Genomic DNA, 54881 nt, shown 5'->3' with positions numbered 1-54881 from the left:
AAGCCGGCACGATCGACCTGGCGCTGGCGCGACGCTCCGACGACCCGCGCTCCTGGTGGATGAAGACCGATCCGACCGGCGACCCTGCGCTGACCCGCTTCACGGTCCTCGGACGCGGCGGCGGCCTGACTTGGCTCGCCCTCTCGCCGGTCACCGGCCGGACCCACCAGTTGCGGGTCCATTGCGCCGCGATGGGATTCCCGATCCTCGGCGACCCGATCTACGGCACCGCGCCCCGCAGCGGAGGGCCGGGTCTGCAACTGCATGCCCGCGCCCTCAGGTTGCCGATCTACCCGAAGAAGCCACCGATCCGGGTCGAGGCACCTGCACCGGCGCATATGCGGGCGGGCTTGGCGGCCTGCGGAATCGAGCCCTCGGGCGCGTCCTGAGGGAGGTCGGGCCGCCTTCCGGAGACCGCTCAGGCGGCGATCAGCACCCTGCCGTCATGCCCCCCGATCGTCACGTCCGTGAAGATCCCTGGCGACGTCCCGGAGGGGAGCCGGACCGGCGTGAAGGCTTCCGTGCGGCCGAGGCCGCCCCGCTCGGTGAGGACCCGGTGCGTGCGGCCCACTTCGCTGGCGAGGTGCGTCGCCAGGGCGGCGTCGCCGGCAGCACGGAGGCGGGCGGCGCGGGTCCGCACGACGTCGCCGGGCACCGGCGGCATCCGGGCGGCGGGCGTGCCGGGGCGGGCGGAGTATGGGAAGACGTGGAGATGGGTCAGGCCGCATTCCGCGACGAGATCGAGGGAGCGGGCGAACTGCGCCTCGGTCTCGGTGGGGAAGCCTGCGATGAGGTCGGCCCCGAAGACGGCGTCGGGGCGCAAGCTCCTGACCGTGCTGCAGAATTCGATCGCATCGGCGCGGGTGTGCCTTCGCTTCATCCGCTTCAGGATGAGATCGTCGCCAGCCTGGAGGGAGAGGTGGAAGTGCGGCATCAGCCGCCCCTCGTGGGCGATCGCCTCCATCAGCGCCGCGTCGGCCTCGATGGAATCGATGGAGGAGAGGCGCAGCCGGGCAAGGCCGGGGACGCGCGCGAGGATGGTCTGTATTAGGAATCCCAGTCTCCCGGACGCGTCGAGGTCGCGCCCATAGGCGGTCAGGTCGACGCCCGTCAGCACCACCTCGCTCCCGCCGGCCTCGACGATGCGGGCGACCTGGTCGACCACATCCGGCACTGGCACGGAACGCGAGTTTCCGCGCCCGAACGGAATGACGCAGAACGTACAGCGATGGTCGCAGCCGTTCTGGACGGGCACGAAGGCGCGGGTCTGTCCGGCGATGCCGGCGATCCGGGTCGGGCTGGCCCGACGCACCGCCATGATGTCGTCGACACGGGTGCGCGCCTCTGGCCGGACCGGCAGGGACCAGGTCTCCGCCCGGCCCTTCGCATCGTTGCCGACGAGGCGCGCGACCTCCGGCATCGCCGCGTAGGCGTCGGTCTCCACCTGGGCGCCGCAGCCGGTGACGACGATCTCCGCGCCGGGCCGTGCGCGGGCGAGCTTGCGGATGGCCTTGCGGGCCTGGCGTCCGGCCTCCGCGGTCACCGCGCAGGTGTTGACGATGACGAGATCGCCGGAGGCGGCGCCCGCCTCCGCGTGCCCACGCATCACCTCGGACTCGACGGTGTTGAGGCGGCAGCCGAAGGTCAGGGTCTCGACCGCCATCTCAGGCCGCATCTCCATCCGGGCCCTTGGCCGCGAAGATCCCGGGTGGCAGGCTGCCGTCCCATTCCAGGGCCACCGGGCCGGTCATCAGCACGTGGTCGTCGGCGCGCCACTCGATGACGAGGTCGCCGCCCGGAAGGCCGACGGTCGCGCCGCGGCCGATCATGCGCAGGCGTGCGGCGGCCACCACGGTGGCGCAGGCGGCGGTGCCGCAGGCCAGCGTCAGTCCGGCGCCACGTTCCCAGACCCGCAGCTTGACCCGGTCCGGCCCGACGACCTGGGCGACCGAGATGTTGGCCCGGTCCGGAAAGATCGGGTGGTTCTCCAGCATCGGGCCGATGCGGGCGAGGTCGTAGGTGTCGGGATCGCGGTCCACGAAGAACACCGCGTGCGGATTGCCCATGTTCACGACGCCGGGCGAATGCAGCACCGGATCGTCGATCGGGCCGATCTGAAGCTCGATCCGGCGGGTGTCCTGGAACGGCTCGGCCAGGGGGATCTCGGCCCAGGCCAGCTTCGGCCGGCCCATGTCGACGGTGAAGGAACGCTCGGAGACGCGCTTGACGCCCACGAGGCTGCCCCGGGTCTCGAGGAGCAGCCGGCCGCTCTCGGCGGGCCGCGCCATGGCGGGGTCGTCGAGCATCGCGTAGGCGACGCAGCGCGTGCCGTTGCCGCAGGCCCCCGCTTCCGAGCCGTCGGTGTTGTAGATCCGCAGGAATGCGTCGGTGGCGGCTGTGCGGGCATCGTGGATCACCATGAGCTGATCGAACGACGCACGCGGATAGGCTGCGATGGCGCGCGCCTCCCCGGCCGTGACCTGCGTCTGTGTCCCGCGCAGGTCCAGGACCACGATCTGGTTGCCGGCTCCGTGCATCTTCAGGAACCGCCGATGGGCAAGTTCGCTCATGCCGCCTCGTCTCTGTGCCTTGCGTCCGGGGTATCCGATCGCGCGGAGCTCCGGTCCCCATCGGGGCCGAGGGCTCCCGCGGGGCTATAGGCCAAAGCGACGGCGCACGCACGGGCCTCCGGGGGCGCGGCTGCGTTGCAGAAGCGCCGCGCCCCGCCAGCTTCGTGCGGCGCGACACCCGGGACGTCTCGCCGGGCGGAGGCATCGCGCCTAGTTTCCCGGGACGGGCCCGGAGGCATGCGATTCGACCTGCCCCGCGCCGATCCGGAGCCACCGCCTTGACCCGCCCAAGCTTGAAGATGCTCGCCGGGGGCCTCGTTCTCTCGGTTGCCTGGGCCGCGAGCCCGGCTCCGGCTCAGCCGGTAACGCCGCCGGCCACGGCCGATCCGCTGCCGACCACCACCAATCCCGATCCGAAGACGCCGGGCACGGCGGACATCCCGGTGCCGGCCCAGGCCGGCGCGGCCCCCTCTGCGACGCCGCCGGCCGGCCCGCGCCAGACCCTGGTGGCGACGCCCGGCGACGCCAACGACGTCGACGAGGTCTCGCTGCCCGCCAAGCCGGCCGCGATCCTCGCCGGGCGGACGAAGTGGGAGGAGGCGGTGCCGAGCCTCAAGGCGGCCTTCCAGCGCATCGAGGCGGATCTGGCCAGGGCCGGCATCCAGGCGGTGGGACGTCCGATCGCGGTCTTCGCCAAGACCGACGACGATGGCTTCCAGTACGACGCGATGATCCCGATCGCCGCGATGCCGGACCCCAAGCCCGCCGAGGCCGACGGTCTGCGCTTCGGCTCGACACCGAGCGGACGCGCCCTGCGCTTCCCGCACAAGGGCTCCTACGACGAGATCGACGGCACCTACGAGACCCTGACGGCCTATCTCGACGCCAAGGACATCGTGGTGCAGGACCGGTTCATCGAGGAATACGTGACCGACCTGAACGACAAGGCCGACGAGAAGCTCGACGTGAACATCTACGCCCTGCCGAAGTAGCGGGCGGTCACGGCCGGGCCGCATCCGAGGCGGCCTCGCGCCGCCGGCCGCCTTGGAGTTGGATCACGCGGGTCCGCCGCCTCGACGGGGCGGTCGTCCCGGCTGAAGACCATCAGGGTCCGTCCTGCCCGCCTCAGGTCGAGGCAGCGACGGCCTGGGGAACGGCGCCGGCAGGCGATCTGCGCCCGGGCGGAAACGGGCAGTCAGGCCAGGATCAGGCAGGCGAGGACGGAGCTGACCGGTTGAGTCCGCGTCGAGCAGCTCCGGGGCGAAGCCGGACAGCACGGTGTCGGCGATGATCGCCGCGAGGGTCGCGACCGAGGCGCAGTTCTCGATCAGGCGAGAGCAGTCGAAGGAAGAGGGGCTCCAGCTTCCGCGGCTCGTCGCGATGGGCCTCGATACCGCCGGCCGGCCCCGCGTTCCGCAACTCATCCGCCGGCGGCGATGGAGGCACGACGGGCGCACTGGCTGAGTCATTGAGATCGAGTGGTCAAAATCCGACGGATGGTATCCGCCCTGAATGTCCGAGAAGGGTGGATTTCTGCCGGTCCGTTTTTGGGAAGGGAGATGCATCGAAGCGGGCATAGCCGCAGGGACCGCTCACGACCCTCTGCTGACGCTGGGAAGGTCCGCTTGAAGGTTCTCATCCAGGGCGGCGCCTACAAGCGGACTATGTGGCTTCGAGATAATGCGTTTTGAACACGAGGATTTATAGCATGCTTATCCCAAATAAGCGCCGATAGATACGCCTCGACGGTACGAAGTTGGCTGACGGCATCACAGACTTCGCCTTGGACTGTCTTTCCTTCGTGAAAGACCTAGACCGATGGCATAAGCGAAGGTTAGAAACAGGATCAGAGCGGCGATGGCGTCCCGGTCGGCCTCCTCGGTCAGCAGTGCCCCGATTAGGCTGCCCAGCGTGACGGCAGCGATGATGGCCGGCGCCGTCCAGATACGGCGTGCTTGACCGGTGGAAGGCATCACGCGTCGGGTTCCAGGAATGAGGAGCGGTTGCCAGAAACGGCGGATGCCGCACATGGAACGACTGAGCGTTTGCGCGCGATCCAGAGATAGATTCCGCTGCCGAGCACGACGACCGTCGCTCCATCTAGAAGCGCCCAAACGACCTTCAGCGGCAGGCCACCGTAATCGCCGAAATGTAGTGGCTGCGACAGGAACAGAGCCTGCACGTACCAGGGCATGGCCCGCATGTCGGTGAGGCGTCCCGTCTCCGCGTCGATCAAGGCGGGCTTGAGTAGCCGCGCGGTGAGCGGCGTATTCCCGGCCATGAAAACTGCGTAGTGATTATCGCTTGAAAAGGCCGTGCCGGGAAACGCGACGAGGCGCGGCGTCATGTCGGGAGCGGCCGCCTGGGCCGTGGCCACCGCCGTGTCGATCGAGACGCGCGTCCGAGGGCGCGGCACGCCACGATAAGGCGCCGTCATTTCGGCGAGTTGGCCTCTTTGCCAGAGCGTCAGCATCAGGTCGGCCCAAGTGTTGATCGTGCCCGTCGCGCCGACGACGAGGGCCCAGGCGACCGTCGCGACCCCGATCAGGTTGTGCCAGTCGAGCCAGCGGATGCGCGCACTGCGTGTGCGGCGGACGGTGGCGAAATTGAGTTTGCGCATGAAACGGCCGTAGAGCACGACGCCCGAAACAATGGCGACGACGAACAGCAGCCCCATTACCCCGAGGAACAGCTTGCCCGGCAACCCGAGGAACATGTCGGTGTGCAGCTTGAGGAGGAAGCCCATCGGGCCCGCCCCGGGATGCGCCTCGATCAGAACCGTGGCCGTCCTGCGATCGAGCCCGACAAAGTAGTCGCTCGGAACCTGCTGGAGAGCCCGGGCGAGGCCGACCAGCGCCGCGTCCGGCTCGTCCTTGTCGAAGGACACGAACTGCACGACCACGCCCGGCCTCTTCGCCTCGGCCGCCGCGACGAGGCTGCAGAGAGGGAGATGGGGCGTTCCAGCGGGCATCTCCGGCAGCACGGGCTCGTAGCCGAGGGCATGATCGATCTCGTGATGGAAGATCAGCGGCAGGCCGGTCAGGCAGAGCATCAGCAGGAATGCCATGCTAAGCAGGCTGGTCCAGGTGTGGACCGCCGACCAGATGCGGAAGCTGCGAACCCGCGGCGTGCCCGCGGCCATGGCGGTCTCTCTCGCTTCACCCACCCTCAAAAATCCATCTGAGCCGAGAACAGGTAGGTCCGCGGCGTGCCGAGCGACAGGATCCCGGAGAAGGCGGATGAGTTCCAGTACCTCGTGCCGGCGACGTTCACGACGTCGGCACGCAGGGTCACCGGCTTTCCCCACGCGCCGAGGAACGTGTGGCGCAGTCCGACATCGAAGCGCGTCCAGTCCGGGATGCTCTGGGTGTTGTCCTGATCGTAGAACTGCCGACTCGTATGGATCACACGGCCAGTCGCCGTCAGACCCGGAAGCAGCCAGGGGGGCAGGTCGTACTCGCCGTAGAGGTTGAGCGTCAGTTCAGGCACGCCGGGAGCCACGTTACCATCGAAGGCTCCGGCCGCCGTTCGCACGAGGCGACCGTCGATCGCCGCGACGCCGCCGAGCAGACGTATGCCGGGGACCGGCTCGCCGAAGACGTTGAGCTCGATGCCGCGGTTCCGTTGCAGTCCGTCGGCCGTAAAGGCCAGCGAGACCGGGTTCAGCACCGCGTTGGGACGGTTGATCTCGAAAAAGGCAAGGCTCGCACCCACGGGACCGAAATCGTACTTGATGCCGACCTCCTTCTGGTCGGCGACGATCGGCGGCAGCACCGTGCTGGGTACGATCGGCGAGACCGGTGGCGCAACCAGCGCCTCGACGTAGTTGCCGTAGATCGAGAAATGCTCGGTCGGCTTGACCAGGAGCGCGGCGGCCGGGGAGATGACCGTCTTGTCGTAGCTCGACGTGGCAAGACCGAAACCCGGCGTGTCGGGTGTAAAGTTGAAGCTCTTGCCGGCGAGTTGCTGGACGCGTGCGCCGGCCGTGAGCTGCACTCGGCCGTCCAGGGACGACAGGGTGTCGGCGACGGCAAGGCTCCGGTAGATCTGCGAGGTTCCGCGCGCGTCGCCGATGTTCCGGTCCGTAAAGCTCGGGATCGCGATCGGCACGGGTGCATAGATGCTCGACGGGGTGGCGCTCGGCAGGAACTGCACCGCAACCGGATAGCTGACCTCGTTCCAGTAACCCGTTGCCGCGAGCGACGCCGTGTGGCGGACCGGACCGGTGTCGAAGCGGGTCCGCACGCCCGTCTCGGCCGTGTAGGTCTCGTTGTCGAACTTCTGCCGGACGAAGGTGTTCGAGAAGGCGCCCGTCGACGAGGTCAGGAACTTGAAGCTGGAGAGGTCGTCCTCGTTCAGGACGCCAGCACCGAACGCCGCGTAGACGGTCGTATTCTCGGTGACATCGTACTCGAAGCGCGTCGCACCGAGGAACGACTTGGTCTTCTGGTACTGGCCCGGCTGATCGAGGTTGCGCGACAGCCTAGGAGCGGACGGGATGTCGATGCCGGGCCCAACGAACAGGAAGCCGCGATTTCGGGTGTAGGTGCTGTCCTGGTAGGCAAAATCGAGGGAGGCACGGAAACGGTCGCCGCGATAATCGACGGCGAGCGAGCCGAACCCGAGATCGAGCCGCTCCTTGTCGATCGCGGTCTCGCCCTTCTGGTAGACGCCATTGGCGCGGACGCCCCATTCCTTCTGCTCACCGTAGCGGCGGCCGACATCGACCATCACGCCGCCTTGGCCCTGCGAGAGGAAGAACGGCGTGATGCGCGTCAGCGGTTCGTCGTAGGCCCGCTTCGGGACGATGTTGATGCTCCCGCCGACGCCGCCGTTCGGGGCAGCGCCGTTGATTAAGGCGCTCGGCCCTTTCAGGACCTCGACGCGCTCGGCGTTAAAGACGAACGGCCGACGAAAATCGCCGATGCCGAACAGTCCGTCGAAACCGTAATCGGCTGGTTGCAGGATGAAGCCGCGTACGAGAACCGACGACCCGTAAGCGTCGCTGAGCGATCCGACCGCCCGCACCGACGGATCGTTGGCGACGACGTCGAGCAGACTCTTCGCCTGCTGGTCGCGGATCAGCTTCTCGGTATAGCCCGCCGTATTGAACGGCGTATCGAAGACGCCTCGGTTGCCGAGCACGCCGAGTCGGGTGCCGGAGCCGAGCTGGCCGCCCGCATAGGCCGGCGGAGGCTGACCGACGATACCGGTCGGCAGAGGCTGGCCGTTCTTCGCCACCGACGATCCCTGTCCGATCACGGACAACTCTTCGAGGTCGACCTGCGCTTGGGCGGAAACCTCCGTGACCAGTCCGATAGAGGCGAGGCCGCCGACGAGAACGAGGTGCCCTACGGCGGACGGTTTGGCGGGTTGCTGCCGCCGCCCATTTCGCGGGCACAGCATGTCGAGTGTGCCTGCGCACGTTGGGACCTGCTTTGCCATATCGCATCAACCTCCGAGAGATTGAAGCGATAGGCGAAACGGGACGTTCGAGTCCAGTTAATTTCCAAGCAATATCAAAGATCTAACTTGGAATAATTCCATTTTTTGGTTGTGCCTGTGTCATGTAGATCGATGGGATGACCGGGCAATCAATTCAACCCTCGGTTCTGGAGTTCGCTGTCGCCTCGCCACCAGTCGGGTCTGGCATCAAGCTCACTTGCCGAGGGGCTGCTCCAGCCAGGAAAAAAGTCCAGGCTGCTGTGAAGTATTCCTCCCGTGCACACATCTCTCGGTATCGGTCATCGCCGAGCATCGCCGCGATCAATGGCTTGATCGAGGTCGCGTAGAGCAACTGATCCGCGAGAAAGAAAGCCTCATCGCCGACGAGATGACCCGCAGCCTGCGCATTTTTGACGAGGATGGCAAAACGTTCCATCACCGGATCTTCCCGGGTCGGAATGGGCTTGATTGCACCGAATGCCATTGCCTCACCGAGGGCGACACGGTTGAGCGCCAGGAACTCCGGGCGCAGATTGATGTCCAGGATGACGCGCGCGTATGAGCGCAGCTTTTCCATAGCAGTCCCGTCGGTGCTCACGGCTTGATCAAGTTCGGGGATCAGCGTTGCATGCAGGCGCGCCATCAGGGCTGAAAAAAGGGCGGATTTTGTCGGATAACGTCGATAGACCGTATCCTTGCCAGCTCCACATGCGGCGGCGACCTGTTCCATCGAGGTTGCCGCAAAGCCCTGCGTCGCGAATAAATTTGAAGCGACATCCAGGATGCGCGACGCGAGTTCCGCACTTTGATCTTTCGTCGGCCTTCCTCCCCGCGAGGTCTTGATCGCGGAGCGTATCGCTCCCGAAGCCCGCTCGTGGGAGACCGGCGTCCGCTCTCGTGATCCTGCTTTAGGCAACTGGAAGCCCTCATCTCTTCAAAGCCTACGGATCGACGGTTTTCGTTTGGAAGCGGTCTAACCTGCTGTTGCGACCAACGGCAATCGGTCTGTTGGTGGGATGCGTCCGCGAGGGTGGTCGGGGTCAGCGATCGCTTTCGCGCGACGCTGGACGGGTTACGAATGGCAAGTCCGGGTCGAAATCGGCCCCGGCAGCGGGTACCAAGCGTCAGATTTTTGCCGCTGGTTCGACGTTGTATCGATACGCAAATGCCTGCGAAATCTGGAGGAAGGCGATAGTTTCGCCGCGCCTCCGAAAGGCGCCAGGATGCGACGGTCTCCTCAGAGCAGACGGGCCTGCGCGGATGGCCCGGCGCCCTGGCGCCGTTCCAGTTCCAGCAGGAAGCGCTTCGTCTCGAGGCCGCCAGCAAACCCGGTCAGGGCTCCGCCGGCGCCGATGACCCTGTGGCACGGCACCACGATGGGCAGTGGGTTGGCGCCGTTGGCCGCACCCACGGCCCGGCTGGCGCTCGGGCGCCCGATCCGGCGAGCGAGTTCGCCGTAGCTGATCGTCTCGCCCGGTGGGATCTCGGCGAGCGCCTGCCAGACCAAGTGCTGAAACGGCGTCCCTCGTGGTGCGAGGGCGAGATCGAAGCGGGTGAGGCGCCCATCGAAATAGGCAGCGAGCTGGGCGCGAGCCTGTGCGAAGGCGCGGTCGTCGCGCTGCCAGTCCGGGGCCGGCGTCACCGCACCCCGCCCAACGGGAAAGCCGATGCGGGCCAGCGCCCCATCCGTCCCGGCGAGGACCAGCGGACCGATCGGGGTCGGAAGGATCGTGTAGCGCAGTCCCGGCATCGTCGACCCCGTCCGTAAAATCCGTCACGCGCGACGGCCCTGCCGGCCGGCTGCGGGCGCTATCGGGGCGCCGGTCCACCTTTCGTCCTGCGCCTACAACTAAAAGAGGAGAAAGCCAACCTAGAGTCTGTGTTCCATCCGGCTCCTCCACAGATGCGGGCGAGAGCCTGGTCGCAAATCATCAACGTATCGTAGGAAAATAGCTTGCGTGTGCAGGAGGTGCTGTCCTTACGTGCAGGCAAGTCTTGATTCCTCGTCCTGACATGAGAGCGCCGCGCGACATCTCGGCGATCGACAGGATTTCAGGTGCGCACGATGGCGGGTCATCCGCATCCCGAGCCGATCGTCCGGCTTCCTCGGATACATTTCTCCGCGACGATCGCCTCGCCGCGTCAGCTTCAGCGATTCAACGATCACGGGGGCATCGCGGTCAATTTCGACACGCAGCACTCGACCACGCCCGAAATCACGCTCACCGGCTTCCACAGCGAGCCCCTGAGCCTGTGGCGGACGCACTCCGCCAGCGGGTTCGTCACCAAGCCGAAATACGATGCCCGCCTGCTCTCGATCCGGTTCGTGACGGCCGGGCACATCGTCTATCGGCGCCGGAGCGGGGCGGTCGAGGGGATGCCGACGCATGCGACGCTCGTCAATTTCGACGATCTGCGCGAGACTGAAGCCTCGAGCGCCTTCAGTGCGGTCAGCGGAACCTTTGGGGTCGATGTCCTGATCGCCGCGCAAGCGGCCCTCACGGGCGGCCGCGAGCCCGACTTGGCCCAGCTCGCTCCCGTCGCCGACGTGGCGGCGCCCGGCATACGGTCCCTGTTCCTCACGCTGCGGCAGGCCCAGCATCGAATCGAGGAAGCCGACAGGCACGACGACCTGATCTTCCCCCTTATCCAAGAGGTCCTGAGCTACCAGCTGCTGTCGGCCTGGCCGAGGCGCGTCGCATCGGTCCCGTCCAGTGCCATGGACATTTCCTCCCGCAGCCTCCGGGCGGCACTGGATTACATCGAGGCAAATCTGTCGCAGGCCCTGACCTTGGCCGATATCGCGGCGGCTGCCGAGATCAGCGTCCGCTCGCTCCAGGACAAGTTCCGGCGGGAGATCGGATGCACGCCGGTCCAGTTCATCATCGAACGGCGCCTGGCGCGGGCCCACGCGGATCTGGTCTCGTCCACCACGGAGCCCCTGTCCATCGCCGACATCGCGCGCCACTGGGGTTTCGTGCACATGGGCGACTTTGCGCAGAGGTACCGCCGCCTCTATGGCCGCACGCCCACCGAGACGCGCCGGAATAACGGCCGCCCGGCGTGAGTCCGTCAACGGTACGATCATGCTTGTCAAGATTGCGCAGGTTCGTATCGATATCGCGAAAACTTGACACTTACCTTAATCGGCCATACTATAACCGAAGTAGGACGCTGTTGACTTTCCGATGGTGGTAGCCAGAGTACTTCGGGGTTTGGGCGAAGGGCGTGTCGATGTGCTTTCGCGATCCCGGTTGTATCTGCTGCCCAAGCCTATGATGTGCGTTGTGAGCTCTCCGTCGATGGTCAAGCCGCACGTGTCGCCAGATGCCGTATACTGAACCCACCCTCGCTTGGCTCGAGAATCTGAATCGGCGCGAACTCGTCGCGCCGCAGGCGTATGCCAAGGACGCCGCCGCGGGCCCGATCGGGACCCGAATGCCGGCCGTCGACGTCGTTCCCCCCGGCCTCGAGGACGAACTCCAGAAGCGCCTCGGACAGGTCGTGTTCTCGACGCTCTGCGAGAAGCTCGGCAGGCCGAATGTGGTGCCGACGGAGATGGTTCCGACGGAGAGCGATGCCGAGGCCGACGGTCTGACGGCCGACCACCTGCGGGCCGCGCGGGCCTTGCTCAACTGGTCGATGTCCGACCTGGCCCTGAAGAGCGGTCTGTCCATCTCGACGATCAAGCGCGTCGAAGTGGAACCGCAGGACGTGACCCGGCGGAGCTATCGACTCGTGGTCGAGACGTTCCGGCTGGGCGGCATCCGCTTTCTCACCCTCGATGACGGCACCATCGCGGTCGCCAAGGTCGTCCCGGCCACCCCCGGCGTCGCTTAACTCCCGCAATCGCAAGGCTCCACGTCTCGGCGCCCCACCGGGTGATCCGATCGCCCGGACCCGGCTTGGCTTGGCTTCCCCGCGGCGTCGTCGGCCGGGTGCGCTCCCGGATCGGAAAATCGCGTTCACCGGTGACGACGTCGCGTGGTCCGCGCATCCGCGCGTTTCCCGACCTTCGATGCCGGTGGTCGGGAGACGGGTTTCGCTGCGCGGATGGAATGTATTCCCCGGTGATCAACAGGCTCGATGCTTGTGGATAACCCTAAGGTCAAGTTGCAGCCACAATCGAGCGGAAGGTTCGGCGCTCGGCTGTTTCAGCGGAGGCTGTCATGACAGTGACGATCTTTGATCCTCTGACCGGGAAGATGGTAACCATCACGCTGCCCGACCGTGTCTAGGACGGGTCGGCGCTCCCGCCCCGGGGTGGGACGGGAGCGTTCGACGGACGGGCGCTACTCTGCCGCCTCGCTGTAGGACTCCACGGGCGGGCAGGCGCAGACGAGGTTGCGGTCGCCATAGGCGTTGTCGACCCGGTTGATCGGGGGCCAGTACTTGTCCATCCCTAGGCTTCCGGAGGGGAAGCACGCCGCCTCGCGCGAATAGGGGCGTTCCCAGGTCCCGACGAGATCGCGCACCGTGTGGGGGGCGTGCTTGAGGGGATTGTTCGCCTTGTCCATCCGCCCCTCCTCGATCGCGCGGATCTCCTCGCGGATCGCCAGCATGGCGTCGCAGAAGCGGTCGATCTCGCCCTTGGTCTCGGATTCGGTGGGTTCGATCATCAGGGTGCCGGCCACCGGCCAGGACATGGTCGGCGGGTGGAAGCCGCAATCGATCAGGCGCTTGGCGATGTCGTCGACGCTGACGCCGGCGCTCTTCTGGAAGGGCCGCACGTCAACGATGCACTCGTGCGCCACCCGGCCGTTGGCACCGGAATACAGCACCGGGTAGGCGCCCTTCAGGCGGGACGCGATATAGTTGGCGTTGAGGATGGCGATCCGGGTTGCCTGGGTCAGGCCGCGACCGCCCATGAGCAGGCAGTAGCTCCAGGAGATCGGCAGGATCGAGGCCGAGCCGTAGGGGGCGGCCGAGACCGCGCCCTCCTCTCCGTTGCGCGGGTCGGAGGGCAGGAACGGGATCAGGTGCGCCTTGACGCCGATCGGACCCATGCCGGGGCCGCCGCCGCCATGCGGGATGCAGAAGGTCTTGTGCAGGTTGAGGTGGCTGACATCGGCGCCGATGTCGCCGGGTCGGGCGAGGCCCACCAGGGCGTTGAGGTTGGCCCCGTCGAGGTAGACCTGCCCGCCATGGCCGTGGACGATGTCGCAGATCGCGCGGACCTGGACCTCGAACACCCCGTGGGTCGACGGGTAGGTGATCATGCAGGCGGCGAGCTTGTCGGAATGCTGCTCGGCCTTCCGGCGAAAATCGTCGAGATCGACGTTGCCCTGCGCATCCGCGCCGACGACCACCACGCTCATGCCGCACATCTGCGCCGAGGCCGGGTTGGTGCCGTGGGCCGAGGACGGGATCAGGCAGACGGTCCGGTGCGCGTCGCCCCGCGACAGGTGGTAGGCGCGGATGGCCAGCAGCCCCGCGTACTCCCCCTGCGCGCCGGAATTCGGCTGCATCGAGATCGCGTCGTAGCCGGTGATGGCGCAGAGCTTCTCGGACAGATCGCCGATGAGGACCTGATACCCTTCCGCCTGATCCACCGGCACGAAGGGGTGGATCTCGGCGAATTCCGGCCAGGAGATCGGCAGCATCTCGGCGGTGGCGTTGAGCTTCATCGTGCAGGAGCCGAGCGGGATCATCGCCCGGTCGAGAGCCAGGTCCCGGTCGGCGAGGCGGCGCATGTAGCGCGTCATCTCGCTCTCGGCCCGGTTCATGTGGAAGATCGGGTGCGTCAGGTAGGGCGAGGTCCGCACCAGCCCGGCGGGCAGGCGGGTCTCGGGCCAGGCCTCGTCACAGGCCGGGTCCGTGGCCCCGAAGGCGCGCCAGACGGCCTGGAGGATGTCGGGGCGGGTGCGCTCGTCCACCGTGATGCCGATGCGGTCCGCGCCGACCTTGCGCAGGTTGACGCCGTTGGCCACCGCCTGTCCGAGGATCAGGCCCTGGAAGGCGCCGACCCGTACGGTGATCGTGTCGAAGAAGTGCTCCGGCTCCACCGTGAACCCGAGGGCTTCCAGGCCGCCGGCGAGGCGCACGGCGTCGCGGTGGACCCGGGCGGCGATGGCCTTGAGCCCGCGCGGGCCGTGGAACACCGCATACATCCCGGCGATGACGGCGAGCAGCACCTGCGCGGTGCAGATGTTCGACGTCGCCTTCTCGCGGCGGATGTGCTGCTCGCGGGTCTGGAGCGCCAGGCGGTAGGCCCGGTTGCCGCGGGCATCCACCGAGACCCCGACGAGCCGCCCCGGCAGGGTGCGCTTGTGCGCGTCGCGGGTGGCCATGTAGGCCGCGTGCGGGCCGCCATAGCCCATCGGCACGCCGTAGCGCTGCATCGAGCCCACGGCGATGTCGGCGCCCATCTCGCCCGGCGAGGTCAGGAGCGTCAGGGCCAGGGGGTCGGCCGCCACGACCGCGACGGCACCGGCCGCGTGCAGGTCGGCGATGGGCCGGGTCAGGTCGCGGATGCCGCCGCAGACGCCGGGATACTGGAAGATCGCGCCGAAGACCTGGGCGGGGTCGAGGTCGCTGGCCGGATCGCCGACCACGATGGTCCAGCCCAGCGGCGCGGCGCGGGTGCGCAGCACCGCGATGGTCTGGGGCAGGCACTCGGCATCGACGAAGAAGCTGGTCCTTCCATTGGCACAGATCCGCTGGGCCATGCCCATGGCCTCCGCGGCGGCGGTGGCCTCGTCGAGGAGCGAGGCATTGGCGATGTCGAGCCCGGTCAGGTCGCAGACCAGGGTCTGGAAGTTCAGGAGCGCCTCGAGGCGGCCCTGGCTGATCTCGGGCTGGTAGGGCGAGTAGGCGGTGTACCAGGCCGGGTTCTCGAAGATGTTGCGCTGGATCACCGGCGGCATGGTGGTGCCGTGGTAGCCCTGCCCGATCAGCGAGACGAGGAGCCGGTTCTTGTCGGCGATGCCGCGCATGTGCTCGATCACCCGGCGCTCGGTCATGGCGACCCCGAAATCGAGGCGCTCCTCCTGGCGGATGTCGGCCGGCAGGGTCTCGTCCATCAGGGTGTGGAGGCTCTCGGCGCCCACGACGCCCAGCATCGCGTCGATTTCCTGCGTCGTCGGGCCGATATGGCGGCGGTTGGCGAAATCGTAGGGGTCGTAGCGGTCGTGGGGCATGAGGGCCTCGTCGGGAGGGATGAATTCAAATGCGCCTCGTGCGCGTCCCTCTCCCCACCGCAAGTCGGGCCTGCCCGACTTGCGCACGCGAGATCGGTAGGGGGAGGGTTTGGGGTCCGCGCGTTACTTCGCGAACTCGGCGTAGGCGGCCTCGTCCATCAGCCCGTCGAGGCTGGCCGGATCGTCGAGGCGGATGCGATAGAGCCAGCCGGCGCCCTGCGGGTCGGCGCCGACGCTGGACGGGTCGGCCACCGCCGCCTCGTTGACCTCGGTCACCTCGCCGGAGACCGGCGCGTAGACGTCGGAGGCCGCCTTCACCGACTCGACCACGGCCGCGGCCTCGCCCTTGGTCAGCTTGGCGCCGACCTTCGGCAGCTCGATGAAGACGAGGTCGCCGAGTTGCTCGGCCGCATGGGTGGTGATGCCCACCGTGGCGACGTCGCCGGCGCAGTCCAGCCACTCGTGCTCGTCCGTGAACTTCCGCATCGCTCTCTCCTGGTTGATGGCAAGGTCGGGGTGATGGAACGGGCCGGATCAGGTCCGCTTGAAGCCCGCCGGCACGAAAGGCAGGCCCGCCACCGTGACGGCGAGGCGCTTGCCGCGCACCTCGGCGAAGACGCGGGTGCCGGGGGCGGCGAGCGCGGCCGGCAGGTAGCCCATGGCGATCGGCGCCTGCAGGCTCGGCCCGAAACCGCCGGAGGTCACTTGGCCGACCGCCGCGCCGGTCTCGTCGGCGAAGAGCGGCGCGCCCGCCCGCACGGGCGTGGGTCCGTCGGGGGCCAAGCCGACGCGCCTGCGGGCCGGGCCGGCCTCCAGGGCGTCGAGGATGCGCCCGGCGCCGGGAAAGCCGCCGGCCCGGGCGCCGCCGCGTCGGCGCACCTTCGGAATGGCCCAGGACAGGCCGGCCTCCACAGGGTCGGTGCCGGGATCGATGTCGTTGCCGTGCAGGCACAGGCCCGCTTCGAGGCGCAGGGAGTCGCGGGCGCCGAGCCCGATCGGCAGCACGGCCGGATCGGACAGCAGCGCTTCGGCCAGGGCCTCGGCCCTGTCCTCGGGGACGGAGATCTCGAAGCCGTCCTCGCCGGTATAGCCGGAGCGGGTGACGATGGCGGATGTGCCGAGGAGGCCGAGCATCCGCACGTCCATGAAGCGCATCTCGGCCACCTCCGGTGCCAGACGGGCGAGGACCTCCTCCGCACCCGGCCCCTGCAGGGCGACGAGGGCTCGGGCCAGCACGGTCACCTCGCAGATGTCCGACAGGTGCGCTCGGAGGTAGGCCTCGTCGGCCGCCTTGTTGGCGGCGTTGACCACGAGGAACAGGCTGTCGCCGCAATGGGCGACCATGAGATCGTCGCGGATGCCGCCCGAGCCGTCGAGCAGGAGTCCGTAGCGCTGTCGGCCCGGCTTCAGGCCGAGCACGTCGATGGGAAGCAGGGTCTCCAGGGCGCGCGCGGCATCGTCGAGGTCGCCCGAGCGCGGGGTGAGCCGGATCTGGCCCATGTGTGAGACGTCGAACAGGCCGGCCTGGGCCCGTGTGTGCAGGTGCTCCTTGAGCAGGCCGGCCGGGTACTGCACCGGCATGGCGTAGCCCGCGAACGGAACCATCCGGCCGCCATGGCGGAGGTGCAGGGCATGCAGGGGGGTGCGGGCCACATCAGGGGACATCGGATCTCTCCACGACACAAAGCCTCCGGAAGCGCGAATGAGCGTTTCCGGCTGCCCCCATCTGTCGCGGTTACCTGAGAGCTTCTCCCCAACCGCGAATGCGGTTCGGGATTTCTCCTTCGGTGGACGCCGTCAGGCGCCTCTCTCCAGATTGTCCAACGGTACGGTGATTGTGCCTGAGAGTTTCCGGGGGTGGTTGCTCCGTCGGCGCCATGGTTCAAGGCTTCTGCGTGTGAAACGCTCGACCTGGGCTCTCCCGTATCGTCTTTGATGACCGGTTCAGGGTTTCACATTGCACTGCATCATGCAAGGCGCTCTACCCGGCTGGCACGTTACGCTTTGCCAGATCCGTCAGCACCGGCATGGCCGTCGGGAACCACGGAGACTCGGGCTGGATTCCTCCAGCATGCCGATCGCATCAGGGCACGACCTCGCCGGCCCCCGCCCCCGCCGGACCCGCTCCGCAAAGCCCGCAGCGGCTGCGGTCGACCCGGCCCTGACCGACAAGGCGCTGGCGATCCACGCGCGCCTCTGTCCGGTCTACGGCTGCCCGATCCCGTACTTCCATAGCCTCGACCCGTTGAGCGAGCTCGTGTCCTCACTCCTGTCCCATCGGACCCGCAACGCCGAATCCGGCCGGGCCTTCAAGGCCCTGCGGGCGCGCTACCCCGACTGGGCGCGGATGCTGGCCGCGCCCGTCTCCGAGATCGAGGCGACGATCGCCGGGGTGACCTGGCCCGAGCTGAAGGCGCCACGGCTCCAGGCGATCCTCTCCGCCGTGCAGGCCCGTCACGGCGCGCTCACCCTCGACTTCCTGGAGGACATGGCGGTGGAGGAGGCCCGGGCCTGGCTCGAGGCGATTCCCGGGGTCGGTCCGAAGACCAGCGCGGCGGTGCTCTCCTTCAGCGTCCTGCGGATGCCGGCCCTGCCCGTGGACAGCCACCACCACCGGGTGGCCCAGCGCACCGGGCTCATCGGGCCCCGCGTCGATGTCGGGCCGTCGCACCCGATCCTGCGCGCGCAACTGCCCGCCGACTGGAGCGCGCAGGCCCTCTACGACAACCACGAAGTGCTGATGCTGCACGGGCAGAAGGTCTGCCACCACCGCAATCCCGCCTGCGGGCGCTGCGTCCTCCTCGACCTCTGCCCCGAAGGACAGGCCCGCATGGGCGCCGGCGGGGCGATCCGCGAGCCGTGACGGGGTCGGCGTGATCGGCGCCTCGCCTGGACCGATCAGCCTTGACCGGTTCCGGCGCGGCGTTCAGAAACCGGCGCTCGGCCGTGCCGGTCTTGCCGGCGGCCGCCTCACCCCAATCCGCACGAGGACCCCGCCGCGATGACCGCGTTCAAGGAACTGGTGTTCTCGGGCGTACAGCCGACCGGGAACCTGCATCTCGGCAACTATCTCGGCGCCATCAAGCGCTTCGTCGAGATGCAGGCACGCGATGCGCAGTGCCTGTACTGCGTCGTCGACATGCACGCGATCACCCTGTGGCAGGACCCGGCCGCGCTGAAGGGCCAGATCCGCGAAGTCACCGCCGCCTTCCTCGCGGCCGGCATCGATCCGAAGCGATCGATCGTCTTCAACCAGAGCCAGGTGCCCCAGCACGCCGAACTCGCCTGGATCTTCAACTGCGTGGCGCGGCTGGGCTGGCTCAACCGCATGACCCAGTTCAAGGACAAGGCCGGCAAGGACCGGGAGAACGCCTCGATCGGGCTCTACGCCTATCCGGTGCTGATGGCGGCCGACATCCTGGCCTACCGCGCCACCCACGTGCCCGTGGGCGAGGACCAGAAGCAGCACCTCGAACTGACCCGCGACATCGCCCAGAAGTTCAACAACGATTTTTCGGATTCCATCGCGGCGCATGGACACGATGCCGGGGAAGGCTTCTTCCCCGTCACCGAGCCGCTGATCGGCGGTCCGGCCGCCCGGGTCATGAGCCTGCGCGACGGCACCAAGAAGATGTCGAAGTCGGACGCCTCCGACAATTCGCGCATCAACCTCACGGACGACGCCGATGCGATCGCCGCCAAGGTGCGGAAAGCCAAGACCGACCCGGACGCCCTCCCCTCCGAGGTGGCCGGCCTCGCCGGTCGCCCCGAGGCCGACAACCTGGTGGGCATCTTCGCGGCCCTGAAGGACGTCTCCCGGGAGGATGTGCTGCGCGATTACGGCGGCGCGCAGTTCTCGGCCTTCAAGGGCGCGCTGGTGGAACTCGCCGTCGAGACCCTGGCGCCGCTCGGCGCCGAGATGAAGCGCCTCGTGTCCGACCCGGCCGAGATCGACGCGGTGCTCGCCGACGGCGCCGAGCGCGCCGAGGCCATCGCGGCCCCGACCCTGGACGCCGTCAAGGACATCGTCGGCTTCGTCCGGCGCGGGCCGCGCCTGCGGATGGTCTGAGGTAGCCCGCCCTCTCCCCCGACGAAGAGAGGGCGGGCTCGCTGTTTCAGCTCTCGCCGCGCGCCACCCGAGCCTCGTACTCGGGCAGCTCGATCTTGCCCTCCTTTGCCACGCGGGCCTTGTCCTCCTCGGGGATGACGTCCGCGACCATGTCGAGGCGCTTCCAGAGGGCGAGCGGCGTCTCCTTCTCGGGAGTCGGGACGTATCGGTTCTGCGCCACCTTCTGGTACTTGTGGATGTAGCGCGGGCAGTTGACCCAGGCCTTCGTGACCTCGACGCGGACGAGGTACTTGGCTTCCGTGTACTCGGCCAACAGGGGATCGTCGCGCAGCATCCGGGCATGGCCCTGGACGCGGACCCGGTGCGGGGTCTCGAAGTCGATGAACAGCAGGCCGACCTTGGACTGGCCCTCGATGTTGCCCATCGAATACCACATGCCGTTGCCGTCGAAGCCGGGGAACACCAGCGTGTTGCCGTCGATCACCTTCACGAATCCCGGGCTTCCGCCCTTGTAGGAGACGGTGGGCATGCCGTCGGGGTCGACGGTGGAAAGGAAGAACATGTCCCGGCTGCCGATGAAGGCGGCTTCGGTCTCGCCGATCCCGTCCTGCACCCAGCCCGTATCCAGGCGCTCGGCGAGCTTGACGGTCTTGAACTCTTCCTGCAGCGCGCGATGCGCGTCGTAGTAGAGCGATGCCATGGGGGTCCTCCGCGTTTCGGCTGCTCTCGTCTGGGCGACCGTTGCGCGGGATGATCGCGGGAAACCCGCCCGAGCACAACAGCGGTGCGGATCCTTCAGCCCCTCCGCGGGAGAATGGGGTCCGCAAAGGAGGTCGGCTGGGGAATCCCCGACCGGAGACGATGCTTCCCTCGCCCCGCTCGGCAAGGTGTCCGCCCCCGCCGGAGAGAGACGGTTCGCACGGCCGTGAAAAAGCCGGCGCCGATTGCGCGGCGCCGGCTTCATCCAAGACGCGCAGCCGAGCCAAGCCCGACCGCGCCTTCGAAGAAACAGGTCTTGGAAAAGATCAGTTCTTGGACTTGTCGACGAGGGCCTTCTCGGAGATCCACGGCATCATGCCGCGCAGCTTGGCGCCGACTTCCTCGATCGGGTGGGCGGCGAGCTTGGCGCGGGTGGCCTTGAACGAGGTCTGGCCGACCTTGTTCTCCAGCATCCAGTTGCGAGTGAAGATGCCCGACTGGATGTCGTTGAGGACGCGCTTCATCTCGGCCTTGGTCTCCGGCGTGACGATGCGCGGGCCGGTGACGTACTCGCCGTACTCGGCGGTGTTCGAGATCGAGTAGTTCATGTTGGCGATGCCGCCCTCGTAGATGAGGTCGACGATGAGCTTCACCTCGTGCAGGCACTCGAAATAAGCCATCTCGGGGGCGTAGCCCGCCTCGACCAGGGTCTCGAAGCCGGCCTTGATCAGCTCGACGAGGCCGCCGCAGAGCACGGCCTGCTCGCCGAAGAGGTCCGTCTCGCACTCCTCCTTGAAGGTGGTCTCGATGATGCCGGCGCGGCCGCCGCCATTGGCCGAGGCGTAGGACAGGCCGAGGTCGTGGGCGTTGCCCGAGGCGTCCTGGGCGATGGCGATCAGGGTCGGCACGCCGCCGCCCTTGAGGTACTCGCCGCGCACGGTGTGGCCGGGACCCTTCGGGGCGACCATGAGCACGTCGAGATCCTTGCGGGGCTCGATGAGGTTGAAGTGCACGTTGAGGCCGTGGGCGAACAGGAGGGCGGCGCCCTGCTTCATGTTCGGCTCCAGCGACTCCTTGTAGATGTCGCCCTGGAGTTCGTCGGGGGTGAGCATCATGACGACGTCGGCCTGCTTGGCGGCGTCGGCGACGTTCATCACCGTGAAGCCCTCATGCTCCGCCTTCTTGGCGGTGGCCGAGCCCTCGCGGAGCGCGATGACGATGCCCTTGACGCCCGAGTCGCGCAGATTCAGCGCGTGGGCATGGCCCTGGCTGCCGTAGCCGACGATGACGACCTTCTTGCCCTTGATCAGGTTGAGGTCGGCGTCGCGATCGTAATAGACCCGCATGGGTTGGTTCCTCTTCTCGTGGGGTGTCAGGGTCGGGCCTGGCCGTAGAGGGCCAGGAACTGATCGACGGCACGGGCCGCGTCGCGTCGGATCTCGGCGGCGTCGAGGTCGAGGGCGTCGCCGAGAAGAAGTCTGATCTGGATGTCGCGCCCGACCAGACCCAGGAAGGTCCGGAAGGCCGTCTCGCTGTCCTCGAAGGTCAGGAACCCGGCCGCGCGTCCCGCCTCGAGCACGGGCTTGACCCGCCCGCCGATGGCGAGCCGCCCGTTCGCCAGCACGATGCCACCGAGGTTGCTCTTGCGCGAGCCGGCATGCGCGATGGCGATGCGGTTGAGCACCACCGAGGTGCGGCCCGCGATGACGTCGAGCCAGGTCACCGCGAAATCGAGCAGGCGGTCGCGCAGGGTGGCCGCGTCGAGGGCGCTCCCGGCGTCGCGCCCCGCATGGACCCGCGAGGCCTGCCAGCGCACCGTGGCGGTGAGGAGACCGTCCCGGTCCCCGAACCACTTGTAGAGAGTCTCCTTCGAGCAACTCGCGCGGCGCGCCACCGCATCCATGGTGAGCTGGTCGCCTTCCTCGACGAGGAGGGCGAGCACTGCATCGAGCACCGCCTGCTGGCGGGCCGAGGGCGCGTCGTGCACCGTCTCGTCAGGGAGTGCCGAACTCGGGGTCATGCTTCGAGGGTGCCAGTACCGTACCGTACGGTACGCGGCTCCCTAAGCCGATTCGGCCGTGCGGGCAAGGGGCCTCGCCCAATCTCAACCGGGCAGTCTGAGGCCTTCGCGGGCGAAGACCGCCTGGACGGCGGGGCGCGCGGCCATGGCGCGGGCATGCGCCGTCCAGGCGGGAAAGCGCTCGGCCATGTCGAAGCCCAGCGCCGGTCCGCGGCCCCAGATCCAGAACAGCAGCAGGTAGGGATCGGCGACGCTGTAGGCTTCGCCGACGGCCCAGCCGCCGTTGCAGAGCTTGACCTCCGTCATCGTGAACAGGTCGCCGCAGGTCTCCACCCCCTTGGCCTGGATGCCTGGGACAGCGGACTCGTCACCCGTGTAGCGCTCGGCCCGGCGGATATGTGCGTAGGCGATGTGGTGGCCGGTGGAGAGCCAGCCGAGCCATTCGTCCACCCGGGCCTGGTCGCGCGGCGCCTCCGGCCAGAGGCCGGCCCCGGGATGCGTGCGGGCGATGTGGCGCAGGATCGCGGTGTTCTCGGTGAGAACCCACTCTCCCTCCACCAACGCCGGCACGCGGCCGCGCTCGTTGACGGCGAGGTAGGCAGGCGCCCGCTGGTCGCCCTTGGCGAGGTCGAGGCGCACGGTCTCGTAAGGCGCCCCCGTCTCCTCCAGGGCGATGTGGGAGGCGAGCGAGCAGGCGCCGGGGGCGTAGTAGAGCGTGGTCATGAAGGTCCTTCCAGGTCGCTTCAATCGGCGTCGAGGCCAAGTAGGGCAGCGGGCCTGTGCTGGACGTTCGCGAGCATCTCGTCCGGCCTATGATCCAGGATGCGGAGCGTGCGCTCCTGCCAGGCGATGGATCGCTCCTGATTCCGAGGCACTCGACTTCGATGGATTGCCCGATCCTGAAGCCGCACTGCGATCCGAGCCCGCCGAGAGTCCGAAGAACAAAATCGTGCGCGGATCGCGTCAGCCTGGCTTCCGACGCGCGATCCTCCACCAGAAGGGCGGCGCATCACGCGCAGGTGCGCCGAAGCTACATCGGCTCGGCGCCGCGCCCCATCGCGGCGATGCCGGTGCGGGAGATCTCCACGAGGCCGATCACCGTCATCAGGCCGATGAAGCGGTCGATCTCCTCGGTGGTGCCGGTGACCTCGAACACGAAGGAGTTCAGCGTCGCGTCCAGGGTCTTGGCGCCGAAGGCGGCCGCGAGGGTCAGCGATTCGGTGCGGTGCTCGCCGGTGCCCGCCACCTTGACCAGGCAGAGCTCGCGCTCGAGGGCCTTGCCCTGGAGGGTGAGGTCGACGACCCGGTGCACGGGCACCAGCCGGTCGAGCTGCGCCTTGATCTGCTGGATCACCGCGTCGGTGCCGGCGGTGACGATGGTGATGCGGGAGAGGTGGCGCGCCACCTCGGTCTCCGACACCGTCAGGCTCTCGATGTTGTAGCCCCGGCCCGAGAACATGCCCGAGATCCGGGCGAGCACGCCGGGCTCGTTGTCGACGATGACCGCCAGGGTGTGCCGGTTGATCGGCTCGACCCGGCCGGCATCGGGATAGTGCGTGTTCATGGCGTTCATGGCGTGCCCCGGATCTAGCGTCTTGCGATGGCGTGTCGTGTGCGGCCCGGCCGGGCCGATCGGATGAGACCGGGTGCGGCGGCGCCCGGTCCGAGTGCGTCAGGATGGGTCCGGAGGCTCAGACCAGCATCTTGCCCTCTGCGGAGATGACGTCGCCGAGCTCGACCCCGGTCTCGCCGAGGTAGTCGGACAGCAGCATCTCGTTATGCGCCTTGCCCGACGGGATCATCGGGAAGCAATTCTCCTTCTTGTCGACGACGCAATCGAAGACGACCGGGCCGTCATAGTCGAGCATCTCGGCGATCGCCGCGTCGAGGTCGCCCGGCTTCTCGCAGCGGATGCCCTTGGCGCCGTAGGCCTCGGCCAGCTTGACGAAGTCCGGCAGGCTCTCGGAGTAGCTCTGCGAGTAGCGCGAGCCGTGCAGGAGCTCCTGCCACTGGCGCACCATGCCCATGTACTCGTTGTTCAGGATGAAGATCTTGACCGGTAGGCGGTACTGCACGGCCGTGGACAGCTCCTGCATGTTCATCAGGATCGAGGCCTCGCCGGCGATGTCGATGACGAGGCCGTCCGGGTGGGCGAGCTGGGTACCGATGGCCGCCGGCAGGCCATAGCCCATGGTGCCGAGGCCGCCGGAGGTCATCCAGCGGTTCGGCTCGTCGAACTTGAAGTACTGCGCCGCCCACATCTGGTGCTGGCCGACCTCGGTGGTGACGTAGGTCTCCCGATCCTTGCAGGCCTCGTAGAGGCGCTGCACGGCGTATTGCGGCTTGATGATCGTACCCGACGGCCAGTAGGCGAGGCAGTCGCGCGCCTTCCAGGTGCGGACCTTCGTCCACCAATCCTCCAGGCGGGCCTTGTCCGGCTGGCGCGGCAGCGCCTTCCAGGCGGCGAGCATGTCCTCCAGCACCGAGCCGCAATCGCCGACGATCCCGACATCGACCTTGACGACCTTGTTGATCGACGAGGCATCGATGTCGACGTGGATCTTCTTCGAGAACGGCGCGAAGGCGTCGAGGCGGCCGGTGATGCGGTCATCGAAGCGCGCGCCGATGCAGACCATGACGTCGCAATCATGCATCGCTAGGTTGGCCTCGTAGGTCCCGTGCATGCCGAGCATGCCGAGGAACTGGTCGTCGGACGCCGGGAAGGCGCCGAGACCCATCAAGGTCGAGGTGACGGGAAAGCCCGTTTCGGCGGCGAGCCGGCGCAGCAGGGCCGAGGCGTGCGGGCCGGCATTGATGACGCCGCCGCCGGTGTAGAGGATCGGTCGGCGGGCCGACGCCATCAGCTCGATGGCGGCCTGGATCTGACCTGCATCGCCCTTGAAGGCCGGCTTGTAGGTCTTGTGGCCGTTCTGGGTCGGGCGCTCGTAGACGCCGGACGCGAACTGGATGTCCTTCGGCAGGTCGATGACGACCGGGCCGGGGCGGCCGTTGGCGGCGACGTAGAACGCCTCGTGCAGGATGCGCGGCAGGTCGTCGATCGATTTGACCAGGTAGTTGTGCTTCGTGCAGTGGCGCGTGATGCCGACCGTGTCGCATTCCTGGAAGGCGTCCGTGCCGATCAGGTGCGTCGGAACCTGACCGGTGATGCAGACCAGCGGGATGGAGTCGAGCAGCGCGTCGGTGAGACCCGTGATGATGTTGGTGGCACCCGGACCCGAGGTGACGAGCACGCAGCCGACCTTGCCGGACGAGCGGGCATAGCCCTCCGCCGCGTGGACGGCGCCCTGCTCGTGGCGCACGAGGATGTGCTTCAGGGTCTCCTGGTGGAAGAGCGCGTCGTAGATCGGCAGTACCGCGCCGCCGGGATACCCGAACAGCGTGTCGACACCCTGATCCTGAAACGCCCGGATGACCATTTCGGCCCCGGTCATGACCTCGCCGCCCATCGTCCTGCTCCTTGAAACTGTCTGTGCTGCTCGTGTCGTCCGGCGCGTCGCGGCAATAAAAAAGGGTCCCGAGGGACCCTGCATGCGCCACCATTCGGATCGCGGACCCTGTTGTCAGGTCCGCCCCGTCGGTGGCGCTTTCGTTACGATAAGGATGGCACGCATCGCGTCTTCGTCTGCCTCGTTCGTCCGCCCGAGAGAGCGAATCGAAAAATCGTGTGGGGTGTCATACCGGAGGCCGAGACACCGGTCAACGCCGGGACGCACGATCTTGCCGGTTCCGGCGTCATGCGGTCCGGGATAACGGGCGTCGGACGGAGGCCGACCTACTCGACCGGAACTTCGCCCAGGATGGCGCCGGTCTTCGGATCCGCATCGAACCGCATGCGCCGCCCGTCCTTGATCCCCTCGCCGTCCCAGTGCCCGTCATCGGCTTCGAGCTTGGTGATCTCGCTGTAGCCGGCACGCGTCAGGGCCTGCTTCGTCTGAGCCGGGGTCAGCCAGTCCGCGCCGGGCGTATCGGCCGCCGCCACCCCGGGACCCGCCAGGAGGACGGTCAGGAGAGCGGCACGGGCGGCATGGGCGTGTCGGGACATGCGAAGGCTCCTGGGACGGGACGGTGCGGCGAGCGCCGGCGCGGAAGAGTCTAGGGGCGATCGAGCGGCTTCGCGAGTGCGGAGTCCGGAGCGAGACCACGGATTCGTGTTTGCCCCCTCGCGCATCGCCGTCCTATCAAGGCCGAGGTCCGCGCTCGGATCGCGTCCGGTTCCGTCCCGCCCACGAGGATATTCGCCCCTGTCCGAGACCAGCGCTTTCCTTCTCCTGGACGTGGCGGGCGTCCCCTGCGCGCTCGCGCGGACGTCGGTGAGCGAGGTGCTGCCGCTCCCGGATCTGCACCTGCCGCCGGCTGGGGGCGGGCCCTTGGCGGGCTTCCTCAATCTCGGCGGCACCCCCGTGCCTGTGGTCGACCTCGCCCGGCTCCTCGGTCTGCGCACCGACGCTGCGCGCGGCGCAGCGGAGGATGCCTACCGGCACATCCTCCTCGATGCGCCACGGGGCACCGGTTTCCTGGTCGACCGCGTCGAGGACCTGATCACGGTCGAGGACGCGGCGCTCCGCCCGATCGTGGCGGAGTGCACGCTCAACGGCTGCGTGGTCGCCGAGATCGCGCGCGCGGACGGATTGGTCCACGTGCTCGGTATGTCCCGCCTCCTGACGGCGGAGGAGCAGGCGCGCCTGTCGGCCCTGGCCGATGCGGCGGCCGAGCGCCTCTCCGCGCTGACGGCCGCCTGACCCGGTCGCGACCCGGCATGCCGCGCCCATGACGCGTCCGCCGCGCTCCGGCCCGGAGGTCGATCCGGGCTTCCCCGCCCTCAAGGCCCGGATCATCGCGCGCACCGGCCACCACTATTATGCCGACAAGGACGACCTGCTGTTCGACCGCTTGCGCAAGCGCTTCCGGGCACTCGGGGTCGCGGATTCGACGGCGTATGCCGCCTGCCTCGACGACCGCCTGACCGGCGGCCCGGAATGGGCGGCGCTCGAGGCCGAGATCACCATCAGCGAGACGTTCTTCTTTCGCTACGCGGAGCAGTTCGCGGCCCTGCGCAGCACCATCCTGCCCGCGCTGCTCGCTGCCCGTGCGGCCGAGCGCACCCTCCGGGTCTGGAGCGCCGGCTGCTCCACGGGAGCCGAGCCCTACTCGATCGCCATCCTGCTGCACGAGCTCCTCGGGTCTGCCCTGCCCGAGTGGCGCGTCTCGATCCTCGGCACCGACATCAGCACCGCCGCCCTCGAGACCGCGCGGGCGGGAATCTACGGCCGCTGGGCCCTGCGCACCCTGCCCCCCGGCGAGCGCCTGCGCTACTTCGTGCCGGGTCCGGCGGTCGCGGGGCCGGGCCGCGACGGCACCTACGCCCTGCGTCCGGAATTCCGCCGGATGGTGCGCTTCGAGCGACGCAACCTGATGGACCTCCTCGATGTCCGCGCCGCCCCGCCCATGGCCGAATTCGACCTCATCCTCTGCCGCAACGTGCTCATCTACTTCGAGACCGAAATCGTCCTCGGCATCGTCCGTGGGCTTGGCCGACGCCTGACCCGCGAGGGCTGGCTCCTCATCGGCCATGCGGAACCGAATCCCGCCATCGCGGCGATGCTGGAGCCCGTGAACCTGCCCGGGACCGTCGCCTATCGCCCGCGCGGCGCGGTTCCGACCGTCGTCTCGCCGGCGCCCTGGGTGCCGGCGCCGATGCCCGACCCCGAGCCGTCTCCCGGTCCCGCCTTCGCGCCCGCCATCGCGGTGCCGGTTCCGGCAGAGGTCGGACCGTCCGGGGCCGGGATACCGATCGAGCCGGAGGCCGACGGGACGCCGGGCGATCTGGAGCGGATCCGGCTGCTGGCCGATGCCGGCGAGACCGCGGAGGCCTGGCGGGCGGTGCGGGGGGCGATCCAGGCGGCACCGACCGATCCTGTCCTGCACTACTACGAGGGCCTCCTCGCTCACAGCCTCGGACGGGAGGCGGAGGCCGAGCGCGCCTGGCGCGGCGCGCTCTACCTCGACCGCGCCTTCGTGATGGCGCATTACCAGCTCGGTCTGCTGATGATCGGCCTCGGCCGGCGCTCGGACGCGGCGCGGGCCCTCGACAACGCCATCCGTCTGGCCCAAGCCCTGGCCCCCGATGCGGTGGTGGCCGAGGGGGATGGGCTCGGTCCGCACGAGCTCGCGCGCAGCGCCGCCCTTGCCCGTGCCGGCGTGACAGGAGAAGGGCCGTGACGCAGACCCGGGCCGAAGCCCCCGCCGCCCGCCTGCAGGCCCTGCGCGCCGAGCGCTCCCGCCTGCTCGCCCGGCGCCGACTCGCGACGGCCGAGGCGGGGACGCCGACCCGCGCCGTCCTCGTCTGTGCCTGCGGCGACGACCGCTTCGCCCTCGCCCTCACCCAGGTCGCGCAGGTGCTGCCGGCGCGGCCCGTGACTCCCCTACCCGGGGCGCCGCCGGCGATCCTCGGCGTCATCGCCATCTCCGGCCGCGTCGTCAGCCTGATCGCCCTGGGGCGCGCCCTCGGACGCGGCACCCAGGCGGCGAGCGGCGAGGGCCACGTGGTCCTGCTGCGCGGGGGCGCAGTTCCGGTGGCGCTCGCCGTCGACCGCGTCCTCGGGGTCGCCGAGATCGCCGAGGCGGCGGAGGCCCCGACCTTCGGCGAGGCCGGTTTGAGCACCGAGGCGGTTTCGGGCTATGCCCCGCCCGGCGCCGGACCGGATGGGGAACCCGGCTTCGTCATCGTCGATGTGGCGCACCTGCTGCGCCGCTACCTGACGTGACCGACCCTGCCCCGTTGCCGCTCCGGCGGTGAGACTTCTCGTGATGCCGAGACCCCGGGGCGCCGCCTGCCACGGCCTCGGTCGATTTTCCGAAGCCTGGAGCCCCACGTGTCGATCTCGATCGGAAAACGCATCCTCCTCGGCTTCGTCGCCATCACCGTCGTCATCGTGGCGCTCGGCTTCTATGCCCTCGGGCAGATCGGCGTGGTGCGCGACACCACCGATGCCATCGTCACCCGCGACCTCCTGGTGGGGCGCCAGCTCGACGACCTCGCCAACAAGGCCCGCGACATGGGTCTCCAGCGCCGCAACGCGATCATCGCGCTGCTGATGCGGGCCCGGGGCGGCCCGGAGCGGGATGACGGCTCCGCCTCGTGGCGACGGACCGCTACGGAGGCGGACGCGATCCTGGCCGAGCTCGTCCGCGCCACGGAGGGCTATCGGGCCCGCTCCGCATCCGAGGAACGCGCCCTCGCCTGGCGCAAGATCAACGGCGTCGCCATCGAAGCCATGGCCGAGCTGCGCGAGCTGCGCAGCGCGAGCGAGGCGCAGCTCGCCGCCGTCGTCGCCAAGGATGTCGATGGGGTCGAGGCGCGCAACGAGGCGCTCAACCGCAGCCAGGAGATGTTCCTCAACGACATCGAGCGGACCCGCAACGCCCTCGACGAGGGCATCGCCGCCGGGCAGCGCAGCGTCGCCGATCTCTACGAGCGCAGCCGTCTCTCCATCCTGCTGACGCTGGCCGCCTGCATCGTTCTCAGCATCCTCATCACCCTGCTGATCAGCCGCGCCGTGGTGCGGCCCCTGGAGGCGGTGATGGCCTTCGCCGAGCGGGTCGGCGAGGGCGACCTCTCGGGCACCCTCGACGCCCGCGGCAAGGACGAGATCGGCCGGCTCGGGCGCACCCTCAACCGCATGGTGGCGGGCCTCGCCGATCTCGCCCGGACCAACCGGGCCGCCACCTCGGACCTCAACGCAGCGGCGGCCGAGATCCGCGCCTCCGCCCAGGAGCAGGCGGCCAGCGTCGAGGAACAGTTCGCCGCGGTGCAGGAAACGGCCGCCACGGTCGACGAGATCACCCATTCGGGCGCCCAGATCGGCAAGCGCGCCGGCGAGGTCATCGCCACCGCGCAATCGACCGCCCAGACCTCGAGGGCCGGCCTGCGCGCGGTGGCCGACACGGCCCGCGCCATGGACTCGATCCGCGAGCAGGCCGAGGCGGTGGCCGGAAACATCGTCGCGCTCTCCGAGAAGACCCAGGCGATCGGCGACATCATCACCACGGTCAACGACATCTCGGAACGCACCCACCTCCTGGCGCTGAACGCCGCCATCGAGGCGGCGGCGGCCGGCGAGAGCGGGCGCAGCTTCGCGGTGGTGGCCTCCGAGATGAAGCTCCTGGCCGACCAGGCGAAGGCGGCCACCGGGCAGGTCCGCACGATCCTCGGCGAGATCCAGCGCGGCATCAACACCTCGGTCATGCTCACCGAGGAGGCGGTCAAGCGCGCCGCCACCGGCAAGGCCCGCTCCGACACCACGCAGCGGACCATCGAGGAGATCACCGCCCGGGTCGAGGAGAGCGTGCAAACTTTCCAGCAGATCGTCGCCTCGACGAACCAGCAGCAGCTCGGCATCGAGCAGGTGATGGGCGCCCTGCAAAACATCCGCCAGGCGAGCCAGCAGACCGCCGCCGGCACCCGCGAGGTCGAGGCGGCCTCCGCCAATCTCACCGAACTCGCCCAGGCCCTGATGGCGCTGGCCGAGCGCTACCGGCACTGACACGGTTTTCGGATTTCCGAAGCGCCGGAAGGATCTGGAAGCGCATGGTTCACGAATGGCTTCGCGCGGATTCCGTCGGTTCGGAACCCGCCGCAACCCTGGGACGGCCTTAGGCGACCGATGGACATTCGCCAGCTTCTTCTCGCGGCGTTCGAGGTCGAGCACCGCGAGCACATCGATGCGATCCGCGCCGCCCTGGGGGGCGAGGGCAGCGAGCATGTCCCCGATTGGAACGACGTCTTCCGGCGGGCGCACAGCCTGAAGGGCGCGTCCCGGGCCGTCGACCTTCCGGCGGTGGAAGCCGTTGCCCATCGCCTGGAGACCCTGTTCGAGCGCGTGGTGGCACAGGAGGGCGGCCTGTCGCGCACGGACACCGCCGCCGTCCACCTCGCCCTCGACCGGGTCGAGGCCTACGTGGCCGGGCTGACGGACGGTGCCGGTCCGGACATGCCGGACGACGCCCTCGCGGCCCTCGACCGTGCCCTCGACCCGCAGGCCATCGCGGTGCCCGAGCCGTCGCCCCCTGCCCCGCATTCCCCCGGTGTCCTGCCCCCTCCTCCGGCACCGAAGCCCGGTCCGGCGGAGGCTCCTGGCGAGGCTGCGCAGACACTCTTGCGGGTCCCGGCCGACGCGGTCGAGGCGCTGACGCGGGCGACGCACGAACTCGCCAGCGCCCTCGGCGGCGAGGCGGTGCTCGCCGAGGGCCTCGCCCGCCTCGGCCGCCGGGCCTCCGACCTCGCCCGCCTCACCGAGCGCCGGCGCGGCGCCCGAGGTTCGGAAACCGAGGTGGACATGCGGGCCCTGGAGACCGGGCTCCTCGCCCTGGCGCGCGACGCTGCCGATCTGGCTCGGGTTCGCAGCGCCCTCGCCTCCTCCGTGGACGGCGCCATGAGCCGGGTCGCCGGCGAGGCCGAGCGCCTGGCCCTGGTCCCGGCCGAGACCGCCTTTGGCGGTTTCGCGCGAGCCCTGCGCGACCACGCCCGTGAGGCGGACCGGACCATCGAGGTGACCGCGCGCGGCCTCGATCTCCCCGTCGACCGGGGGATGCTCCAGACCCTCAAGGACCCCGTCCTACACGCCCTTCGCAACGCGCTCAGCCACGGCGCCGAGACGCCCGACACGCGCCGGCGCCTCGGCAAGCCGGATGCTCTGGCCATCGGCCTCGACGTCGAGGTCCAGGGGGGACGCCTCGTCGTCCGCGTGCACGATGACGGCCGCGGGCCGGACCTCGCCGCCATCGCCGAGACCGCCCGCCGCCGCGGCCTGCTCAGCGCGGACGCCGATCCGGAACCGGAGGCGCTCCTCGCCCTGGTGTTCGAGCCCGGCTTCTCCACCGCCTCCGCCGTCGACACCCTTTCGGGTCGCGGCATCGGCCTCTCGGTGGTGGCCGACGCCGCGCGTCGGCTCGGCGGAACGGTCCGGCTCGGCCCGCGCAGCCCCGTCGGAACCGAGCTCGTGATGGCGCTGCCGCTCTCGGCCGCCCGGCGGGCGATGCTCCTCGTCCGTGCCGGCGGGATCACCTACGCGATCCCGAGCGCCTCGGCCGAGCGCCTGCTGCGCCTGGATCGTGGCGATCTCGCGCAGGTGATGGGCCGCACGGTGGCGCAGGTGGAGATCGACGGCGGCGCCGTCAGCCTGCCGGTCCTCGATCTGATGAACCTCCTCGGCCTTCCGGCCCCGGCGGAAGGGGGCGAAGCCGGCCGTTCGGCGATCCTGCTCCGCGGCAACGGGCGCCGATGCGTGCTCGCCGTGGATGGGCTGTCCGACGTGACGACGCTGCGGGTGCTGCCGGCCCCGCCGATCGGAATCGATCCCCGCCTGATCACCGGAACGGTGATCCTGCCCGGGGACCGGCCCGCCCTCGTCCTCGACGCCGAGGGGCTGATCGCACGCGCGGGCGAGGCCGGCGCGGCTGCGGCGCCGCAACCCACGGGCAACCGCGGAACGATCGCGCAGGCGCCACGTTCGACGATCCTTGTCGTAGACGATTCCATCACCACGCGAACCTTGGAGAAGGGTATCTTGGAAGCGGCAGGGTACCGCGTCGTCGTCTGCGTGGACGGCCAGGACGCGCTCGACCGTCTGCGCGCGGGCGTCGAACCCGTGGATCTCGTCGTCGCCGACGTGGAGATGCCGCGTCTCGACGGCTTCGGCCTGCTCAAGGCCCTGCGCGCCGATGAGGCCTTCGCGCGCCTGCCGATCGTCCTGATGACGTCCCGCGGCGATGCGGAGGACGTGGCCCGCGGCCTCGACCTCGGGGCGGACGCCTACCTGACGAAGCAGACCTTCGACCAGCGCAAGCTCCTCGACACCATCGGACAATTGCTGTGAGCGGACACGGGCGGGACGAAACGACGCCGGGGGCGCCCGCGCGCGTGCGGGTGATGCTGGTCGAGGATTCCCTGGTGGTGCGTCAGCTCCTCATCCACATCGTCGGCCGGGATCCGCGCCTGGAGGTCGTCGCGGCCGTGGCCTCCGGTGAGGAGGCTCTGGCGACGATCGGGCAGATCCGCCCGGACGTCGTCTCGATGGATATCCGCCTGCCCGGCATCGACGGTCTGGAGACGACCCGGCGGATCATGGCCGAGCGACCGACGCCCATCGTGGTCATCGCCGATTCGATCGAGGATTCCTCCCTGCGGATCTCCATGAACGCCCTGCGGGCGGGCGCCCTATCGGTGGTCGAGAAGCCGGTGGCCACCACCCACGCCGGCTACGATGCCGCCGCCAGCGAGATCTGCACGCAGCTGCGCATCATGGCCGCCGTGCCGGTGATCCGGCGCCGGCCGATCGGTTCGGAATGGGCCGGTCGCGTCGCTACCCCGCCGCCGGTGGCCGCGGCCCTGAGGGTACCGGAATCCGCCAGCGTGCTCGCCATCGCGGCCTCGACCGGCGGGCCTCCCGCCCTCGCCCGGGTGATCGGGGCGCTACCCGCGAACTTTCAGCTTCCGGTCCTCGTCGTCCAGCACATGGGGTCCGCCTTCATGGAGGGCTTCGCCACCTGGCTGAACGGGGTCGTCGGGCTGCCGGTCGCCCTCGCCCGCGAGGGCGAGCGCGCCGAGCCCGGCCGCGTCTACGTGGCTCCGGGGGACCGGCACCTGGAACTCGGCGGCGGCGGTCACCTGCGGATCAGCGACGCCGCTCCGGTCGGCGGCCAGCGTCCGGCCGCCACGGCCCTGTTCCGCTCCGTCGCCCGGCATGCCGGCGCCCGCGGCATCGGTGTCCTCCTGACCGGGATGGGCGAGGACGGCGCCCTCGGCCTCCTCGACATGCGTCGCGCCGGAGGCCACACCGTGGCCGAGGACGAGACCACCGCGGTGGTGTTCGGGATGCCGGCCGCCGCCATCCGCCTCTCGGCCGCCGGAACCGTCCTGCCCCTGGACCGGATCGCCGCCCATCTCGCCCGCGTCGCGGAGGCCGCGCCGTGACCGAGGCCGCTCCGCCCCGCCTCCTCCTCGTCGAGGATTCCGAGACCCAGGCCCTCGAATTGCGGCTCCTGCTCGAGTCGAAGGGCTACGCGGTGGAGCGCTGCGCCACCGCCGAGGCGGCCCTCGACCACCTCAACACCCGCCTGCCCGATCTTGTGGTGGCGGATCACCATCTCCCCGGCATGAACGGCGACGAGTTTGCCCGCCAGCTCCGGCTCTCCCTGCGCACTCGCGCCCTGCCCTTGCTGATGCTCACCGGCGCGCGCGATGGCGAGCGCCAGGGCCTGGAGAGCGGCGCCGACGCCTACGTGGCGAAATCCGCCGATCGGGACCTCCTCGTGCTGCGCATCCGCGCCCTGCTGCGCGAGCGCATGGGCGGCAGCGACGGGCCGGGTGTCTCAGCCTTCCGCCGCGGCCGCGTCCTCGTGGTCGATGCGAGCGCCACCTATCGGACCTTCCTGGCCAGCCTCCTCGCCCATGAGGGCCAGGAGGTCACCACGGCCGACAGCCACGACGCGGCCCTCGCGGCCCTCGCGACGGAGGGCGCCGCCTTCGACTGCGTGACGATCGACCTCCTCGCCACGACCTATGACGGCCTCGCCCTGTGCCGGGCGATCAGCGACCACCGCAATGCCGGGCTCGCGGGCCGCGAGGCCGGTGCCCCGACCTTCCAGGTGGTCGGGATCGCCGGTTCCAATCCGGCCAAGGACTTCCTCGTCGAGGCCTTCGCGGCGGGGGCCGACGATGTCGTGTCGAAAGCCGACGGCGAGATCCTGGTGATGCGGGTGCGCAGCCTCGTGCGCCGCAAGCTCCTGGAGGAGGACAACCGCCGGATCGCCGGGGAATTCGGTGCCCGCGAGCGCGCCCTGGAGCGCGCCCGGGCGGAGGCCGAGGCGGCGGAGGCTCGCGCTGCCCTGGCCGGGGCCCTCGAGCAGGCCAATGCGGACCTCGCCACCGCCAACCGCAAGCTCACCGACGCCCAGGCCAAGCTCGTCCAGGCAGCCAAGATGGCCTCCCTCGGCGAGCTCGTGGCGGGCATCGCCCACGAGATCAACAATCCTCTGGCCTTCATCCTCGCCCATCAGGGCACCGTGGAGCGCATTCTCGGCGAGGTCGCCGCCGCACCCGATTCGCCCGACAGCCCGCGCCGGCTCAAGAAATGCGGCGACCGCGTCGGGGCCATGCGGATGGGCCTCACCCGCATCCAGGACCTCGTCCTCAACCTGCGCAAGTTCTCCCGCCTCGACGAGGGCGAGCGCACCCTGGTGCACGTGCCGGAGGCGATCGAGACCGTCCTCGCCCTGATCCAGCACAAGCTCGGCGACCGGATCGCGGTGGTGCGGGAGTTCGGCGGCCGGCCGGAGATCCACTGCACGCCCGCCCTCCTGAACCAGGTCGTCATGAACATCCTCGGCAATGCCGCGGACGCGATGCCCGAGGCCGGAACCATCACCATCGAGACGCGCAGCCTTCCCGACACCGACGTCATCCGCATCAGCGACACCGGTCCGGGCATTCCCGAAGCGCTGCGCGAGAAGATCTTCGAGCCGTTCTTCACCACCAAGCCCGTCGGCTCGGGGACAGGCCTCGGCCTCGCGATTGCCTACAGTGTCGTCCAGGCGCATAGCGGCACGCTCAGCGTCGAGGCCGCTCCCGGAGGTGGGGCCTGTTTCGTGATCGGCATTCCACGGCAGACGGGTTGAGCATGTCACTGGGCACGATCCTCGCCGTCGACGACGAACCGGACATCCTCATCGCCCTCGAAGACCTTTTCGAGGACCAGTACCGCGTCCTCACGACGACGAAGCCGGCCGAGGCGCTGCAGATCCTGGCGGCCAACCCGGACGTCGCCGTCATCCTCTCGGACCAGCGCATGCCGGGCATGACCGGCGACGCCATGCTGGCCGAGGCGCGCAAGGTCCACGACGCCCAGGCGATCCTGCTCACCGGCTACGCCGACATGAGCGCGGTGGTCGCGGCCCTGAACCAGGGCGGAATCACCGGCTACGCGACGAAGCCCTGGGACGCGAACCTGCTGCGCAACACCGTGCGCCAGGCCTACGAACGCCACCAGCTCGGCCGGGACCTCGCCACCGAGCGGGCGCTCCTGCGCGGCCTCCTCGACAACGCCGAGGACGCGATCTCCTTCAAGGATGCGGACGGACGCTTCGTGCGCCTCAACGCGCGCAAGGCCGCCCGCCTCGGCGGCGACGTCGCCGGCTGTCTCGGGCGCACCGAGGATGCGGTCCTCGACGGCGGGGAGGCGATCCGCAGCGCCGATGCCGCCGCCATCGCGGCCGGAGAGCCGAGCGACAGCCTGGTCGCCGAGGGCGCGATCGGGGCGGAACGCTGGCGCCACGTCACGCGCGTGCCGATCCGCGACGCGGCGGGTGAGATCACTCACCTCGCCACCATCGAGCGCGACGTGACCGAGCAGAAGACCCTGGAGGCGCGCCTGCGCCAGTCGGACAAGATGCAGGCCCTGGGCACCCTGGCCGGCGGCATCGCCCACGACTTCAACAACCTGCTGATGGCGATCCTCGGCAGCCTCGAACTCGTCGCGCCCAAGGTCGCCGAGCAGCCGCGGGTCCAGCGCCTCGTCGGCAACGCGATGCAGGCGGCCCAGCGCGGCGCCTCCCTGACCAAGCGCCTCCTCAGCTTCAGCCGCTCCCGCGACCTGCGCCCCCGCGCCGTCGACGTGAATGGCCTCATCACCGGGATGCACGACCTGCTCGCCGGGAGCCTCGGCGGCCTCGTCACCGTCGAGACGATCCTCGCGCCCGAGGCGCCTGCCGCCTGCGTCGACCCGGACCAGCTCGAACTCGCGATCCTCAATCTCTGCATCAACGCCCGCGACGCGATGCCGGAGGGCGGCCGGATCGTCGTGGCCACCCGCAGTCTCGCCCTCGAGACCGATCCCGACTTGCCGGCCGGTGCCTACCTGTCCGTGGAGATCGTCGATTCGGGAAGCGGCATCGCACCGGAAATCCTCGCCCGGGTCTGCGAGCCGTTCTTCACCACCAAGGCTGTGGGCCAGGGCACGGGACTCGGCCTCGCCATGGTGTTCGGTCTCGCCCAGCAATCCCGCGGGCGCCTTCGCATCGAGAGTGCGCCGGGGGAAGGCACCCGCGTCCAGATCATCCTGCCGCGGGTCGAGGCGGCGAGCCCGAGCGAAGTGCCATCGCCCGGGGCCGCCTTGCCGGCCGCCCGGGCCGCCCGCATCCTCGTCGTCGACGACGATTCCGAGGTCCGGCATGTGACCGCCTCGTTCCTGTCGAGCTTCGGCTACAGCGAGCGCGAGGCCAGCGACGGCTCCACCGCCCTGTCGCTGATGGAACAGGGTCGCTTCGACCTCGTCGTCGCCGACCTGGCGATGCCCGGCATGACCGGCGTCGAGTTCGCCGAGATCGTGCGCGCGCGCTGGTCCGATGTGCCGGTGCTCATCGTCACGGGCCACGCCGAGGCGATCCCGATCCCGGCCGACCTGCCCGTGCTGCGCAAGCCCTTCGAGTCGGCCGAACTCGCGGCGGCGGTCTCGCGGCTCCTCGACCGGGCCGCCTGAGGCCGACACGGCGGCCAACAAAAAAGGCGGCCCGGAGGCCGCCTGATTCGTCGTCGGATCGCGGTGCGGCTTACGCCGCGTCGTCCACCAGAACCGGGCCGGAATCCTTACCGCGCGCGTCGACGTCACGGTCGACGAACTCGATGACGGCCAGCGGGGCGTTGTCGCCGTAGCGGAAGCCGGCCTTCATGATGCGGCAGTAGCCGCCCGGACGGGTGTTGTAGCGCGGGCCGATCACGGCGAAGAGCTTGCGGACCATGGCCTCGTCGCGGATCTGCGACATGGCGAGGCGGCGGGCATGCAGGCTGTCGGTCTTGCCGAGGGTGATCAGCTTCTCGATGACTGGACGCAGATCCTTGGCCTTCGGCAGGGTGGTGACGATCTGCTCGTGCTTGATCAGCGCGGCCGACATGTTGGCGAACATCGCCTTGCGGTGTTCGGTGGTGCGGTTGAAACGACGACCGCGAAATCCATGACGCATGATGGCTGTCCTTGGTTGATGGCCGCCGTGCCACGGTACGGCCAAGCACCCCTCCGAATGGTTCTTCGGGGCTGTTCATTCCGCATGACCCCGCGGCGGGATTCGTTTGGGAGTTGGCGTGAAGCGAACCCCGATGGCGTCGGCCGAACCGGCGGCGCCGAGAGGCGCCGCCACGTTTGGCTTGCGACGGCTCGCCTCAGTAGTGCTCTTCGAAGCGCTTGGCGAGATCCTCGATGTTCTCCGGCGGCCAGCCGGGGATGTCCATGCCGAGGTGGAGGCCCATCGCGGCGAGGACTTCCTTGATCTCGTTGAGCGACTTGCGGCCGAAGTTCGGGGTGCGCAGCATCTCGCCCTCGGACTTCTGGATGAGGTCGCCGATGTAGACGATGTTGTCGTTCTTCAGGCAGTTGGCCGAACGCACCGAGAGCTCGAGCTCGTCGACCTTCTTGAGAAGGGCCGGGTTGAAGGGGAGTTGCGGCGCGAGCGGCTGCGCCTCCTCCTTGCGGGGCTCCTCGAAGTTCACGAACACCTGGAGCTGGTCCTGGATGATGCGCGCGGCATAGGCCAGGGCATCCTCCGGAGACACGGCGCCGTTGGTCTCGATCGTCATCGTCAGCTTGTCCTTGTCGAGATCCTGACCCTCGCGGGTGGTCTCGATGCGGTAGGACACCTTGGTGACGGGCGAGAACAGCGCGTCCACCGGGATCAGACCGATCGGCGCGTCCTCGGGACGGTTGCGCTCGGCCGGGACGTAACCCTTGCCGGTCGCAACCGTGAATTCCATGCGGATCTCGGCGCCGTCATCGAGGGTGCAGATGACGAGGTCGGGATTCAGGATCTGGACGTCGCCCACCGTGCCGATGTCGCCGGCGGTGACGATTCCGGGGCCGGTCTTGCGCAGGGTCAGGCGCTTGGGCGCCTCGGTCTGCGAGCGGATGGCGATGGTCTTGATGTTGAGGACGATGTCGGTCACGTCCTCGCGCACGCCGGGGATCGACGAGAATTCGTGCAGCACGCCGTCGATCTGCACCGAGGTCACGGCTGCGCCCTGGAGCGAGGACAGCAGCACGCGGCGCAGGGAGTTGCCGAGCGTGGTGCCGAAGCCGCGCTCGAGGGGCTCGGCGACGACGGTGGCGACCCGCTTGGGGTCGTGCCCGGTCGAGACCTGGAGCTTGTTCGGCTTGATGAGCTCTTGCCAGTTCTTCTGAATGACCACGATGCTACCTCTCGCAAGATCGGCGCGGGCCACACAGGTGGTCCACGCATCGCCCGTCGACGCCGCGCCATCGGCGCCCGGCGGGCTGGAAACTGTTGCGTCCGCGTCGAGCGCGGACCGTTACTGGGCCGCGACCCAGAGTTCCGGAACGAAACTGTAGGCGGCCCCGTCCCGGGCGACGTAGCCCAGGGCCGGAAACTCCAGGTGCGCACCCGCCACGAAGGTCCGGTCGGCCGCGACGGCGTCGAGCATCCGGCGGCGCACGGCGCGTGCCTGATCCACGTCTGTGTCGAAGACCATACCGGCTTCCGGCTGCTTGAACTGGATCGCCGGCAGGTGAACGATGTCCGCCCACATCAAAAGCGACGCGTCGTCCGACGTGATGCGATAGCCGGTATGTCCCGGCGTGTGCCCCGGCAGCGGGACCGCCTCGATCCCGGGGGCGACGCTGCCGCCCACGACGGTACGAAGGCGCCGGCCGTAGGGTGAGGTCGCCTTCCGGGCCATCTCGAAATACGGCTTCGCCCCGTCCGGCGCGCGGGCGAGGGCTCCGTCGTCGAGCCAGTGCGCCGCCTCGTCGGCATGCACCACGAGCTCGGCATTCGGATAGGCCGCGGCGCCGTCATCCGTGATCAGGCCGCCGGCATGGTCGGGATGCAGATGCGTCAGCAGCACGGTCTCGATGCTGTCCGGCGAGACGCCGGCCGCCGCGAGGGCCGCCGGAACGCGACCGAGGGACGGGCCACCGAAATGGCCCATCCCGCTGTCGATGAGGAGCGGCTTGCGCCCGGGACCCGTGATCAGGAACGCGTTGAGCGTGATTCGGGGATCCTGCGCGCGAAAGCCGGCGGCCTGTAAGGCGCCGGCCTCCGCACGATCGATCCCGGTGACGAGATCCAGCGACCCCTGAAGGTAGCCGTCATTCATCACCGTGACCGTCAGATCACCCAAGCTCCACCGCAGCACACCCGGAAGCGGATTCTGAGCATTCGACACGCGCGTCTCCGTGACAGGTCCCAAAAGTTCGCGACGGCGTCCGCTCAGACGCGACGACGCTTGCGCGGGCGGCAGCCGTTGTGCGGGATCGAGGTCACGTCGCGGATCGACGTCACGGTGAAGCCGGCGGCCTGCAGGGCGCGCAGGGCCGATTCACGACCGGAACCCGGGCCGGAGACCTCGACCTCGAGGGTGCGCATGCCGTGCTCGGCAGCCTTGCGGGCGGCGTCCTCGGCCGCGACCTGGGCAGCGTAGGGGGTCGACTTGCGCGAGCCCTTGAAGCCCATGGCGCCGGCGGACGACCACGAGATGGTGTTGCCCTGGGCGTCGGTGATGGTGACCATCGTGTTGTTGAACGAGGCGTTCACGTGGGCGACGCCCGAAACGATGTTCTTGCGTTCGCGGCGACGAACGCGGGTTGCTTCCTTGGCCATGTGTTCTCTCGTCCTTCAGGCGCGCCCGTCATTCCAGGCGCTCGGGAGTCTTCTAGGGTGCCGGCGGCGCGGGCTTGGATCACCGTGCCACGTGGCGGGATCCGCCGCGCGGGAGGTCCTGCGCGACGGGCGGGAGGCCGAGCAGAGCCTCCCAATTCGATCCGATTACTTCTTCTTGCCGGCGATCGGCTTGGACTTGCCCTTGCGGGTGCGCGCGTTGGTGTGCGTGCGCTGGCCGCGGACGGGCAGGTTGCGGCGATGGCGCAGGCCACGGTAGCAGCCGAGATCCATCAGGCGCTTGATGTTCATCGAGACTTCGCGGCGCAGGTCGCCCTCGACGATGTAGTCGCGGTCGATGGTCTCGCGGATCGACAGCACTTCGGCGTCGGTCAGCTGGTTGACGCGGCGCTCGGCCGGGATCCCGACCTTGCCGGTGATCTCCTCGGCCTTCTTGGGGCCGATGCCGTGGATGTACTGCAGCGCGATGACGACGCGCTTGTTGGTCGGGATGTTAACGCCAGCGATACGAGCCAAGATGTCTCTCCATGGGGGCGCCGGACCTGAGGCCGGGCCGGGTGTCACGCGCGTCCGGTGGAGACCGGCCCCTGCGCGCCGTCCAAAACGACAAATCGGCCCGCATCGGCCTCTTGGAGAGGCGATCCGGACCCACTTCCTCTGAACGAAGACCGGCCCACTAGCGCGGGCCGGAGGATGTGTCAACCCGGGAAGACCGCGGCCGAAGGGCCGCGCCACCCGCGCCTCGGGTCAGTTCGCGGGGGCGGTGTGGCGGTCGAGGATCGCCACGAGATCCTCGGAGACCGCGTCGACCGGCTTCATGCCGTCGATGGTCTGCAGGAGCCCGGTCCCGGCGTAGTAGTCGGACAGAGGCGCCGTCTGCTTGCGATAGGCATCGAGGCGGGTCTTGAACACCTCGGGTGTGTCGTCCTTGCGCACGGGCTGACCGCGGGCCGCCGTTTCCTGGGCGCGCTTTGCGATCCGGCCGACCAGGGCATCCTCGTCCACGACGAACTCGATGACGGTGTCGAGAGCGATGCCTTTCTGCGCCAGCATCGCATCGAGGGCCTTGGCCTGCTCCACGGTGCGCGGAAATCCGTCGAGGATGAAGCCCGTCTTGGCGTCCGCCTCCTCGATGCGGTCGGCGACGATGCCGACCACGATCGCGTCCGAGACGAGGCCGCCCGATTCCATCACGCTCTTCGCCTGCAGGCCGACCGGCGTGCCGGCCGCGACGGCGGCGCGCAGCATGTCGCCGGTCGAGAGCTGCGGAATGCCATAGCGTGCCACGATCCGCTCGGACTGCGTCCCCTTCCCCGCGCCGGGCGGCCCAAGCAGGATGATGCGCATGGTGTCGTTTCCTCAGGTCCGTTCGGCTTGGTTATCCGGCGATCCTGCGCGGGGCCGGGTCTCTGAACTCTAGCGAGGGCGGCGGTGGGCGCGAAGCCCGCCGCGCCGTCAGCGCCGGCGCGTCGCCCCGCGCAGCTTCGCCTTTTTGACGAGGCCTTCGTACTGGTGGGCCATCAGGTGACCGTGGATCTGCGCCACCGTGTCCATGGTCACCGAGACCACGATCAGCAGGGATGTGCCGCCGAAGCCGATGGCGGCCGACGAGTAGGAGGCCAGGATCTCGGGTACTAGGCAGACGAAGGTGAGGTACAGCGCGCCGATCAGGGTGATGCGGGTCAGCACCTTGTCGATGAAGGCCGCGGTGCGCTCGCCCGGCCGGATGCCGGGAATGAAGCCGCCATGCTTCTTCAGGTTGTCCGCCGTCTCCTCCGGATTGAAGACCACGGCGGTGTAGAAGAACGCGAAGAAGATGATCAGGGCCGCGTAGAGCACCATGTAGAGCGGCCGGCCATGGCCGATATAGGTGGTGATCGTGGCCAGGATGCCGGTGCCGCCGTTATTGGCCGAGAAGCTCGCCACCGTCGCGGGCAGGAGCAGCAGGGACGAGGCGAAGATCGGCGGGATCACGCCGGCGGTGTTGAGCTTCAGCGGCAGGAACGAGGTCTGGCCCTCGTACATGCGGTTGCCGACCTGGCGCTTCGGGTAGTTGATCAGCAGGCGACGCTGGGCCCGCTCCATGAACACGATGAAATAGACCAGGGCGATGGCGGCCACGCCCATGCCGAGGATGACGGCCGAGGACAGCGCACCGGTGCGACTCAGCTCGAGCGCGCCGACGATCGCCACCGGCAGATGGGCGACGATGCCGGCGAAGATGATCAGCGAGGAGCCGTTCCCGATGCCGCGCGACGTGATCTGCTCGCCGATCCACATCAGGAAGAGCGTGCCGCCCGTCAGGGTGATGACGGTGGACAGGATGAAGAACGGACCGGGCTCGATCGCGGCGCTCGATCCCTGCAGGCCGAAGGCGATGCCCCAGGACTGGACCAGCGCCAGCACGACCGTGAGGTAGCGGGTGTACTGGTTGATGACCTTGCGGCCGGACTCGCCTTCCTTCTTCAGCGCCTCGAGGCTCGGGATCACCGAGGTCAGGAGCTGGATGATGATGGAGGCCGAGATGTACGGCATGATGTTGAGCGCGAAGATCGCCATGCGCTCGACGGCACCGCCGGAGAACATGTTGAAGAGCCCGAGCACGCCGCCCGATTGCTGCTGGAAGTTCCGCGCGAACTGCTCCGGATCGATGCCAGGGATCGGGATGTAGGTTCCGAGGCGGAACACGATGAGCGCGCCCAGCGTGAACCAGATGCGCTTCTTGAGCTCGTCGGCCTTGGCGATGGCCCCGAAATTGAGGTTCGCGGCAAGCTGCTCGGCGGCTGAGGCCATGGCACCGGTTCCTGATATCGATCCGTACGGGAGCCGAGGCTCCCCTTAAACTGATACGGCGGCCACGCGCGAGGTTGCACGGGCCGCCGCTCAGAGCTTCGACTTAAAGTCTGGCGTTGGGCTACGCAACCACGCGGGCGGGCTTGCCCCGGGTGGAGACACCGTCGCCATAGGTCACGGCGACCGTGCCGCCGGCCTTCTCGACACCCTCGATCGCCGACTTCGACGCGCGGGTGACCTCGAAGGTCAGCTTGGTGGTCAGTTCACCGACGCCGAGGAGCTTCACGCCGTCACGGGCGCGAGCGCAGATGCCGGCGGCGATCAGCGTCTCGACGGTGACGGTGGCGCCCGCCTCGATGCGGCCGGCATCGACAGCCTGCTGGACGCGACCGAGATTCACCTCGTTCAGGTCCGTGGAATACAGGTTGTTGAAGCCGCGCTTCGGCAGACGACGATGCAGCGGCATCTGGCCGCCCTCGAAGCCCTTGATGGAGACGCCGGTGCGGGCCTTCTGACCCTTAACGCCGCGTCCCGCGGTCTTGCCCTTGCCGGAGCCGATGCCCCGGCCGACGCGCATCCGATTCTTGGTGGCGCCGTCGTTGTCGCGAAGTTCGTTGAGTTTCATGATGCCCTCCCTCAGGCCGCGTCGCTGAGAACGCGCACGAGGTGCTGCACCTTGCGGATCATGCCGCGCACGGAGGGGGTATCCTCCAGCTCGGAGACCCGGTGCAGCTTGTTGAGCTTCAGGCCGATCAGCGTCGCGCGCTGGTCGCCTTCGCGGCGGATGGGCGAGCCGATCTGCTCGACCCGGAGAGTCTTCTGTGCCATCGGACCCTCCCCTTACGCGACTGCGGCTTCGGACATGTCGGACGGATCGGCATCGCGGCGACGGGCCTGGAGAGCCGACACCTTGAGACCGCGACGGGCCGCGACGGAGCGCGGGCTGTCTTCGTTCTTGAGCGCCTCGAAGGTGGCGCGCACGAGGTTGTAGGGGTTCGAGGAGCCGAGGCTCTTGGCCACCACGTCCTGCATGCCCAGCGTCTCGAAGACGGCGCGCATCGGACCGCCGGCGATGATGCCGGTGCCCTGGGGGGCGGCGCGCAGGATGACCTTGCCGGCGCCGTGACGACCGTAGACGTCGTGGTGCAGGGTGCGGCCCTCGCGGAGCGCCACGCGGACGAGACCACGCTTGGCGGCTTCCGTGGCCTTGCGGATCGCCTCGGGCACTTCGCGTGCCTTGCCGTGGCCGAAGCCGACGCGGCCCTTCTGATCGCCGACGACGACGAGGGCTGCGAAGCCGAAGCGACGGCCGCCCTTCACCACCTTGGCGACCCGGTTGATGTGGACGAGCTTGTCCACGAACTCGCTGTCGCGCTCCTCGCGCTCATCGCGGCGGCCGCGGCCCCCGCCTTCACGTTCACGTGCCATACTGAATGTCCATCTCACTGGCGCGGGTGGCGGACCCGCTCGCTTGAATCGTCTGGAACGGAGAGCGGCGCGAGCCGCCCTCCTCCGCCAATCTTAGAACTCGAGGCCACCCTCGCGGGCGGCTTCGGCGAGCGCCTTGACGCGCCCGTGATAGAGGTAGCCCGAGCGATCGAAGATCACCTGGGTGACGCCGGCGGCCTTGGCGCGCTCGGCGACGAGCTTGCCGACGGCCTGCGCCGCCGAGACGTCGGCCCCGGTCTTCAGGCCGGTGCGGAGATCCTTGTCGAGGCTCGAGGCCGCAGCGAGGGTCTTGCCCGCCGCGTCGTCGATGACCTGGACGTAGATCTGCTTGGACGAACGGAACACCGAGAGCCGGGGCCGTCCGTTGGCCGCCGCCCGCAGCGCGCGGCGCACACGCGCCTTGCGGCGGTCGAGTGCATCGATTTTGCGTGACATGTTCGGCGGCCCTTACTTCTTCTTGCCTTCCTTGCGGAAGATGAACTCGCCCGCGTACTTCACGCCCTTGCCCTTGTAGGGCTCCGGGCCGCGATAGTCGCGGATCTCGGCGGCCACCTGGCCGACCACCTGCCGGTCGATGCCGGAGATGACGATCTCGGTGGGCTTCGGCACCGCGATCGTGATCCCCGCGGGGATCTCGTACTCGATGTCGTGGCTGTAGCCGAGCGAGAGCTTCAGAGCCTTGCCGGCCATCGCGGCGCGGTAACCCACGCCGGTGATCTCGAGCTTCTTCTCGAAGCCCTTGGAGACGCCCTCGACGAGGTTCGCCACCTGTGCACGGGAGGTCCCCCAGAGCGAGCGGGCCTCCTTGGTCTGGTTCTTGGGCTGCACCGAGACGGCGCCGTCCTCGAACTTCACGTCGACCACGTTGGGGACAACGTACTGGAGCTCGCCCTTGGAGCCCTTCATCTTCACCGTTTGACCGGTCACCGTGGCCGTCACGCCGGACGGGACGGGAACGGGCTTCTTGCCTACGCGAGACATCGCCTTATTCCTCCAAGTCCGAGATCAGAACACCTTGCAGAGCACTTCACCGCCGACGTTGCGCTCACGCGCCTCGTGGTCGGCCATGACGCCCTGCGGGGTGGACACGATGGTGACGCCGAGACCGTCGGCGACGCGCGGCAGCTCGCCGACCGACGAGTAGACGCGGCGGCCAGGCTTCGACACGCGCTGGATCGAGCGGATGACGGGCTGGCCGTCGTAGTACTTCAGCTCGATCGCGAACTCGGTGCGGCCGTTGCCGTAATCCGTGGTCGCGTAGTCGCGGATGTAGCCCTCGGACTTGAGGACGTCGAGCACGCTGGCGCGCAGGCGGGAGCCGGGCGTCTGGACGACGTTGCGGCGGCGCTGCTGACCGTTGCGGATGCGGGTGAGCATATCACCCACGGGATCGTTGACCATGGTGGTTGCTCCTTACCAGCTCGACTTGACGAGACCGGGGATCAGACCCTGGTTGCCGAGTTCGCGCAGCGCGATGCGCGAGATGCCCATCTTGCGATAGAAGGCGCGCGGACGGCCGGTCATGCCGCAGCGGTTGCGGATGCGGGTGGGGGACGAATTGCGGGGCAGTTCCGCGAGCTTGAGGCGCGCCTCGAAGCGCTCCTCCATTTCGAGGGACTCGTCATTCGCCGTGGCAAGCAGCGCCTTGCGCTTGGGAGCGTAGAGCTTCACCAGCGCTTCGCGGTGCTTGTTCTTCTCGATCGAGCTTTTCTTTGCCATTTCTCTCTCCGGTGTCCGCGTCTGAGACCTTAGGAAGGGCTCACTGCCGGAACGGGAATCGGAACTGTGTGAGGAGCGCGCGCGCCTCAGCATCGGTGCGGGCCGTCGTCTGGATGACGATGTCCATGCCCCAGGTGGCCTCGGCCTTGTCGTACGAGATCTCCGGGAACACGAGGTGCTCCTTGAGGCCCAGCGCGTAGTTGCCGTTGCCGTCGAAGGAACGCGGGTTCAGACCGCGGAAATCGCGGACGCGCGGGAGCGCGATCGTGATCAGGCGATCCATGAACTCGTACATGCGCTGCTTGCGCAGCGTCACCTTGCAGCCGATCGGCATGCCCTCGCGGACCTTGAAGGTCGCGATGGCCTTGCGGGCCTTGGTGATGACCGGCTTCTGGCCGGCGATGAGAGCGAGATCGCCGGCGGCGACGGACGCCTTCTTCGAATCGGCGGTCGACTCGCCGACGCCCATGTTGATCACGATCTTCTCGATGACCGGAACCTGCATGGGGTTCTTGTAGCCGAACTCTTCGATCAGCTTCTGGCGCACCACTTCGTCGTAGTGCTTGCGCAGGCGCGGGACGTACCCGTCAGTGTTCTTCTCAGCCATCGATCAGATCCCCCGAGCGCTTGGCGAACCGGACTTTGCGGCCGTCGTCGAGAATGCGGAAACCAACGCGCGTGGGCTGACCATCCTTGGGGTCGGCGACGGCGATGTTGGACAGGTGAATCGCAGCTTCCTTGGAGACGATGCCGCCTTCCTGGTTCTGCGTCTGCTTCTGGTGCTTCTTGACCAGGTTGATGCCGCGCACCAGGGCGCGGTCTTCCTTGGGAAGCACCTGGATGACCTCGCCCGAGCGACCCTTGTCGCGACCAGTGAGGACGACGACCTTGTCGCCTTTCTTGACCTTGGCGGCCATTACAGCACCTCCGGCGCGAGCGAGATGATCTTCATGTGGTTGCGGGCGCGCAGCTCGCGCGGAACCGGTCCGAAGATGCGGGTGCCGATCGGCTCCTTCTGATTGTTGATCAGAACGGCGGCGTTCTTGTCGAAGCGGATCACCGAACCGTCGGGACGCTTCACTTCCTTCGCCGTGCGAACGACGACCGCCTTCATGACGTCGCCCTTCTTCACGCGGCCCCGGGGAATGGCTTCCTTGACGGAGACCACGATGATGTCGCCGACGCCGGCGTACTTACGCTTCGACCCGCCCAGAACCTTGATGCACATCACGCGGCGCGCACCAGAGTTATCGGCGACGTCCAGATTCGTCTGCATCTGGATCACGGGCAGTGACCTTTCCATTGTTTCAGGCGGGTTTCCGCACGCGGACGGTATTGTCCGGCGGACGACGCCTGATGGGGATCTGATGTCCCCGGCTCATATGAAACGCCGCGCAATCGGTGTCCGTGGACTCCGGCGCGGTCGCCGCGTACGAAGGGTGCGGACACCCCTCTCATCTGTCGCGAAGGCATGCCCACTACACCGGGCGGCACCAACGCGCAAGGTCTATTTGCGGATCCGCGCGCTCCGACGGGAACGCGCGGCTCGCACGATTTCTGGCCGCCAAGCCGAAGGTGGCAACGAAAAAGCGGACGCCCCGACGAGCGCCCGCTTCAACGTCCGTGCATGACGCTCAGGCCTCGGCCGGAGCAGCCCCGGTGGCGGCGGCGCCCTCGACCAGCTTCCAGGTCTTGGTCTTCGAGAAAGGACGGCATTCCTCGATCGACACGGTCTGTCCGACCTTGGCGACGTTGGCCTCGTCGTGGGCGTGGTAGTTCTTCGAGCGACGGACGGTCTTCTTCATCACCGGATGGGTGAAGCGGCGCTCCACCTTCACGACGATGGTCTTCTCGCCCTTGTCGCTGACGACGACGCCCTGCAATACGCGCTTCGGCATGGTGTACTCCTCAGGCCTGCGCCGACTTCAGCGTCTTCTGACGCTGGAGCGTACGGACGCGGGCGATATCGCGGCGGACTTCGCGGACGCGCGCGACGTTCTCGAGCTGGCCGGTGGCGCCCTGGAAGCGCAGGTTGAACTGCTCCTTCTTCAGGTTCAGCAGCTCATCGTTCAGCTGATCGGGCGACAGGGCGGCCAGATCCGACTGTCTCTGCGACGACTTCATGATCCCCTCCCTCTCAATCAGCGATGCGCTGAACGACGCGCGTGCGGATCGGGAGCTTCGCCGCGCCGAGGCGCAGGGCCTCTTTCGCGACGTCCTCGGCCACGCCGTCGACTTCGAACATGATACGACCGGGATGCACGCGGGCAGCCCAGAACTCGGGTGCACCCTTGCCGGAGCCCATGCGGACCTCGGTGGGCTTGGCCGTGACCGGAACGTCCGGGAAGATCCGGATCCAGACACGGCCCTGGCGCTTCATCTCGCGGGTGATCGCGCGGCGGGCCGCCTCGATCTGGCGCGCGGTGATGCGCTCGGGCTCGACGGCCTTCAGGCCGAACGTCCCGAAGTTGAGGTCGAAGCCGCCCTTGGCCGCACCGTGGATGCGACCCTTGAACTGCTTACGGAACCTGGTCTTCTTGGGTTGCAACATGGCAGCCTCTCAACACCTTTCTGGGTGACGGGGTCACGAACACGCCGTCAGGCGTGCTCGCGCCGGCCGCGCTCGCGGCCACCCTCACCATCGCGCTCGCGACGGCCGCCCGAACGGCCACCCTCTTCCTGCGCCTTCTTGTCCTGTGCCATCGGGTCGTGCTCGAGGATCTCGCCCTTGAACACCCACACCTTGATGCCGCACGTCCCGTAGGTCGTGAAGGCGGTGGCGACGCCGTAATCGACGTCGGCGCGGAGGGTATGCAGGGGAACGCGGCCCTCGCGGTACCACTCCTGGCGGGCGATCTCGGCGCCGCCGAGACGACCCGAGCAGTTGATACGGATGCCTTCGGCTCCGAGACGCATGGCCGACTGCACGGCGCGCTTCATGGCGCGACGGAAGGCGACGCGGCGCTCGAGCTGCTGGGCGATCGAGTCGGCCACCAGGGTGGCGTCGATCTCGGGCTTGCGCACCTCGACGATGTTGATCGTCACGTCGGCCTTGGTCAGCGTCCCGACCAGCTTGCGCAGCTTCTCGATGTCCGCGCCCTTCTTGCCGATGACCACACCCGGACGACCCGAGTGGATGGTGACGCGGCACTTCCGGTGCGGACGCTCGATGACGATCTTCGAGACGGCAGCCTGCTTGAGCTGCTTCATGAGGGCGGCGCGGATCGCGACGTCCTCGTGCATGAGCTTGGCGTATTCACCCTTCTGGGCGAACCAGCGGGAGTCCCAGGTCCGGTTGATACCGAGCCGCAAACCGATCGGATTGACTTTCTGGCCCATCAGGTCCTCCTCACGCCGCTTCGGCGGTCGGGACTTCGCGCACCACGATGGTGAGGTTCGCGAAGGGCTTCAGGATACGGGCGCCGCGGCCACGCGCACGGGCGTGGAACCGCTTCAGCACGAGCGCCTTGCCGACGAAGGCCTGGGAGACGACGAGATCGTCGACGTCCAGGTTGTGGTTGTTCTCGGCATTGGCGATGGCGCTCTCGAGGCACTTCTTGACCTCGCGGGCGATCCGCTTGCGAGAGAATTCGAGATCGGCGAGCGCCGAGTCGACCTTCTTGCCGCGAATGAGCTGCGCGACGAGATTGAGCTTCTGCGGGCTGACGCGCAGCATGCGCGCGACGGCCTGAGCCTCGTTCTCGGGGAGCGCGCGGGGAGTGGCGGGCTTGCCCATGATCAGCGCCTCTTCGACTTCTTGTCGGCTGCGTGACCGTGGAAGGTGCGGGTCGGCGAGAACTCGCCGAACTTGTGGCCGACCATTTCCTCGGAGACGTAGACCGGGATGTGCTTCTGTCCGTTGTGCACACCGAAGGTGAGCCCGACGAACTGCGGCAGGATCGTGGAGCGGCGGCTCCAGATCTTGATGACTTCGTTACGGCTGGAACCGCGAGCGGCTTCGGCCTTCTTGAGGAGGTAGCCGTCGATGAACGGCCCCTTCCAGAGCGAGCGTGCCATGGGCGTTACTTCTTACGGTTATGACGGCTGGACAGGATGAAGACGTCGGTCCGCTTGTTCGAGCGGGTCTTCTTCCCCTTCGTGGGAACGCCCCAGGGCGTGACCGGGTTACGGCCGCCGGAGGTACGTCCCTCGCCGCCGCCGTGCGGGTGGTCGACCGGGTTCATGGCAACACCGCGCACGTGCGGGCGCTTGCCGAGCCAGCGGTTGCGGCCGGCCTTGCCGAGCGAGATGTTCATGTGGTCCGGGTTGGACACCGCGCCGACGCTGGCGAAGCACTGACCGTGGACCAGGCGCTGCTCGCCCGAGTTCAGGCGGAGCGTGACGTAGCCCTGATCGCGGCCGACGATCTGGGCGTAGTTGCCGGCGGAGCGGGCGATCGCGCCGCCCTTGCCGATCTTGAGCTCGACGTTGTGGACGATCGTGCCCACCGGCATGTTGCCGACCGGACCGGCATTGCCGGGCTTGATGTCGACCTGCTCGGCCGCGATCACCTTGTCGCCGGGCGACAGGCGCTGCGGAGCCAGGATGTAGCTCTGCGTGCCGTCGGGGAAGGCGATCAGGGCGATGAACGCGGTGCGGTTCGGATCGTATTCGATCCGCTCGACCGTTGCGGACACGCCCATCTGCTCGCGACGCTTGAAGTCCACGTTGCGGAGCGTGCGCTTGTGACCGCCGCCGCGAAAGCGGACCGTGATGCGGCCAAGGTTGTTGCGGCCGCCGGACGACGACTTGCCCTCGGTGAGCTTCTTGACCGGCTTGCCCTTGTAGAGCTCACGGCGGTCGACGAGCACGAGCTGGCGAAGGCTCGGCGTGACCGGTTTGAATGTCTTCAAGGCCATCGGTGGTAATCCTTAACCCGACTTGTCTCAGAGGCCGGTCGTGACGTCGATCGTCTCACCCTCGGCGAGGGTCACGATCGCTTTCTTCACGTCCGAGCGCTGTCCGCGAAGCCCGCGGAAAATCTTCTTCTTGCCCTTGGTGACGAGCGTGTTCACGCCCGTGACCTTGACGTCGAACAGTTTCTCGACCGCCTCTTTGATCTGCGGCTTGGTCGCCTTCGGGGAAACCCGGAACACGACCTTGTTCTGCTCGGTGAGATTCGTCGCCTTCTCGGTGATGACCGGGGAGACGATGATGTCGTAGTGGCGCGGATCGGCACTCATTGGAAACGCGCCTCCAGCGCATCGATCGCTGCGCGGGTCAGCACGAGCTTCTCGCGACGCAGGATGTCGTACACGTTGATGCCCTGGATCGGCAGCACGTCGATCTGCGGGATGTTGCGGGCGGCGCGGGCGAAGTTCACGTCCACCTCGGCACCACCGATGATCAGGGCGCTGGACAGGCCCATCTTCTCGAAGCGCTCGACGAGCCCCTTGGTCTTGCCCTCGGCTAGTTTCACGTCGTCGACGATGATGAGGGTCGAATCCTTCACCTTCGCAGAGAGGGCGTGCTTCAGGGCGAGTGCGCGGACCTTCTTCGGCAGGTCGTGGGCATGGCTGCGCACGACCGGACCGAAGGCGCGTCCACCACCGCGGAACTGCGGGGCGGAGGCGGCGCCGTGACGGGCGTTACCGGTGCCCTTCTGCTTGTACAGCTTCTTGCGCGTCCGGTTCACGTCCGAGCGGTTCTTGACCGCATGGGTGCCGGCCTGACGCTTGGCGAGCTGCCAGCGGACCATGCGCTGGAGCAAGTCGACGCGGGGCTCGAGACCGAAGATGGTCTCGTCCAGATCGACGGAACCGGCACCGGCGCCATCGAGCGTGGTGATATCGAGCTTCATCACGCGTTCTCCTCGGAAGCGGGAGCCTCGGGAGCCGGCGCGTCGGTGGCGGGGGCCGAGGCGCCCTGCTCACGGAACTTGCCAGGCTGCGGAACGTCCGCGGGAAGCTTGCGCTTCACCGCGTCGCGGATCTGGATCCAGCCGCCGGCGACGCCGGGGACGGCGCCTTCGACGAGGATCAGGCCGCGCTCAGGATCCGTGCGAACGACGCGCAGGTTCTGGGTCGTGACACGGTCGACGCCCATGTGACCGGGCATCTTCTTGTTCTTGAAGGTCTTGCCCGGGTCCTGACGGCCACCGGTCGAACCGATCGAGCGGTGCGAGATGGAGACGCCGTGAGTGGCGCGGAGACCGCCGAAGTTCCAGCGCTTCATGCCGCCAGCGAACCCCTTACCCGTGGTGGTGCCCGTCACGTCGACGAACTGGCCCGGGATGAAGTGGTCGGCGGTGATCTCGGCGCCGACCGGGATCAGCTTGTCCTCGGACACGCGAAACTCGGCGAGCTTCTGCTTGGGCTCGACCTTGGCGACCGCGAACCGGCCGCGCTCGGCAGCCGACACGTTCTTCACTTTGGCCTTGCCGACGCCGACCTGAAGGGCGACGTAGCCGTTCTTTTCGACGGTACGGTGGGCTACCACCTGGCATTGATCGATTTTGAGCACTGTGACGGGCACATGTTCCCCAGCATCCGTAAAGATGCGGGTCATGCCGACCTTCTGTGCGATGACGCCTGAGCGCATAGGTGTCTCCCTCGCGCGATTCTACGGTAAGCTCTAAATCCCCGCGGGACTCAGAGCTTGATCTCCACGTCCACGCCGGCGGCGAGGTCGAGCTTCATCAGCGCGTCCACGGTCTGGGGCGTCGGATCGACGATATCGAGGACGCGCTTGTGGGTGCGCATCTCGAACTGCTCGCGCGACTTCTTGTCGATGTGCGGCGAGCGGTTGACGGTGAACTTCTCGATATGCGTCGGCAGCGGGATCGGACCACGGATGGTGGCGCCGGTGCGCTTGGCCGTCGAGACGATCTCGCGGGTCGACGCATCGAGGATGCGATGGTCGAACGCCTTGAGGCGGATGCGAATATTCTGACCGTTCATGACCTGAAACCTTGGCGGGGCGATTGAGGGGCGGGCGCGAGGACCCGCCCCTCAATCGTTCCCTGCAGACTGACCGTTTGGACGGCGCGATTAATCGTTGATGGCGGCGACGACGCCGGCGCCGACGGTGCGTCCGCCTTCACGGATGGCGAAGCGCAGCTTCTCTTCCATGGCCACCGGCCGGCGCGATTAATCGTTGATGGCGGCGACGACGCCGGCGCCGACGGTGCGTCCGCCTTCACGGATGGCGAAGCGCAGCTTCTCTTCCATGGCCACCGGCACGATCAGGGTGACGTCCATGGTCACGCTGTCGCCGGGCATCACCATCTCGGTGCCCTCGGGCAGCACGCACACGCCGGTCACGTCCGTGGTGCGGAAGTAGAACTGCGGGCGGTAGTTGGTGAAGAACGGCGTGTGGCGGCCGCCCTCCTCCTTGGTCAGGATGTAGGCCTCGGCCTTGAACTTGGTGTGGGGCTTGACCGAGCCGGGCTTGCACACGACCTGGCCGCGCTCGACGTCCTCGCGCTTGGTGCCGCGCAGCAGCACGCCGACGTTGTCGCCCGCCTGGCCCTGGTCGAGCAGCTTGCGGAACATCTCGACGCCCGTGACCGTCGTGGTCTGGGTGTCGCGGATGCCCACGATCTCCACCGTCTCGCCGACCTTGACGATGCCGCGCTCGACGCGACCCGTCACCACCGTGCCGCGGCCCGAGATCGAGAACACGTCCTCGATCGGCATCAGGAACGGCTTGTCGATCGGACGCTCCGGCTGCGGGATGTAGGCATCCACCGACGCCATCAGTGCCAGCACCGCGTCGTGGCCGATCGCCTTGTCGCCGTTGTCCAGCGCCACCTTGGCCGAGCCCTTGGTGATCGGGATGTCGTCGCCGGGGAAGTCGTACTTCGAGAGGAGCTCGCGCACCTCCATCTCGACGAGCTCGAGCAGCTCGGCGTCGTCGACGAGGTCGACCTTGTTGAGGAACACCACCAGGGCCGGCACGCCGACCTGGCGCGCCAGCAGGATGTGCTCGCGGGTCTGCGGCATCGGGCCGTCGGCCGCCGACACCACCAGGATCGCGCCGTCCATCTGCGCCGCACCCGTGATCATGTTCTTCACGTAGTCGGCGTGGCCCGGGCAATCCACGTGCGCGTAGTGCCGGTTCGTGGTCTCGTACTCCACGTGCGCCGTCGAGATCGTGATCCCGCGCGCCTTCTCCTCCGGCGCCTTGTCGATCTGGTCATACGCCGTGAACGTCGCACCGCCCGTCTCGGCCAGAACCTTCGTGATCGCCGCCGTCAAAGACGTCTTGCCGTGATCCACGTGACCAATCGTGCCAATGTTGCAGTGCGGCTTCGTACGCGCGAATTTCTCTTTGGCCAT

General features: G+C 68.4%; 60 protein-coding genes, 1 pseudogene and 1 riboswitch (1 of these 62 running past the window's edge). Of the genes and pseudogenes, 15 read left to right on the top strand and 46 right to left on the bottom strand.

The window, feature by feature from the left end:
• On the top strand, positions 1 to 389 hold the 3' portion of the coding sequence (locus ASF49_RS06750) for an RluA family pseudouridine synthase (RefSeq protein ID WP_056469689.1). Its footprint begins 325 nt before the window's first position; 389 of the gene's 714 nt are visible here — the last part of the coding sequence; the start codon falls outside the window, past its left edge; its stop codon occupies positions 387 to 389.
• Between the two features lie 29 nt (positions 390 to 418).
• Here ASF49_RS06750 and mtaB read toward each other — a convergent pair whose 3' ends face one another.
• Entirely contained in the window at positions 419 to 1663 is a 1245-nt protein-coding gene (gene mtaB / locus ASF49_RS06745) for a tRNA (N(6)-L-threonylcarbamoyladenosine(37)-C(2))-methylthiotransferase MtaB (RefSeq protein WP_056469687.1), read from the bottom strand.
• Between the two features lies 1 nt (position 1664).
• A complete protein-coding gene (gene dapF / locus ASF49_RS06740; protein WP_056469685.1) occupies positions 1665 to 2570 on the bottom strand; it encodes a diaminopimelate epimerase in 906 nt (301 codons plus the stop codon).
• A 299-nt stretch (positions 2571 to 2869) separates the two neighbouring features.
• On the opposite strand from dapF, the gene ASF49_RS06735 reads away from it, so the two are divergent.
• Both ASF49_RS06735 and ASF49_RS23530 read left to right on the top strand, forming a co-directional pair.
• A complete protein-coding gene (locus ASF49_RS06735; RefSeq protein ID WP_082510967.1) occupies positions 2870 to 3562 on the top strand; it encodes a GyrI-like domain-containing protein in 693 nt (230 codons plus the stop codon).
• 286 nt (positions 3563 to 3848) lie between these two features.
• Positions 3849 to 4034, top strand: coding sequence for a hypothetical protein (locus tag ASF49_RS23530; RefSeq protein ID WP_156652902.1), 186 nt, complete (start codon positions 3849 to 3851; stop codon positions 4032 to 4034).
• A gap of 305 nt (positions 4035 to 4339) precedes the next feature.
• On the opposite strand, the gene ASF49_RS23525 is transcribed toward ASF49_RS23530, so the two are convergent.
• The 5 genes from ASF49_RS23525 to ASF49_RS06715 form a co-directional block, all read right to left on the bottom strand.
• On the bottom strand, positions 4340 to 4546 hold the full coding sequence (locus ASF49_RS23525) for a hypothetical protein (protein WP_156652900.1): 207 nt from the start codon (positions 4544 to 4546) through the stop codon (positions 4340 to 4342).
• Entirely contained in the window at positions 4543 to 5712 is a 1170-nt protein-coding gene (locus ASF49_RS06730) for a PepSY-associated TM helix domain-containing protein (RefSeq protein WP_056469679.1), read from the bottom strand. Before ASF49_RS06730 ends, ASF49_RS23525 begins: the two co-directional genes overlap by 4 nt.
• Positions 5713 to 5738: 26 nt before the next feature.
• Complete coding sequence (locus ASF49_RS06725; protein ID WP_082510937.1) at positions 5739 to 8015, bottom strand: TonB-dependent receptor; 2277 nt, start codon at positions 8013 to 8015, stop codon at positions 5739 to 5741.
• Between the two features lie 154 nt (positions 8016 to 8169).
• Positions 8170 to 8931, bottom strand: a complete 762-nt coding sequence (locus tag ASF49_RS06720; RefSeq protein ID WP_272481495.1) for a TetR/AcrR family transcriptional regulator — start codon at positions 8929 to 8931, stop codon at positions 8170 to 8172.
• 321 nt (positions 8932 to 9252) lie between these two features.
• A complete protein-coding gene (locus ASF49_RS06715) occupies positions 9253 to 9765 on the bottom strand; it encodes a methylated-DNA--[protein]-cysteine S-methyltransferase (RefSeq protein ID WP_056469675.1) in 513 nt (170 codons plus the stop codon).
• Between the two features lie 315 nt (positions 9766 to 10080).
• Here ASF49_RS06715 and ASF49_RS06710 point away from each other — a divergent pair, with 315 nt between their 5' ends.
• Both ASF49_RS06710 and ASF49_RS06705 read left to right on the top strand, forming a co-directional pair.
• Positions 10081 to 11082 (top strand): AraC family transcriptional regulator, encoded by a 1002-nt coding sequence (locus tag ASF49_RS06710; protein WP_056469673.1) that lies wholly within the window; start codon positions 10081 to 10083, stop codon positions 11080 to 11082.
• Between the two features lie 260 nt (positions 11083 to 11342).
• Positions 11343 to 11855: a helix-turn-helix domain-containing protein gene (locus ASF49_RS06705; RefSeq protein ID WP_056469666.1), complete on the top strand. Its 513-nt coding sequence runs from the start codon at positions 11343 to 11345 to the stop codon at positions 11853 to 11855.
• Between the two features lie 452 nt (positions 11856 to 12307).
• Here the strand turns inward: ASF49_RS06705 and gcvP are convergent, their stop codons facing one another.
• The 3 genes from gcvP to gcvT all read right to left on the bottom strand — a co-directional run bounded on the left by gcvP (position 12308) and on the right by gcvT (position 16819).
• The gene (gcvP, locus tag ASF49_RS06700) at positions 12308 to 15154 is read right to left on the bottom strand and encodes an aminomethyl-transferring glycine dehydrogenase (protein WP_056469665.1); all 2847 of its coding nucleotides are present in this window, start codon (positions 15152 to 15154) and stop codon (positions 12308 to 12310) included.
• A 123-nt stretch (positions 15155 to 15277) separates the two neighbouring features.
• Positions 15278 to 15640 (bottom strand): glycine cleavage system protein GcvH, encoded by a 363-nt coding sequence (gene gcvH / locus ASF49_RS06695; RefSeq protein ID WP_056469663.1) that lies wholly within the window; start codon positions 15638 to 15640, stop codon positions 15278 to 15280.
• Positions 15641 to 15688: 48 nt separating this feature from the next.
• The gene (gcvT, locus tag ASF49_RS06690) at positions 15689 to 16819 is read right to left on the bottom strand and encodes a glycine cleavage system aminomethyltransferase GcvT (RefSeq protein WP_056469660.1); all 1131 of its coding nucleotides are present in this window, start codon (positions 16817 to 16819) and stop codon (positions 15689 to 15691) included.
• Positions 16820 to 16870: 51 nt separating this feature from the next.
• A riboswitch (glycine riboswitch) is annotated at positions 16871 to 16979 on the bottom strand.
• A 246-nt stretch (positions 16980 to 17225) separates the two neighbouring features.
• Here gcvT and ASF49_RS06685 point away from each other — a divergent pair.
• The gene (locus tag ASF49_RS06685) at positions 17226 to 18017 is read left to right on the top strand and encodes an endonuclease III domain-containing protein (RefSeq protein WP_056469650.1); all 792 of its coding nucleotides are present in this window, start codon (positions 17226 to 17228) and stop codon (positions 18015 to 18017) included.
• A 138-nt stretch (positions 18018 to 18155) separates the two neighbouring features.
• Positions 18156 to 19223 (top strand): tryptophan--tRNA ligase, encoded by a 1068-nt coding sequence (gene trpS, locus ASF49_RS06680; protein ID WP_056469647.1) that lies wholly within the window; start codon positions 18156 to 18158, stop codon positions 19221 to 19223.
• 46 nt (positions 19224 to 19269) lie between these two features.
• On the opposite strand, the gene ASF49_RS06675 is transcribed toward trpS, so the two are convergent.
• The 7 genes from ASF49_RS06675 to ASF49_RS06645 all read right to left on the bottom strand — a co-directional run bounded on the left by ASF49_RS06675 (position 19270) and on the right by ASF49_RS06645 (position 26005).
• Positions 19270 to 19923 carry a pyridoxamine 5'-phosphate oxidase family protein gene (locus ASF49_RS06675; RefSeq protein WP_056469645.1) on the bottom strand — a complete coding sequence of 218 codons (654 nt, stop codon included), beginning with the start codon at positions 19921 to 19923 and terminating at the stop codon, positions 19270 to 19272.
• Positions 19924 to 20248: 325 nt separating this feature from the next.
• Entirely contained in the window at positions 20249 to 21268 is a 1020-nt protein-coding gene (ilvC, locus tag ASF49_RS06670; protein ID WP_056469640.1) for a ketol-acid reductoisomerase, read from the bottom strand.
• 26 nt (positions 21269 to 21294) lie between these two features.
• Positions 21295 to 21942 (bottom strand): TetR/AcrR family transcriptional regulator, encoded by a 648-nt coding sequence (locus ASF49_RS06665; RefSeq protein WP_056469638.1) that lies wholly within the window; start codon positions 21940 to 21942, stop codon positions 21295 to 21297.
• An 84-nt stretch (positions 21943 to 22026) separates the two neighbouring features.
• Positions 22027 to 22665 carry a glutathione S-transferase family protein gene (locus ASF49_RS06660; protein ID WP_056469636.1) on the bottom strand — a complete coding sequence of 213 codons (639 nt, stop codon included), beginning with the start codon at positions 22663 to 22665 and terminating at the stop codon, positions 22027 to 22029.
• A gap of 307 nt (positions 22666 to 22972) precedes the next feature.
• On the bottom strand, positions 22973 to 23515 hold the full coding sequence (gene ilvN / locus ASF49_RS06655) for an acetolactate synthase small subunit (RefSeq protein ID WP_056183565.1): 543 nt from the start codon (positions 23513 to 23515) through the stop codon (positions 22973 to 22975).
• A 118-nt stretch (positions 23516 to 23633) separates the two neighbouring features.
• Positions 23634 to 25409 carry an acetolactate synthase 3 large subunit gene (locus ASF49_RS06650; RefSeq protein ID WP_056469633.1) on the bottom strand — a complete coding sequence of 592 codons (1776 nt, stop codon included), beginning with the start codon at positions 25407 to 25409 and terminating at the stop codon, positions 23634 to 23636.
• A 326-nt stretch (positions 25410 to 25735) separates the two neighbouring features.
• Positions 25736 to 26005, bottom strand: coding sequence for a PepSY domain-containing protein (locus tag ASF49_RS06645; protein ID WP_056469631.1), 270 nt, complete (start codon positions 26003 to 26005; stop codon positions 25736 to 25738).
• Between the two features lie 199 nt (positions 26006 to 26204).
• Between ASF49_RS06645 and ASF49_RS06640 the strand changes: the two genes are divergently transcribed.
• The 8 genes from ASF49_RS06640 (at position 26205) to ASF49_RS06605 (ending at position 37496) form a co-directional block, all read left to right on the top strand.
• On the top strand, positions 26205 to 26702 hold the full coding sequence (locus ASF49_RS06640; protein ID WP_056470049.1) for a chemotaxis protein CheW: 498 nt from the start codon (positions 26205 to 26207) through the stop codon (positions 26700 to 26702).
• Positions 26703 to 26730: 28 nt separating this feature from the next.
• A complete protein-coding gene (locus ASF49_RS06635; protein ID WP_056469628.1) occupies positions 26731 to 28182 on the top strand; it encodes a CheR family methyltransferase in 1452 nt (483 codons plus the stop codon).
• Positions 28179 to 28727 carry a chemotaxis protein CheW gene (locus ASF49_RS06630; protein ID WP_056469626.1) on the top strand — a complete coding sequence of 183 codons (549 nt, stop codon included), beginning with the start codon at positions 28179 to 28181 and terminating at the stop codon, positions 28725 to 28727. Before ASF49_RS06635 ends, ASF49_RS06630 begins: the two co-directional genes overlap by 4 nt.
• Before the next feature lie 108 nt (positions 28728 to 28835).
• Complete coding sequence (locus tag ASF49_RS06625; RefSeq protein ID WP_056469623.1) at positions 28836 to 30506, top strand: methyl-accepting chemotaxis protein; 1671 nt, start codon at positions 28836 to 28838, stop codon at positions 30504 to 30506.
• A 120-nt stretch (positions 30507 to 30626) separates the two neighbouring features.
• On the top strand, positions 30627 to 32837 hold the full coding sequence (locus ASF49_RS06620; protein ID WP_056469622.1) for a hybrid sensor histidine kinase/response regulator: 2211 nt from the start codon (positions 30627 to 30629) through the stop codon (positions 32835 to 32837).
• A gap of 53 nt (positions 32838 to 32890) precedes the next feature.
• A complete protein-coding gene (cheB, locus tag ASF49_RS06615) occupies positions 32891 to 33934 on the top strand; it encodes a chemotaxis-specific protein-glutamate methyltransferase CheB (RefSeq protein ID WP_056469621.1) in 1044 nt (347 codons plus the stop codon).
• Positions 33931 to 35637: a response regulator gene (locus ASF49_RS06610; protein ID WP_056469620.1), complete on the top strand. Its 1707-nt coding sequence runs from the start codon at positions 33931 to 33933 to the stop codon at positions 35635 to 35637. The genes cheB and ASF49_RS06610 overlap by 4 nt, the downstream gene beginning before the upstream one ends.
• Positions 35638 to 35639: 2 nt before the next feature.
• Positions 35640 to 37496 carry a response regulator gene (locus tag ASF49_RS06605; RefSeq protein ID WP_056469619.1) on the top strand — a complete coding sequence of 619 codons (1857 nt, stop codon included), beginning with the start codon at positions 35640 to 35642 and terminating at the stop codon, positions 37494 to 37496.
• A 70-nt stretch (positions 37497 to 37566) separates the two neighbouring features.
• On the opposite strand, the gene rplQ is transcribed toward ASF49_RS06605, so the two are convergent.
• From rplQ to tuf, 29 genes and pseudogenes are all read right to left on the bottom strand, one after another.
• The gene (rplQ, locus tag ASF49_RS06600) at positions 37567 to 37977 is read right to left on the bottom strand and encodes a 50S ribosomal protein L17 (protein ID WP_055949338.1); all 411 of its coding nucleotides are present in this window, start codon (positions 37975 to 37977) and stop codon (positions 37567 to 37569) included.
• A 196-nt stretch (positions 37978 to 38173) separates the two neighbouring features.
• Positions 38174 to 39193, bottom strand: a complete 1020-nt coding sequence (locus ASF49_RS06595; RefSeq protein WP_056183544.1) for a DNA-directed RNA polymerase subunit alpha — start codon at positions 39191 to 39193, stop codon at positions 38174 to 38176.
• A gap of 120 nt (positions 39194 to 39313) precedes the next feature.
• A complete protein-coding gene (locus ASF49_RS06590; protein ID WP_056469618.1) occupies positions 39314 to 40189 on the bottom strand; it encodes an MBL fold metallo-hydrolase in 876 nt (291 codons plus the stop codon).
• Between the two features lie 44 nt (positions 40190 to 40233).
• A complete protein-coding gene (gene rpsK, locus ASF49_RS06585) occupies positions 40234 to 40623 on the bottom strand; it encodes a 30S ribosomal protein S11 (RefSeq protein ID WP_056091630.1) in 390 nt (129 codons plus the stop codon).
• 165 nt (positions 40624 to 40788) lie between these two features.
• Entirely contained in the window at positions 40789 to 41157 is a 369-nt protein-coding gene (rpsM, locus tag ASF49_RS06580; RefSeq protein WP_019904471.1) for a 30S ribosomal protein S13, read from the bottom strand.
• Between the two features lie 231 nt (positions 41158 to 41388).
• Positions 41389 to 41988, bottom strand: coding sequence for an adenylate kinase (locus ASF49_RS06575; RefSeq protein WP_056469616.1), 600 nt, complete (start codon positions 41986 to 41988; stop codon positions 41389 to 41391).
• Positions 41989 to 42096: 108 nt separating this feature from the next.
• Positions 42097 to 43434 carry a preprotein translocase subunit SecY gene (gene secY / locus ASF49_RS06570; protein WP_056469611.1) on the bottom strand — a complete coding sequence of 446 codons (1338 nt, stop codon included), beginning with the start codon at positions 43432 to 43434 and terminating at the stop codon, positions 42097 to 42099.
• Positions 43435 to 43555: 121 nt separating this feature from the next.
• The gene (gene rplO / locus ASF49_RS06565) at positions 43556 to 44059 is read right to left on the bottom strand and encodes a 50S ribosomal protein L15 (RefSeq protein WP_056469608.1); all 504 of its coding nucleotides are present in this window, start codon (positions 44057 to 44059) and stop codon (positions 43556 to 43558) included.
• Between the two features lie 11 nt (positions 44060 to 44070).
• Positions 44071 to 44262: a 50S ribosomal protein L30 gene (gene rpmD / locus ASF49_RS06560; protein WP_056469605.1), complete on the bottom strand. Its 192-nt coding sequence runs from the start codon at positions 44260 to 44262 to the stop codon at positions 44071 to 44073.
• A gap of 12 nt (positions 44263 to 44274) precedes the next feature.
• Positions 44275 to 44862, bottom strand: coding sequence for a 30S ribosomal protein S5 (gene rpsE / locus ASF49_RS06555; protein ID WP_055949312.1), 588 nt, complete (start codon positions 44860 to 44862; stop codon positions 44275 to 44277).
• A 93-nt stretch (positions 44863 to 44955) separates the two neighbouring features.
• A complete protein-coding gene (gene rplR, locus ASF49_RS06550) occupies positions 44956 to 45318 on the bottom strand; it encodes a 50S ribosomal protein L18 (RefSeq protein ID WP_056469602.1) in 363 nt (120 codons plus the stop codon).
• Positions 45319 to 45330: 12 nt separating this feature from the next.
• The gene (rplF, locus tag ASF49_RS06545) at positions 45331 to 45864 is read right to left on the bottom strand and encodes a 50S ribosomal protein L6 (RefSeq protein ID WP_055949306.1); all 534 of its coding nucleotides are present in this window, start codon (positions 45862 to 45864) and stop codon (positions 45331 to 45333) included.
• Between the two features lie 24 nt (positions 45865 to 45888).
• On the bottom strand, positions 45889 to 46284 hold the full coding sequence (gene rpsH, locus ASF49_RS06540) for a 30S ribosomal protein S8 (RefSeq protein ID WP_055881679.1): 396 nt from the start codon (positions 46282 to 46284) through the stop codon (positions 45889 to 45891).
• Positions 46285 to 46296: 12 nt separating this feature from the next.
• Positions 46297 to 46602: a 30S ribosomal protein S14 gene (gene rpsN, locus ASF49_RS06535; RefSeq protein WP_056183527.1), complete on the bottom strand. Its 306-nt coding sequence runs from the start codon at positions 46600 to 46602 to the stop codon at positions 46297 to 46299.
• 40 nt (positions 46603 to 46642) lie between these two features.
• Positions 46643 to 47209, bottom strand: a complete 567-nt coding sequence (gene rplE / locus ASF49_RS06530; RefSeq protein ID WP_056469600.1) for a 50S ribosomal protein L5 — start codon at positions 47207 to 47209, stop codon at positions 46643 to 46645.
• Complete coding sequence (gene rplX / locus ASF49_RS06525) at positions 47202 to 47519, bottom strand: 50S ribosomal protein L24 (RefSeq protein ID WP_056183523.1); 318 nt, start codon at positions 47517 to 47519, stop codon at positions 47202 to 47204. The genes rplE and rplX overlap by 8 nt, the downstream gene beginning before the upstream one ends.
• The gene (gene rplN / locus ASF49_RS06520; RefSeq protein ID WP_055949294.1) at positions 47519 to 47887 is read right to left on the bottom strand and encodes a 50S ribosomal protein L14; all 369 of its coding nucleotides are present in this window, start codon (positions 47885 to 47887) and stop codon (positions 47519 to 47521) included. Before rplN ends, rplX begins: the two co-directional genes overlap by 1 nt.
• Positions 47888 to 48236: 349 nt before the next feature.
• Positions 48237 to 48500, bottom strand: a complete 264-nt coding sequence (gene rpsQ, locus ASF49_RS06515) for a 30S ribosomal protein S17 (RefSeq protein WP_056469597.1) — start codon at positions 48498 to 48500, stop codon at positions 48237 to 48239.
• A 10-nt stretch (positions 48501 to 48510) separates the two neighbouring features.
• Positions 48511 to 48726: a 50S ribosomal protein L29 gene (rpmC, locus tag ASF49_RS06510; protein ID WP_018044221.1), complete on the bottom strand. Its 216-nt coding sequence runs from the start codon at positions 48724 to 48726 to the stop codon at positions 48511 to 48513.
• A gap of 13 nt (positions 48727 to 48739) precedes the next feature.
• Positions 48740 to 49153 carry a 50S ribosomal protein L16 gene (rplP, locus tag ASF49_RS06505; RefSeq protein ID WP_055949287.1) on the bottom strand — a complete coding sequence of 138 codons (414 nt, stop codon included), beginning with the start codon at positions 49151 to 49153 and terminating at the stop codon, positions 48740 to 48742.
• Positions 49154 to 49200: 47 nt separating this feature from the next.
• The gene (gene rpsC / locus ASF49_RS06500) at positions 49201 to 49941 is read right to left on the bottom strand and encodes a 30S ribosomal protein S3 (RefSeq protein WP_055949284.1); all 741 of its coding nucleotides are present in this window, start codon (positions 49939 to 49941) and stop codon (positions 49201 to 49203) included.
• Positions 49942 to 49951: 10 nt separating this feature from the next.
• Entirely contained in the window at positions 49952 to 50338 is a 387-nt protein-coding gene (gene rplV, locus ASF49_RS06495) for a 50S ribosomal protein L22 (protein ID WP_055949281.1), read from the bottom strand.
• Positions 50339 to 50340: 2 nt separating this feature from the next.
• The gene (gene rpsS / locus ASF49_RS06490; protein WP_055949278.1) at positions 50341 to 50619 is read right to left on the bottom strand and encodes a 30S ribosomal protein S19; all 279 of its coding nucleotides are present in this window, start codon (positions 50617 to 50619) and stop codon (positions 50341 to 50343) included.
• Between the two features lie 5 nt (positions 50620 to 50624).
• Positions 50625 to 51461: a 50S ribosomal protein L2 gene (gene rplB, locus ASF49_RS06485; protein ID WP_055949274.1), complete on the bottom strand. Its 837-nt coding sequence runs from the start codon at positions 51459 to 51461 to the stop codon at positions 50625 to 50627.
• A gap of 27 nt (positions 51462 to 51488) precedes the next feature.
• A complete protein-coding gene (locus ASF49_RS06480; RefSeq protein ID WP_018044227.1) occupies positions 51489 to 51785 on the bottom strand; it encodes a 50S ribosomal protein L23 in 297 nt (98 codons plus the stop codon).
• Positions 51782 to 52402, bottom strand: coding sequence for a 50S ribosomal protein L4 (gene rplD, locus ASF49_RS06475; protein ID WP_056469592.1), 621 nt, complete (start codon positions 52400 to 52402; stop codon positions 51782 to 51784). Before rplD ends, ASF49_RS06480 begins: the two co-directional genes overlap by 4 nt.
• Positions 52402 to 53142 carry a 50S ribosomal protein L3 gene (gene rplC, locus ASF49_RS06470; RefSeq protein ID WP_056469590.1) on the bottom strand — a complete coding sequence of 247 codons (741 nt, stop codon included), beginning with the start codon at positions 53140 to 53142 and terminating at the stop codon, positions 52402 to 52404. Before rplC ends, rplD begins: the two co-directional genes overlap by 1 nt.
• A gap of 50 nt (positions 53143 to 53192) precedes the next feature.
• On the bottom strand, positions 53193 to 53501 hold the full coding sequence (gene rpsJ, locus ASF49_RS06465) for a 30S ribosomal protein S10 (protein WP_018044230.1): 309 nt from the start codon (positions 53499 to 53501) through the stop codon (positions 53193 to 53195).
• Positions 53502 to 53591: 90 nt separating this feature from the next.
• Positions 53592 to 54881, bottom strand: a pseudogene (gene tuf / locus ASF49_RS06460) (elongation factor Tu).

The organism is Methylobacterium sp. Leaf104 (genome assembly GCF_001422885.1).
Lineage (GTDB): Bacteria > Pseudomonadota > Alphaproteobacteria > Rhizobiales > Beijerinckiaceae > Methylobacterium.
The sequence above is the reverse complement of the archived record's forward strand: the minus strand, read 5'-3'. Positions and strand labels throughout refer to the sequence as shown.

Excerpts from the sequence above, each read along its gene's own strand:
- mtaB (WP_056469687.1), bottom strand. The coding sequence starts at position 1,663 with ATGGCGGTCGAGACCCTGACCTTCGGCTGCCGCCTCAACACCGTCGAG.
- dapF (WP_056469685.1), bottom strand. The coding sequence starts at position 2,570 with ATGAGCGAACTTGCCCATCGGCGGTTCCTGAAGATGCACGGAGCCGGC.
- ASF49_RS06735 (WP_082510967.1), top strand. The coding sequence starts at position 2,870 with ATGCTCGCCGGGGGCCTCGTTCTCTCGGTTGCCTGGGCCGCGAGCCCG.
- ASF49_RS06730 (WP_056469679.1), bottom strand. The coding sequence starts at position 5,712 with ATGGCCGCGGGCACGCCGCGGGTTCGCAGCTTCCGCATCTGGTCGGCG.
- ASF49_RS06725 (WP_082510937.1), bottom strand. The coding sequence starts at position 8,015 with ATGGCAAAGCAGGTCCCAACGTGCGCAGGCACACTCGACATGCTGTGC.
- ASF49_RS06715 (WP_056469675.1), bottom strand. The coding sequence starts at position 9,765 with ATGCCGGGACTGCGCTACACGATCCTTCCGACCCCGATCGGTCCGCTG.
- ASF49_RS06710 (WP_056469673.1), top strand. The coding sequence starts at position 10,081 with ATGGCGGGTCATCCGCATCCCGAGCCGATCGTCCGGCTTCCTCGGATA.
- ASF49_RS06705 (WP_056469666.1), top strand. The coding sequence starts at position 11,343 with ATGCCGTATACTGAACCCACCCTCGCTTGGCTCGAGAATCTGAATCGG.
- gcvP (WP_056469665.1), bottom strand. The coding sequence starts at position 15,154 with ATGCCCCACGACCGCTACGACCCCTACGATTTCGCCAACCGCCGCCAT.
- gcvH (WP_056469663.1), bottom strand. The coding sequence starts at position 15,640 with ATGCGGAAGTTCACGGACGAGCACGAGTGGCTGGACTGCGCCGGCGAC.
- gcvT (WP_056469660.1), bottom strand. The coding sequence starts at position 16,819 with ATGTCCCCTGATGTGGCCCGCACCCCCCTGCATGCCCTGCACCTCCGC.
- ASF49_RS06685 (WP_056469650.1), top strand. The coding sequence starts at position 17,226 with ATGCCGATCGCATCAGGGCACGACCTCGCCGGCCCCCGCCCCCGCCGG.
- trpS (WP_056469647.1), top strand. The coding sequence starts at position 18,156 with ATGACCGCGTTCAAGGAACTGGTGTTCTCGGGCGTACAGCCGACCGGG.
- ASF49_RS06675 (WP_056469645.1), bottom strand. The coding sequence starts at position 19,923 with ATGGCATCGCTCTACTACGACGCGCATCGCGCGCTGCAGGAAGAGTTC.
- ilvC (WP_056469640.1), bottom strand. The coding sequence starts at position 21,268 with ATGCGGGTCTATTACGATCGCGACGCCGACCTCAACCTGATCAAGGGC.
- ASF49_RS06665 (WP_056469638.1), bottom strand. The coding sequence starts at position 21,942 with ATGACCCCGAGTTCGGCACTCCCTGACGAGACGGTGCACGACGCGCCC.
- ASF49_RS06660 (WP_056469636.1), bottom strand. The coding sequence starts at position 22,665 with ATGACCACGCTCTACTACGCCCCCGGCGCCTGCTCGCTCGCCTCCCAC.
- ilvN (WP_056183565.1), bottom strand. The coding sequence starts at position 23,515 with ATGAACGCCATGAACACGCACTATCCCGATGCCGGCCGGGTCGAGCCG.
- ASF49_RS06650 (WP_056469633.1), bottom strand. The coding sequence starts at position 25,409 with ATGGGCGGCGAGGTCATGACCGGGGCCGAAATGGTCATCCGGGCGTTT.
- ASF49_RS06645 (WP_056469631.1), bottom strand. The coding sequence starts at position 26,005 with ATGTCCCGACACGCCCATGCCGCCCGTGCCGCTCTCCTGACCGTCCTC.
- ASF49_RS06635 (WP_056469628.1), top strand. The coding sequence starts at position 26,731 with ATGACGCGTCCGCCGCGCTCCGGCCCGGAGGTCGATCCGGGCTTCCCC.
- ASF49_RS06620 (WP_056469622.1), top strand. The coding sequence starts at position 30,627 with ATGGACATTCGCCAGCTTCTTCTCGCGGCGTTCGAGGTCGAGCACCGC.
- cheB (WP_056469621.1), top strand. The coding sequence starts at position 32,891 with ATGCTGGTCGAGGATTCCCTGGTGGTGCGTCAGCTCCTCATCCACATC.
- ASF49_RS06605 (WP_056469619.1), top strand. The coding sequence starts at position 35,640 with ATGTCACTGGGCACGATCCTCGCCGTCGACGACGAACCGGACATCCTC.
- rplQ (WP_055949338.1), bottom strand. The coding sequence starts at position 37,977 with ATGCGTCATGGATTTCGCGGTCGTCGTTTCAACCGCACCACCGAACAC.
- rpsK (WP_056091630.1), bottom strand. The coding sequence starts at position 40,623 with ATGGCCAAGGAAGCAACCCGCGTTCGTCGCCGCGAACGCAAGAACATC.
- ASF49_RS06575 (WP_056469616.1), bottom strand. The coding sequence starts at position 41,988 with ATGCGCATCATCCTGCTTGGGCCGCCCGGCGCGGGGAAGGGGACGCAG.
- secY (WP_056469611.1), bottom strand. The coding sequence starts at position 43,434 with ATGGCCTCAGCCGCCGAGCAGCTTGCCGCGAACCTCAATTTCGGGGCC.
- rplO (WP_056469608.1), bottom strand. The coding sequence starts at position 44,059 with ATGAAACTCAACGAACTTCGCGACAACGACGGCGCCACCAAGAATCGG.
- rpmD (WP_056469605.1), bottom strand. The coding sequence starts at position 44,262 with ATGGCACAGAAGACTCTCCGGGTCGAGCAGATCGGCTCGCCCATCCGC.
- rpsE (WP_055949312.1), bottom strand. The coding sequence starts at position 44,862 with ATGGCACGTGAACGTGAAGGCGGGGGCCGCGGCCGCCGCGATGAGCGC.
- rplR (WP_056469602.1), bottom strand. The coding sequence starts at position 45,318 with ATGTCACGCAAAATCGATGCACTCGACCGCCGCAAGGCGCGTGTGCGC.
- rplF (WP_055949306.1), bottom strand. The coding sequence starts at position 45,864 with ATGTCTCGCGTAGGCAAGAAGCCCGTTCCCGTCCCGTCCGGCGTGACG.
- rpsH (WP_055881679.1), bottom strand. The coding sequence starts at position 46,284 with ATGGTCAACGATCCCGTGGGTGATATGCTCACCCGCATCCGCAACGGT.
- rpsN (WP_056183527.1), bottom strand. The coding sequence starts at position 46,602 with ATGGCAAAGAAAAGCTCGATCGAGAAGAACAAGCACCGCGAAGCGCTG.
- rplE (WP_056469600.1), bottom strand. The coding sequence starts at position 47,209 with ATGGCTGAGAAGAACACTGACGGGTACGTCCCGCGCCTGCGCAAGCAC.
- rplX (WP_056183523.1), bottom strand. The coding sequence starts at position 47,519 with ATGGCCGCCAAGGTCAAGAAAGGCGACAAGGTCGTCGTCCTCACTGGT.
- rpsQ (WP_056469597.1), bottom strand. The coding sequence starts at position 48,500 with ATGCCGAAGCGCGTATTGCAGGGCGTCGTCGTCAGCGACAAGGGCGAG.
- rpmC (WP_018044221.1), bottom strand. The coding sequence starts at position 48,726 with ATGAAGTCGTCGCAGAGACAGTCGGATCTGGCCGCCCTGTCGCCCGAT.
- rplP (WP_055949287.1), bottom strand. The coding sequence starts at position 49,153 with ATGTTGCAACCCAAGAAGACCAGGTTCCGTAAGCAGTTCAAGGGTCGC.
- rpsC (WP_055949284.1), bottom strand. The coding sequence starts at position 49,941 with ATGGGCCAGAAAGTCAATCCGATCGGTTTGCGGCTCGGTATCAACCGG.
- rplV (WP_055949281.1), bottom strand. The coding sequence starts at position 50,338 with ATGGGCAAGCCCGCCACTCCCCGCGCGCTCCCCGAGAACGAGGCTCAG.
- rpsS (WP_055949278.1), bottom strand. The coding sequence starts at position 50,619 with ATGGCACGCTCGCTCTGGAAGGGGCCGTTCATCGACGGCTACCTCCTC.
- rplB (WP_055949274.1), bottom strand. The coding sequence starts at position 51,461 with ATGGCCTTGAAGACATTCAAACCGGTCACGCCGAGCCTTCGCCAGCTC.
- ASF49_RS06480 (WP_018044227.1), bottom strand. The coding sequence starts at position 51,785 with ATGAGTGCCGATCCGCGCCACTACGACATCATCGTCTCCCCGGTCATC.
- rplD (WP_056469592.1), bottom strand. The coding sequence starts at position 52,402 with ATGAAGCTCGATATCACCACGCTCGATGGCGCCGGTGCCGGTTCCGTC.
- rplC (WP_056469590.1), bottom strand. The coding sequence starts at position 53,142 with ATGCGCTCAGGCGTCATCGCACAGAAGGTCGGCATGACCCGCATCTTT.
- rpsJ (WP_018044230.1), bottom strand. The coding sequence starts at position 53,501 with ATGAACGGTCAGAATATTCGCATCCGCCTCAAGGCGTTCGACCATCGC.